Below are 49,947 nucleotides of genomic sequence, written 5' to 3'. Positions count from 1 at the left end.
TCAGGCATTGCCAGCATTCCTCTCAACCTCCACTGATTTGATTCGACACCAATACAGTAGAGAAATTTTGGAAGGCTGGCAAGCCTTTTTTTATTATTTTACAATTGCAGCGTTATGTACTTATTCCTTTCAAAACTCTGTACTTCTATCTTGCACTAAACAAGTACTTTATTTTAAGTTTTGTTGGGTTACTTTTGCTAAGTATAGGAATCATTTGTATTGGTGCATTAATTGATGGTTGGGGTGGGGCAGGGTATATCTTTATTGGCACTTTTATTCTTATTTGTATAATCCCTTGCACAGTTATAGCCGTTTTAATATTTAACTTGATTAAGTATTTTAAGAAGAACCGAATACAAAAAAATATGTAGGGAGATGACTACTTTATGAAAAAAAGAATTTCTATAGTATTAACAACGGTAGCTATCATTACTTTTGGTGTTTTTACTTATTATGGGTCTTTGACCGAGGCTAATAAGGAAACCGACAGTATTGTAATAGATAAAGATGGAGAAGTAGTAGAACCACTTAGCGGTAACAACGATAATATGGGTCATTAATACAGATTAATATCAGCAGACATTTTTCTTCACGTTCTATTTATACCAATACTTTATAAAGCAATCGGGCGCGTTTGTTTAACATCAAAAGCCTGATTTCCCTAGCATTTAAAAGAGAAATTGGGCTTTATTATTTATTTCTGATACAAAACACAGTTACTTATGTAGTTTACCGAATAAAGTATAGTGATCTCTTAAAATGCTTGAGCACTAAAAAACAAGGTGCTGATACGCTTTTGGGCGATAGGTTGGTCTTGACAACCAACTGTTCATGTATTAAATTGGAGGTAGTAACACATATTAAATACGCCCGTTGTGTATTTTTCTATGTTGCAAATACGGCAAGACGGCTGACTGATCATCGGCCGTCTATTTTTTTACCCAAAAATAAAAACCACCCCATAAAGGGATGGTTGTGCGTTAGGTTTTAAGTAACCGGAGCCACTCGAATACTACAGCGATAAGTGTTCTACTTGAGTAGTACACAGTCTTAAGGATGATCAGTCCTCTTTGACTTTGTCTCGCTTTTTCTTCCCGGAGCTCTTTCCGCGTCTTGTATTGCCCGTTGTTTTCTTGTTGCATCTACGGCACCTCCCTTCAGCCGATGCCGGCTTTGAGGAGTCATAGGCGTGCTTGCCCACCTACGCATTTATTATTTTACCATGGATGGTTTTATATTTGTTCCGGTTTTGTATCATAAGACAAAAATTCGATACATAATAGAAAAGCCCCCTCCAAAAAAAATGGAGAAATCTTTTAATACTCTTTAATGGTTTAGTCAATCCTCTAATGTCTGTATCTATATCCTATACGATTGTTGGGTTTTTTCAATAATTGTATTTATTACACTTGGATTCCTTTTCATGTATTTTATTCAATCATATTATTCAGCTTCTCAATGTGCTTAAAGAGAGTGTTTTAACATAGTACACATACACGGTTAATTGATATTAATAGCATATGCGAAAAAGGAGCTGAGGCATCTGTTTTGTGCAACAACTTCTTTTCATGAGGTTATTTCGGTAGTGATTATACATTCACTTTTTAAGATGATACGCTAATAACAGAATTCAATCATAAAAAGAAAAGAGTGACCAAATGAACCACTACAAAACAGCCGTAATCCCCGGTGATTTTCTCTTTCATAAGAAAACATTAGCGTTCTTCACTGATGCCACTTTTCGCTGTCTTAAAGAAGAACAAAGCCATCCCAAGAGTCAGTATATCTGCAAGCGGAATCGCAAAGAAAATCGAAAAAGATGGACTGATTGCGGAAATGTCATATTTCTCGAAGATGTAGGGCAAGATGATCACAAGCGGTATGACGGAAACGACTTGTCTCGTCACTCCGATGATGACGGCTTCCATTTCGCTACCTGTCACTTGAAGCAATGTCATGATCGTATACGTCACGCCGAGAATCGGAAATGTGATGAAGATCACTTGGATGATCGACATGACCGAATCGATGATTGCTTGATCTCCTGTGAATATCACGAGAATATACTTTCCAACTAAGAATACGATCGCTGTGATTCCGATTCCGTAGAAGAAGCAATACTGTACGGTTTTCTTTACGACGAGAAGCTTTTTATCTTCATCGCCTTTTCCGTTGAAGTACGCAATAATCGTTTGAACGGCTTGTGTGATTCCAATGATTGGCATCAACAGTAGCATGTACATTTTATTGGCAATATTCCACATCGCGATATGCGCGTTGCTGCCTACTGTCAGCAACTGATAATTGACGATGAATGCTGTTACGCCCGCCAATAGTTGAATCGTTGTTTGGGCAAATCCGATTTTGAACATGTTATACGACATTGTGATAAATGCTTTTGGCGAAATCGGGTTGGATGTAAACCAGTTATGGTTTTTCACGAGATACATGACAGCTAGCAGTGCGCACACTACTTCACTGATGAGTGTACCGAGTGCGATCCCGACCATTCCGAGCTCTAAGCCGAATGTCAGGATGGCGTTACTTACCACGTTGATAGCGACAGACAGAACGATGATGACGGCTTCCGCTTTTGGATTTCCGAATGCGCGTATGACACTTGTTAGCGTATAACCGACCGCACTGAATATATTACTGATTAGGATAATGCGTAAATAATCATGCGCTAGTTTGTACACTTCCGCCTCCGCACCAAGCATCGACAATATGGGGTGCATGAATAAGTAGATCAGCAATGATGTACTGGCACTGACGACGATTGTCATGATGAAGCCGCTCTTGAAGTAATTATTTAGTTTCAACCTATCGTTTCGACCTAAGTATGTAGAAATCATAATAGCTGTAGAAATTGCAAACAGTGTTTGAAGTGCAACAAACACCGCCATCAGTGGGGATAATAATCCCATTGCAGTCAATGCACTTTCACTTTGACTACCTAAGTGTCCCGCAAACGAAGTATCCACGACCGCTGTCATCATTTCTATGAGTAAAGAAAAGATCGCTGGAATGGAGAACGTCATGATGAGTCTATTGATTGATTGGCTTTCATATAAGTTATTTTTCATTGGATATCCCTCCGAAAATAACTATACCAATCGTAACAGGACATCGAATGTCTTATTTGAAAATGATATGTGTATTTTCTTTATAAGGAGTAAATGTTCTTTCAAATTCTATTTCCGTACTTTGCGCTTGTTTAATTGTTGAGATTTCAATCAATAGATAGTCTTCGTCGTAAGCGTATAGGTATAACCCTTCCGGCCGCAATACATAACTAATGGGCGCGACTAGAATCTGCTCGTCACCGCGCGTGATTGCCAGTAACACTTCTTCATCCAAGCAATGATTGATTTTCTTATATACGCTTTCGGTCATATCTATTTTTTCTCCTACAAAATCCACAACGAAATAATCATTTGCATCCGTCTCCAATAAATCAACCAACTCCGGTGAAATAAGAGCAAGTTTTTTCATGACGTGATCTTTATTTTGGTTTGAAGAGATGCTATCATACATCGACAATGCAATGGTGATCGTTTGTAAGTCTTCATTTGTGAAGAAGCTTTCGGTTAATTTGTAGCTCTCTTCTATATAGATCCCACCTTGATTTCCTTGCTTACATGTTACAGGTACGCCCATCATAGATAATTTGTCCACATCTCGCTGAATCGTTTTGACGCTCACTTCAAACATCTCGGACAATTCTTTATGAGTTACTTTTTTTACTTTCAATAAATACAGCAATATTTCAAATTGACGATTTCGTATGATACTCCATCCAATCTTTTTCTAGATTTGTCCTCTATGTATCGTAGCTTTTCTTATTATGTAATGAAAGTAATGGAGGGCATATTCTTAAAAGTGCGCGCCTCCCCTCGTTCAACACACTCGACCTATTCATAAATAAAAAATGCCACGGCATCTATATATAACACGACGTTGTCTTTCTTCTTTAAGTAGTTCAATAAATGCTGGCTCTACACGTATTTCCTCTGTGCGCTCATAGGCTTCGAGCAATGCCGCGTTTGATAGTTTTAGCATAAGGCACCTACTTTCTTGTTTATGGACTTTGTTTGAATACCATACCCCTTACATAAACCATTTGTGAACTTGTGATATAAGTTTTTTGTAGTTGAGCTGTTGTTCAACTTCCCTCACCAACAGGAACATGTCTGAATGACACGCAGACCCAGGTTCAACAAACTGGTAATCATTAGTATTGAACACAAAAAAACGTGGTATCTATATACCACGGCGTTTCATTTCTTCTTCAAGTAGTTGAATAAATGCTTGTTCTACACGTATTTCCTCTGTGCGCTCATAGGCTTCGAGCAATGCTGCATTTGATAATTTTAGCATAAGGCACCTACTTTCTTGTTTATGAACTTTGTTTGCTTACCTTACCCCTTACATAAAGCATTTAAACCATTTGGTGAACTTAAAGTGTTTCTAACCGCCCGCCCTACCGGAATATGTCTGGCTGGCACGCAGATCCTTGTTTTCCAAATACCTACACCTTAACCGGCACTCACGCAAAATACAATGAATATACTAAAATGTAATATATTTGATATCACTTATAGTAAATATAATGGTATAATATAACTTATTATTCATTGCTTTGAGAGGAGTTATTTAAAATCACATATGTAAGCGATACAAATAGGAAAATGGAACCTATTAAAGGCATAGAATCCTTACTAGTAGGTCATGTGGTGTATACGTACACAGATAGTAACAAGTATATAGAACATGCTACCTCATATATAGCTGAAGGACTGGATAAAAATCACATGGTTCTGTATGTGGATCGACCAACGAGTTATGCTTCCGTTAAAGAAAACCTTAGAAATATCGGTTATTCGGAGGAGCAAGTGGATACCATTTATTTTATTGATACCGACATGGCATACGAAACGCACGAAAATTTTAATGCTGAGCATGTTTTTATGAAGTTAAATGATTTTTTTGATTCTCATGTGAAAGAAGGATGCCTACTTCGCGTGTGGGGATTGGCCACATGGCGGCTTCAGAGTAAAAAAACGTTAATTCCTTCTATAGCATTACACGAACATAACCTTGACGATTTTTTCTCTAGAGTAGCGAACGTGGCAAAGAATTACATCATTGTGTGTGCATATGATGGTTTATCTTTATCGGGTTCACTCTTAATTGAACTTTTGCAAACCCATGAATACCATATAACGGATACCGATTTCTCACCTTCGCATTTATATAAAAAAGGGCCTGTTCATTTTACAGGGATAACAAAACAACTGCAGTTTGAAAATGAACTACGAAACCATGATACGCGTCGAGATAAATTAGACATCACCGGGAAATTAGCGTCTATCATTGCCCACGAACTACGCAACTCTCTTACGGTCGTTCAAGGGCGTTTACAACTGTTGGATCTAACTGCTAGTGATCGTAGTGAAGCAATTCAAGCACAATTTGATGGTATCAAAAATGGATTAACAGAAATAGAACAAACAGCATCTAAATTTTTATCCTTAGCTGAAACACATGTTGTCAATCAAAAGGTGATCAATATTTCGGAATTAATCGAAGTTGTTAAGGTGCAGATGGAATCAGAAATGGATATGAAAGCCATCGATATGCATGTAAAATCGGATAATACCAAGATGACCATTTTTGGTGATGAATTAAAAGTAAGACAAGTATTTATTAATTTAATCAAAAATGCGATTGAGGCTATGGAAACCGGAACTATCACGCTTCATGTAAAAGACGATCATGATCACGTTACTATTGATGTTTCCGATAACGGTTCAGGTATCCCTGATGAAATCCTAAGTCAAATAGGTGATCCATTCATGTCATCAAAAGTAGATGGAACAGGGTTAGGTTTGTTGATTTGTGAAAAAATCATTAGAGATCATAATGGAAACTTATTACTAAATACTGAGATTGGAAAAGGGACGACCTTTACAGTTAGTTTTCCGAAATTTTAACTAGGCTTGATCCGTCGAATGATCCCCCTTTTTTAATACATTCACTTAGATCATCGAAACGAAAAAGAAGTTGAAGCCATTTCGGGCTCCAACTTCTTTTTATTTGGCGATGTTCTGAGATGGATTATAACTCAGTAGATTAAATAATGACATTCAACAACACACTCAACGTCACAATACTAAGCAATGTAGAAATTAACGTAATCATGGAAACCAGTTCCGGCTCGGTATCAAATTCAATCGCATACATTGTCGTCGTGGCTGCTGTGGGCATTGCGGAAATAATGATGAGGACCGTCCCTACTAGAGGATCCATTCCTACGAACAGCACGAAAATAAACGCAAGTATTGGCGCAATGACCATTTTCAAGACCACGCCTGAAATGACCACTTGCCAATTTGGCTTCTTACGAATGACCGATCCAAGTTGCATGCCTAGCATAATCATCATGACGGGAATCGCAGCGTCCCCGACCATGGACGTCGTAGACATAATGGATTCCGGCACCGTAATGTGGAAATACTGAAAAACGAAAGCGAAAATCGCAGCATACGTTGTCGGCATTTTGAAGACCATTTTTATGGATCGACCGATGCCACTCGTACTGCGTGACGCATAATAGACGCCGAAGAAATTATTTTGCAGTGATTGTATGACCATGATGAATATGGCATACGGTAGTGCTTTTTCTCCTAAGCTAAATAACACGACTGGCAAACCGTAGTTTCCAGAATTCATGAAACCTGTAGCTAGGATCGAGGCACTTTCTACTTTTTTATTCCATTTAAAGATTTTCGCCATAATTTTATTGAGTAACACCATCGCATAAAAAAGAGCAAACATATAAATCAGGATCGTCATATAGCTCGCATTGAAATCGGCCTTATATAAAGACGAAAAGACAAGAGCTGGCGATAGTATGTAAATCGAAAGTGAAGAAATTGATTTAATATGTAAGCCTTTCACTCTTTGTAATATGAATCCTACTATGAATACTGAAATAATCGGTAAAATAACCGTGAAAAATAATCCCATTTATACACCTCTAACGATACAATCATTTACATGTACGTCGCTTTGATGAACGACAAAGCCACCCTACAGATTCAATACTAATAGTAATCTTAAGAATTGTCTCTTTATATGGGAAGTTAATTTAAATTGAATGAGAAAATACAGACAAAAGAAGCTACAGCTCTTGTTTTCGAGTGTAACTTCTTTTATGTGCTGCTGTGATGTTAATTTGTAAATTCATAGTATGTAGTACTTTACGTTCTACGAATAGCAATGGCTTCATCATGTGTTTCATGAATATAATTCGCAATTTCTTCTTGCTCCCCTGCCAATTCCGTCAGCGTGGCATTTAATTCTTCCACTGCCGCCGTACTCTGCTCTACTACTGCAGCGAATTCTACCGTGCGTTCACGAATTGTCAATGTTCGTCCAGTAATGATATCAAATTCACGGATGAATTTAGCTAACTCGTTTTGCAAAGTAGACATGACTTGATGCAACATACCAAAGGATGCACTGGATTCATCCGCCACGCTGTTTTGCATCGTCAGCTGCTTCAAACCTTCTTGTAATTTTCCAACCGCAATCGTATTCGTACTATTTAACTCCACTAAGTTCGTATCGATTTTTTTAAGTGTCTCATCCGTCAATCTCGCCAGTTTACGAATTTCATCCGCCACAACCGCAAAGCCTTTACCGTGTTCGCCTGCACGCGCGGCTTCAATCGATGCATTTAAGGCCAATAAATTCGTTTGCTCCGTAATTTGTTTAATCGAACTAGCAAATGCATTTGTCTCGTCAATTTTACTAGATAGAATACCGAATGTGTCATTCAAATCTGTAAAGAATTCAGCAAATGTATCTAGACTCTCTTTCAATCGAGTCATTTGTGCAGTTCCAGTATCCGCTTTACTACCTGCGTCGTTCGTTTTGGCACCCAGTTCACCAAGCCCTGCCGAAATCTCTTGAATCGCTTCATATGTCTGCTCCGCGTTTTCAGCAATCTCCGCAATATGATCGGCTTGATGTTGACTGCCTGAACTTACTTCATTGACCGCCTCTAACATTTCACGCTGAGAAGTAGTGGATCTGGACGCATTCGTTTGAATAAACGCTAGATTAGACGTGATTTTCGTCACCGCTGTATCCAGCTCCTCAAACAGCACTTGTTCTTCTTCGGCTTTCTGCGATGTCAGTACTAATAGCTCTTCTACATGTTGAAAGACTCGATCATTCTGTCTAACCAATAAAAACAAACAAAGTGCTTTGAGAAAATGAAGAAGAAGTAAATTGGAACCGCTCCCAATAATAATCTCAGGTGATATGAAATATTTATTGTTCACGAGTAATGCAAGTAAACTCAATACGTAGGCAAATCCAATAATACGCATTTTCCCATGCACGGCACCTAATACTAAGACCAAATAGATTACACCGATCGTCCCTAAGTTCGCACTCGAGAAGAGTATAAGACTCATGGAAATGCAGAATGTTAAAAAGACCAAGATGTACGGAAAGTATTTCGCGATGAAAGTGGATGTGTTCATAAATACGTAAAAAAGGATGGCGACGACGAACGGAATGGCAACCGATGTAATAATAATTACCGATGACTGAAGTAGAATTTGAGCAAGGAGCCCAAGTCCTGCCGCCAGTCCAAAGCTAAGCGCCATAATTTTGTTTTTGTTGATCCAATCGGTATGCTTGAGTTCTTCTATTTTCATCTTACATTCTCCTTTGGGGGGGCGGTAGGCCTAGGAGGGTAATGGAATACCCTTATGTATAAGGTATCATTTTAAATTATCTAAATATATGGGTAATTCGATTCAATTATATTTATATAACTTTTACTCAAGCGTATGACGCAGCGGATTTCATTCACCACTCAGCTACAAACCTCCCGTACAACGCCCCCAACTCGTCGTCCCCCATCTGCTCTACATAACGCATCGAATAATTCGAGCGCAAGCAAATCACCAAGATCAGCATGCCACGTTCTTCTTGCGTCATGCGCCCACCTCCGCCAAATACAACACACGCTCTCCCGCTTTTGCGTGTCCCACATACGCTGGGTACGTAATAATCTCTTTCCTATGCTCATACAGGCATTCTTCGACACCGGTTTCCGCAAATGTCATGTAGGGGATCATCAGTCGATCGGCTCGTGTGATGTTGCGGTGCTTTTCTCGAAATAATTCTTCATGTAGTCGATAGGCATCCAGTGAATGTTCTGCTAGATAAAAGGCATACCAGTCATCACGACCGTCGATCACAAATAATTTTACTGTGCCGATATTCAATTCGTTTTTCTCCATCATTCGCTGAATATCCACTTCATCGAATTCGATGGCTTGTAGTTTTTTACTGTCGTCGTGGAACGTCACTTGATCTTTTTGTAAGGCCCAGTAAATGCTGTGGGCCAAGTGGGATAAGTCCATTTCTAATGCGTAGTCAAACATGTCTTGAACGGTGATCATCTGTTTTCTCTCCTTTTGTAGTGGTCTTGATCGAAATCGTATAGCTTGCCGGTTTCTTTGCTGTAGATGGTCGTGATCGTGCCGGTCGGTCCGTTGCGGTGTTTAGCAATTTCAATTTCCATTAAATTTGTCGGTGCTTTATCTCTGTCGTAATAATCTTCACGATGGAGAAGCGCGATGACGTCAGCGTCTTGTTCAATATTTCCTGAGTCACGCAAGTCACTCATGACGGGATGTTTGTCATGCCGCATTTCAGATGCTCTTGATAGTTGCGATAAAACGACGACGGGACAGTTGAATTCTTTTGCCATCGCTTTTAATTCATTGCTGATCTGTCCGATTGCTACCGTTTGATTGATTACTTTGCCTTCAGGTCGAATGATTTGTAAGTAATCAATGAATATAATCGGTCGTTTAGTTGGATTCGTTTTAATGATATTCCGTGCTTTTGCTTTAATTTTTCTAACGGTTAACGTGCTTTGGTCGTCAATATGAATCCCCCCACCATTCAAGCGATTCAACGTTGGTGTCCATCGATCTTTTTGTGGTTCAGTGAAATATTTATACGGATTGCGCATTCGTAAACGATTGTATTCACCTGTCGAAGCAATCATTCGGTCAATCATCGATTTACGACTCATTTCAAGTGAGAAGATGATTGGCATATGTCCATCTTTGCTGGCTTGTAGTGCGAAATGGTTAAGCAGGTCCGTCTTTCCCATCGATGGCCGAGCCGCGACGATGACATATTCACAGTTTTGGAAGCCGTTCAAGATTTTATCCAAATCGCTAAGTCCTGTTGAGATGCCAGGCTTGGTTTCATCCGGTCTGAATGGTCTTTCATATTGTGTGAGTAGATGTTCCGTTAAAGTAGTCGCTTCTCTACTGCTACGTAGTTCTTCTAGTTCCCCGAAAGCACGCAGTACATCATCCGTGCTCCACTCATGTTCAATTGCTTGCTGTAAAATTCGTGCTGTTTCTTGCTTTTTCCATTGGTTGATGAGCATTTCTTCGTACTCATCAAAACGTACGACATTCGCAAATCGTTTGAGCCCATATACGTAATTGACTCCTCCAAGCTCGCTTGGTTCTCTTCCAGTCATAACGGTAATATAGTCTACCGGTTTTCCTTTCTGCGCCAAATCCCTCATGACCATGTAGATCATTTGATGAACATGCCCCTGGAAAAATCTCGCTTGCATGTGACTATCGAGAATTAAATAATTTTCTTCAAACATCGCACCTAGTAAGCTTTTTTCAGCAAGTTCGTAACTCATATGCATTCTCTCCTTTTTCAAAATCTAATGTGGGTGATACATAGGCTTCCAATTCAATCGATCGAGCCATTTCAGCTGGGGCTTCATTCAAATAGTTTTCAAATTTCTCTGCTTTGAATAATGTGGATGGTTGTAAGTAGTGACGAAATTGTGGGTGATCAAGCCATTGCGCTGCTTTCGTATCGATCACTAATTTAAAGTCGTCCAGTGTGTAGCCTTCTTCGATCCGCTCATGAAGAAGGTCCATCGTCGTGTTCGTATTGTGCCTGAATCGTTTAGAAGCTTTTTGGTTTAAATAATCAATGACAGATGAAATAGTGGCGAGATCTTTCTCGCTAGCTCTTGTATTCTTTGTCGTTTGTTTAAGTTCTTTGGTTATTGCTGGGAGCATTATGTTCTCCTCAGACAGACACTTTTGTTCGATTCTATCGACCATATCTGTCTGCTCGAATGGTACAAATTCGCCGCACGTCTGTGACAGCTTTTCGTAATTAATCCGATACCATTTCGTCCGATCCATCGGCATTTTATTATATTCAGATGTAATGATCAGTTGGTCTTTTTCCAATTTCTTCACTAGCCTCTTCACCACATGCATCTTCCAACACGGGAATTCACGCGTCCACTCTTCATACGTGTTATACACCCATCTATGACCGTCGTTACGATTTTTAGATATTTGCAATCGGTAATGCAGTTGCTGTAGAAACAGCGCTTCATTCGTACCAACTATTGCTGCAAACTGCGGTGAAAATGGTATTTTGATATCTCGACTATTTTGTTTCATTATTCTGTGCCTCCTGTTTAGTTGCTTGATGATTTGTTCTTTCATTAGTCATATAGAAGAATTATTCAAAAAGGATACTGGTTTTTAAATTTTATTTTTTATTTTGTTTAAATTTGCACACAAAAAAGAAGTTACGGCTCGTGTTTTGAGCTGTAACTTCTTTTTTTGACGTTTTATTACTTCAGATTCAGGATAGCGCTTTCATATAGTTCGTCATGTATTTGACAATCCCTCCAACTTATAAATCAAACTTGTTCGACTGTTGACTTCGTACTTCTCATACATATTTCGTAGATGTTTCTTTACAGTATTGATCGTGATCCATAATTGATCCGCAATCTCTTGGTTACTATATCCTTTGGTGACTAACTCGAAGATTTCTAATTCTCTATTGGAGAGATTCGCTTGATGTGTAGCAACTGTATCGATCATAGTATTCTTCGTCTCAGCTTTTCGTGTGTTTAATGTATTCTTCACTACGTGCTGCAGGTGTACGGAAAGTGTTTGTAGTATGGCTTTATCCCTCCGTGTGAAAGGCTCATCCCCTTTAAACCTCACAAAGCCAATACCGCCATATATGGTAGTGGATGTCGCAAAGTACATGACCATTTGATCAATTATCTGATGGCGTTCGAAAAACTGATTGTACAATGACTTGTCCAGTTCTCCAGGAGTGGTTACTTCTTTTATTCTATACACCGTTTCTTGAGTATCCGCTAGTTTAGATAAGTGCTTTTGGGGATGCATTACGTCATTCGTGTAGTGAGTTTCCGTATAGTCAAACATCATCTGGTCGTCGAAATTATAGAATTTCAGATTGTGCATATTCCCTTGTGTATCCGCATGCCACAATAATGAGTGATGTAACGCAAATGACTTGGAGAGTGATGATTGTATAGCATTGGAATCATAGTGAGTTTGATTGATTATATTAATAATACTTTGATAATCCTTCTTCGCTAAATTCATATAATTGCCTCCAGTACTATGATAAATTGGTCACCAACTACATCATGACGTTCTTTGAAAATGAGTAGAAATGTTATCCTTTTGTGTAATATACAGTTGTCTAATAATTCGGCATAATGAGTACAATACCAATATTACAGAGGTTAAGAGGAGGAAGTCAAATGAAGAAAACAGGATTTATTTACGATGAAAGCTATTTCTGGCATGATAATGGATCGGGTGCGTTACATTTAGCATCCGGTGGATATGTACAAAGCCACACGTACGGTGAAGACCCAGAAACAAAGAGACGCTTTAAAAATCTGATGGACATTTGTGGTTTGACTCCCCAACTGGAATCCATTGCTCCTAAACGTGCATCTAGAGAAGATATTGAGTTATTCCACTTACCAAGTTATATTGATAAAGTTCAAGAGCTAAGTGCAGCAAACGGTGGCGATGCTGGTCAGATCGCTATTGTAGGTAGAGGCTCTTATGAGATTGCCCTCTTATCTGCTGGTGGGGCCATGACGGCTGTGGATTCTGTTATGGAAGGCGATGTACAAAATGTTTATGCATTAACCAGGCCCCCTGGTCACCACGCGGAAGCACAAGAAGGTATGGGGTTCTGCTTATTTAATAATGTGGTAATTGCTGCAAAACACGCTAAACGAAAGTATAATTTAGAACGCATACTCGTCCTCGATTGGGACGTACACCATGGTAACGGTACCGAGCAAGCATTCTATGAAGATGACGATACATTATTCATTTCGCTCCATCAAGATCGTTTATTCCCTGCTGGACGCGGATTTGTAGAGCAAATTGGCGAAGGTAAAGGTGAAGGGTATAACGTGAATATCCCGTTGCCAGCCGGTACAGGAAATGCTGGTTATATGAATGCTTTTGAAAAGATTGTAGGGCCAATTGTTGATCAATTTAAGCCAGAGCTGATCATCGTATCTGCCGGCCAAGATCCAAACTTCTTTGATCCATTGGCACGTATGATGGTGACATCGGATGGTTTCAGACGATTTGCTAATTTCATGAAAGACCTTGCCGATAAGCATTGTGACGGTCGTTTAGTATTATGTCACGAAGGTGGATATAGTGCGGCTTACGTACCTTTCTGTTCATTAGCAATTGTAGAAGCTTTAAGCGGAATAAAAACCGATGTAGAAGATCCGTTCATGGAAGGTTTTGATGTACCAATAGAGACATTATTCCCTCATGAAGAAGAAGCTGTTCAAGCTGTTATCCGCCAGCACTCGAAGTATTGGAGTTTCGAGTAATCATAAGTAAACGCCTTCCCATCTTGACGATAGGAAGGCGCTTTTTTCATTCATTCCATAATACATAAACTTACTTCTTACCCGCAATCATTTCAAAGATAATATTCGCATGATCGGTATTATCTAACAAACCTGTAAAGCGCTCTTTAGATGGTCCATAGGCATAAACCGGTACATCTTCACCTGTATGTCCACCGGTTGTCCAACCCGTATAGGAGCGTGTGTCGATGATTTTTTTGATAGCCGTTTCAACATCACTTGCCTCTGTACCTGCCGCTTGAACTGCTTCTATTTCTTTCTTTTGTAACGGCAAACTTTCTTGGTCGAAGTAGCGTATCAATGTCTCTTCTACATCGTTGCCGTCTGCAATTTGTTGCGAAATGAATGCTGGTGTACGTTTCACTGCTTTGATTGCATCAGCTGACCAATCATATACGCCATCCGCCCCTATGGAGAATCCTCCAGTTGAATGATCCGCAGTAGCAACTACTAATGTGTGCTCATCTTGTTCCGCAAATTCGATGACTGTCTTGAATGCTTTCTCGAAGTCTTCCATTTCACTCATCGCACCGACAATATCATTGTCATGCCCCGCCCAGTCGATTTGGCTACCTTCGACCATGAGGAAAAATCCTTCTTCGTTTTTCTTCAATCGTTCAATCGCCGCTTCTGTCATATCTTCCAGCGAAGGTGTTTCTGCTGGACGGTCGATCATTTTGGGCATGCCGCCATCCGCGAACAATCCAAGTATTTTATCGTTGTTATTTTCTACTAATTCTTCTTTCGTCGTGACATATCCATAGCCATCCAGTTCAAATGAATGTGCATGACTCAAGTCTTCTCTGACAAAGTGTTTTTTCCCACCACCGAGAAGAACATCGATTGTATGCTCGCCATTGATGCGTTCATTGTAATAATCATCGGCGATCTCATCCATATTCTTTCTACTTTCATTATGGGCACCGTATGCTGCAGGAGTAGCATGTGTGATTTCTGAAGTCGCAACGAGCCCAGTCGATTTCCCTGCCTTTTTTGCCGCTTCGAGAACGGTTTCCACTCGCTCTTTCTGTTTATCTACTGCAATTGCGTTATTGTATGTTTTTATACCTGACGACATCGCCGTAGCTGCCGACGCTGAATCTGTAATAGACTCCTCGTCATCATCAGGATACGTCATTTGTTGACCCACTAGGTGTTGATCAAACGCTGTTAACTCAATCTCAGGGGTAGTCGGGTCATCTTTGAAGTAACGATAAGCGGATGTATAGGAACTTCCCATGCCATCCCCAATCAAGAATATGACGTTCTTGATCTCCGGAGCGTCGTCTGTTTTCCCTTCGTTAGCTGAACTCGCTGAATAATTCCCAGTCCAGACGGCTCCACCTATTAATGCAGCGGATAGCGCGACTACGGGTACGATGGTCTTTCTCATCTTCTTCAACAATAAACAACCTCCTGTATTTGTAATCAACTTCACTCTACTAGAAGTTTATTAATATACGGAGGAGGCTGTGTAAATGTTTTGTAAGGAAAGAGTTGTTATGATCGATATTCTTTATTTCTTGTTCGATAGCAATTCCACATGTGCAAACTCCACAATCTGCTTGTATCCGATCTCCTGGTAAATTTTATTCGCTGTGGTGTTGGCAAGGTCGGTAAACAAGATACAGAAATCATACTCCTTCAATAATTCCGCCGAGACTTTCGCAACCAACGAACGCGCATAGCTCTTTCTACGTTGAATTTCTGGAGTGAAAACCATGGAAACGGTGACGCCGTGTTTCGTTGGGCGTGCTTTTTTCATCATGGAGACGACTTGTCCCGCCACTTCCCATACGAATACTTCTCGGTTGCTTATGAATGCCGCCACTTGCTGCTGAACCAAATCTGTTGATGTAGGCGGTAGCTTGGCGTCGATTTCAAACTGTGTGAACCATTGTTCTATCAAATGTGCATCTTGTGTATTCGCATAGCGCCAATCGCCTTCGCTGTATGTTAGTTTCGAATGAATATGATCCAATCGATAAATACCTTCGTTAACCGCTTCGAGTGTCGCGACTTCTCTGTTTGTCCACTTGCTCGCAAAATCAAAAGCCACTTGTTTAACGCCAATCACTGAAGGTATGGATACAGACTGTTCCCGTAACTGAACGACTAGCTCATCTACGATAGCTGTTGCGTGTTCTTCCTCCACGACTATAATGTTCAGTGGATAAGGTGGCGTCATCTGCAATAACGCTGCCACGCGTCCACCGTTCTCTAAAATCGCCATGAACGGATGTTGATAGTCGCCCACTTTAATGGATTCCAATATACCGTAGAACAAGCTATACACGTCTTCATTACGTTCGAGTATCGGGCTTGCTTTCATTGCGAATGGAATTGGATCTGTGTAGGTGATTAATTTCATGATCTCTCCCCCTATTTACATTAGTGAATACGATGTTCAATCTATTAATTTCACCTACTCACTAGATCCAGTAGGTGTATTTCGAGTTCTAATAAACATCTCCAAAGACCCTGAGCCGAAGATGACGCCCGCCACAATAAATACCAAACCGATAAAGTGAGCGGGATAAATGGACTCCCCTAAAAAAATACTCGCACCAATGAGTGCAAAAAATGTATTGAAATTTAAAAAGATTGAAGCGCGTGCTGCACCGATTGTTTGAATAGCCGAATTATATGCCATGTGCCCCACAGCGGTCGCAAGTAAGGCCGAGAATAGAAATACGCCCCAGACAGTAGGTGTTCCTTTACTTAACGCAGCAAAGCCGCCTGGTTCTTTTATCAGTGCGATGATCACTAAAATGACGGAACCGACTAACATCATATATCCTGTCAATAGCCGCGCATCCATTGTGTTGGAAGCTTTTTTAATCAGCATAAAACTTATCGCTTGAGACAAGATCGATAAGAAGATTTCTACATCTCCAAATGATAGTTTGCCTAAAGTCCCACTGCCCCCAAGCACTACGATACTGACCCCTATCCCACCGAACAGAAAGCCCAAAGCACGAACACCAGTGACTTTTTCTTTTAAAATGAACACAGCTAAAGTTGCGGTTAATAAGGGTCCAAGCCCTAAAATTAATCCACCGTTCGCGGCACTCGTCTTAGACAGTCCTTCCGCTAGAAAAAAATGATGCATCACGACATTGGTCGCGGCGCCCCCGACGATATATAGCCATTCCCTATTTCTAGGCAAGCGAATTTTCTTCAAGAAAAACAAGATGACAAACACTAAAACGGCTGCGGACATAATACGCATCGACGTCATCGTAATTGGATCGAAATAGGTCACGAGATATTTGAGAGCGGATACGTTCATTCCCCACGTCAACATGACGAGTACCAACGTGATAATTACTTTTAGATCTTTCATAGTCCACTAGCCCTTCTTTGCAGATTATTTTCGTATTGGCTAATTATAGAAGGTACACACATAAAGTCAATGTCACATAATTCTCACTTCCCTCCTGCACACAGTTATGTGTATACTGAATAATAAAATTAGTTAACTAATATACAGTTCAGAAAAGGCGGGTTTCTATGATCAAACTACGTGGGCACCATATCTTTTGTTTGCTTGGGTACCGTGGAATGGGCTATTCAGAAGAGTACACAGCAAATATGACGCAGATCCATGACGTATTGCGGGAGCGGCCCGATACATTGATTCAGATCATGAAAGGGCCTGATTATTTATGCGCAAAGTTTCCTGAAGGGCAACCGTACCATTGTCAGGATGATGGAATTTATGAACGCGATACGGTCATTTTACGTAAGCTCGGATTGAAGGTCAGTGATGTGCTCCCTTGGCGCGAAGTCGAGAGAAGGATTCGACTCCATGTCGTACCCGATGATATTGTCGTAGTGTGCGAGACGTGCTCTTGGCGTTCGTACGGGTTTTGCCAGGAAGGTGTTGACGACGTGGTGGAGTCGAGAGGATTGCGGCAAGTTCTTCAGGAAAAATAAACTTTTTCGAACAATAGTCCAATTTGAAAGAGCATGCTATGATAAGTACATAGAAATGAAAGCGTATTCATATACTTTCACCATGTAACTTATTATGAGGAGGAGATTTCGTTGAATATGTCTCTCCAACAAAAACAAGAACTCAGTTTACGGATGACGACTGAACTCCGTCAAGCGATCGAGCTATTGCAATTATCGACTTATGATCTGGAGCTATATATACGGGAAAAAGAGTTAGAAAATCCCGTGATTGAGATACAAGAAGCCAAAAGAACAGATTCATTCCAAGAACGTCAGTCGCTAAACTATTCACGTCAGGAAACAGATTCAACAGAATGGGCGAAACAGCAAGAAGTCAGTATGCGTGACCAAATGCTTCGACAAGTTGAGGTCGATTTCAAAGATCCGAAGACGAAACAATTACTGAAGACGTTGATTCATAGTTTGGATGATAATGGTTATTTATGTGCCGAGATGCACGCTGTAGAAAATGTAGACAAAGGTATTGAATTACTACAGCAAATCGGGCCGCCTGGCATAGGTTCTCGGACACTGCAGGAGTGTTTGTTGCTGCAAGTTAGAAGTTGCGAAGCGTGTCCCGAGTTAATGGAAACGTTCATAACAGAGTATTTGCCCTATGTCGCCGAACGTAAATGGCAACAGATCGCGAATGGTATGAATAGTACGCTGGCGCACGTAAACGAACTGCATGAGTTTCTGCTGACGCTCCATCCGAGACCTTGTCCAGAACTCGGTCATAGTGAAACAGCATTCATGATGCCTGATGTGATCGTAGAGGAAAAGCACGGGATGTTGTCATTTCATTTGAACGATCGGGACCTTCCGAAAATCGGACTACGCAAGGAGTATGTGTCTTCTCTAAAAGGGACATCCGATCTGTCTTCTTATTTGCGTGACTATCATAAACAAGCACAATGGTTGCTAACGAGTATCGAACAGCGACGCAATACGATCATTCGCATTGTGACGGACCTTCTTGAAAAACAAGACGCGTTTTTTCGAGAAGGAAGAAAAGCTTTGCAACCGATGACGATGAAAGAAGTGGCGGATCGTATTGACATGCATGAGTCGACCATTAGCCGTACTGTATCCAACAAAGTAATCCAAACACCTGCTGGAACATTCGAAATGCGCTCTTTATTCACATCCAAACTGGCTGCACAGAACGGCGACAGTGTGTCGCAATGCGCTGTGAAAGCATCGATCCAGTCACTGATTGCAAAAGAGGATAGACGTAAGCCTTTATCCGATCAAAAGATTGTCGATTTGCTATTAAAAGAACAAGGGATTACTATTTCGCGCAGGACGGTCAGTAAGTATAGGGAAGCACTTCATATTCTGTCGTCTAGTAAGCGGAAGTCGATTTTGTAAGCTGTACTTTTTCATCTTCAGTTTGCAAGTGTTGACCTAACTCTTGTGTCGTTGCAGTAATTCAATGAAGCTTAGCTAGTCAAGCACAATAGGATGACCTTTCTAGAATACCCGTCTTCAAGTAAAAACAGCTCATCCCCAGTTCAAGACAGGGATGAGCTGTTTTTATTTTCTCTGTACTAATTCTGTGGTGCCCTCTCAAAAACCTTGATCACACGTTTGTATCTTTTTTGTGTTTCTTCAAATTCTTCACGATATACGTCCATTACGATAACCGACTTGAGACCCAATTTCGTACGCACGAGAACGATATCTCCTTTTTGAATCGGTTCTTCCCTTAACTTTTTCGGTATATGCCAAGTAAAGAATTTCTCTGTGTTGAGTTTTAAAACCCCATCTTCATTTCCAAGTATATGAAGGGCTTTAATCGTATTATTCGTGTCCATGCAGTCATTCTACTCCTTTGTCAAACGTCATATACTGCAAGTCTAGCATAAATTCATACTATTTCATTAATAAAATTCATAAGACTTTTCACAACTGCTTTTTTAAAGTGGGTCGGTTGAAAAGTACGGCATCAACTCATATAAAAACGTGCAATCCATCCTTCTTGACGGGTTGCACGTTTCTTTATTCAATTCACAAATGAGGTAAAGCCATCCGAAGAGTTGAATTTCACTTTGAAGCGTCCATAATCAGAATCCAAGTTAAATGTATATTGATCAAATGTGTATTTGGCATCTGTTACCGGATCCAATTCAATTTGCTGGGTAGTGGTGACATATTTAGCTACAATATTTTTATGTCCATAGGTTATAAACTCGGCTTCCAATACTTTTTTGGCCTCATTGATCGTCAGCTGGAAATTCTTCGTCCCAACCTTCGTATACTGTAACGAATTCATCTTCCATTTATTATCTTGTTTTTTAAATTGATAGGCAACAAATCCGCCAACAGAATAGCCATTTTGGAATTCCACTGTGTTTACATTCAACGTATTGGAATCGGGTTGTGTAAACTCAAATCGTACCAATGGCTCATTATTAATATACGGCAAGACGTTAACGTAGCAGTCCTCGCATTTTGGATTATAGTAACCTTTCAGATCGCCATCTACAAATGCTTTTGTCGCACTCATACGTAGAGTAGACGTAATATCAGAATATCCCCACTGATACATGCGCGCATCACGCATAGTCTTCTCCAGTTCAAACGTTCTACGATTGACGAGATCCCATGCTTTACCTTTTGTTACTTTATCAGTCGCTGGTCGAGCATCCTTGACCTTGATGGCTGCGTATAAAAACTGTGCATAGTGCGCGCGCGTAACAGGTTCATTCGGCTTAAATTCACCGTCAGGATAACCGCTCGAAACACCACTTGCTTTTAACGCATTGGCGTGTGTGTAGCCCCAATGCTCAATATACACATCGTAAAATGAATTTTGTTTCGTCATATACAAATCAAATGCGATATCGAGTACTTTCGCCATCTGAATGCGTGTGATCGGTGCCTCCGGGTTGAAGTAGCCATCCATACCGCCACTAAAGATGCCAGCTGCAGTCAGTTTCATGATGGAGCTATAGTATGGATGATTCTTCGGTACATCATAATACGTCACTGCCGTTGTCGCTTGTGGTAGTTTCAGTGCTTGATCCAACAACTTCGCCACGTGTTTACGTGAGATCTGTTCCTGCGGTCGGAACGTGCCATCTGGATAGCCCCCTATAAAGCCTTGATCCTGTAAATATTGGATTGCTTCATAGTTCGGGTGATTCTTCGACACATCCTTGAATTCCTTCGTTGCTGCTTGCGTGGAACCAAATGATACAAATGAAAGCATAACGAGCAGTACCGTCCAAACGAAAATCCGACTAGTCTTGTTCATGATCTTTCCTCCTCAGTGATTTATTATGTCGGCTGTGGGTTACTTGTTATTACTATTCTACCAAGTTTCAGATGATTCGTATATATTTAAATTCCCAATATTCTAAATTCTTTTAAATGAATTTAAAAAAGATTTAATTACGAGTCCAATGTATTGAAACGGCATAATAACAGCCATATTTTAATATACTTTTAAAAGTCTTACCATTTGACCAAATTTTGGCAGTCTCATAGTGGAAAATGATACATAAAAATAAGGGGGAAATGAAGTGGCAGATTTGAAAAAAAGCGTAACAAGACGTGACTTTTTGAAGACAAGCGGGATTGCGGCAGGAACACTCGTTGGTGGCGGGATAATCGGTGGGTTAGTCGGCTATAACGTGAAAAAAGACGGTCCAGCAACAACAACAACAACAGAAGTTCCCCATGCAACAAGTGATGCGAATGTGAATCGTGGTTTGATGTTTTTCCAGAACCGTCATGACTTCGACGTATTATCACAAGCAACTGAACGTATTTTTCCAGAAGATGATCTCGGGCCAGGTGCTATCGGTTTAGGAGTTCCCTACTTCATTGATAATCAATTAGCAGGTAACTACGGAAGTAACTCCAAAGAGTATATGCAAGGACCGTTCTTCCCTGGCACGCCGACTCAAGGTTATCAGTCTATACTCACGAGATCAGAAATTTTCTTGCAAGGTGTACATGTTATGGAAATCGAAGCGAAAAAGAGATTCGATAAGTCGTTCACAGATATCGAACCCGAACAGATGGATCAGATTCTGACAGACTTACAAAAAGATGAAATAGAAATGAGAGGCGTAACAGCTGGCTTCTTCTTCAGACTTCTTCGCAGCGCAACAATAGAAGGTGCCTATTCAGATCCACTATATAACGGGAACGTCAATATGGAAGGATGGAAGATGAAAGGGTTCCCTGGTCATCAGATGTCTTATCTCAATGTTATTGAAGAAGAGAAGTTCCAGAAGATCGAACCAAAATCACTCAGCAGTATGCAGCATTAAAAACAAGGGGGCTAGATTGTGGCTAAAACACTCGATAAATTAGATGTAGTAACGGTAGGTGTTGGTTGGACAGGCGGCATCATTGCGGCTGAATGCGCGAAAGCTGGTATGAAAGTACGTGGTTTAGAGCGCGGTAAAGATCGTAGCACGGCAGACTTCGCCATGATTCACGATGAATATCGCTATGCACAGCGCTATGAATTAATGCAAGATTTATCAAAAGAAACCGTGACATTCCGCAATCATCGTAAAATGCGTGCATTGCCTATGCGTCAAATGGGTTCTTTCCTCTTAGGTGAAGGCTTAGGCGGATCCGGTACACACTGGAATGGGATGACTTATCGTTTTCTTCCTTATGATTTTGAAATCAAGACAGAAACAGATAATAAATATGGCAAGGACAAGCTATCATCGGATTACCTCCTTCAAGATTGGGGCGTCACGTATGACGAAATGGAGCCGTACTTCGATACATTTGAAAAAACACTCGGTCTTTCCGGAGAAGATACCAATCCATTCTGGGGTAAGCGTTCATCCGACTTCCCTACTCCTCCATTAAAGAAAACACCGATACTGAAGAAGTTTGAAAACGCAACAAAAGATCTAGGATTCCATCCCTATATGGTACCTTCAGCAAACCTTTCTGAAGCGTATGAAAATCCAGACGGTTCCAAGCTAAATGCCTGTCAGTACTGTGGATTCTGTGAACGATTCGGCTGTGAATACGGTGCGAAGGCTACACCAGAAGTGACAGTGGTTCCCGCAGCCAAGAGAACGGGCAACTACGATGTGACATTCAATGCGAACGTCGTAGAAGTATTGAAGCAAGGTGATAAAACTACAGGCGTCCTCTACATCGATACGATTACAGGAGAAGAGTTCATTCAACCTGCAGACGTGGTAGTTCTTACGAGCTATATGTTAAATAACGCAAAATTGTTGATGGTTTCTGATATCGGTGAACAGTATGATCCAGGTACAGGCAAAGGTACACTCGGTAAAAACTACTGCTACCAACTCGGACCTGGTTCTATCGGATTCTTTGATGAACAGATGAATACATTCATGGGTGCAGGAGCTCTCGGTATGACAATCGATGATTTTAATGGGGATAATTTTGACCACGCCAATCTCGATTTCATTCACGGCTCAAGTATTTCAATTGTTCAAGGCGGTAACCGTCCAATTGGATCAAATCCAATTTCTGAAGATATTCCTCTATGGGGCGCAGAATTCAAAAAAGCATCCATTGAGAACTACACACGTACACTGAGCGTATTCGGACAAGGTGCTACTATGCCACATAAAGAAAATTTTCTATCTTTAGACTCAACATATAAAGACAAATATGGTGTACCATTGATGCAGTTGACGTATAATTTTACGGAACAAGACCGAAACTTGCATAAGTTCATTACGCAGAAGACGGGCGATATTATCGAGAACATGGGTGCGAAGAAAACATTAAGTGGCGGCCCACTCGGTGATTACGATATTGTACCGTATCAGTCCACGCACAACACGGGTGGTACGACAATGGGTAATGACCCGAATACGAGTGTTGTCAACACATATATGCAACATTGGGACATGCAAAACTTATTTGTTGTGAGTGCGGGCAATTTCGCTCATAATAGTGGGTACAACCCTACTGCAACAGTCGGTGCACTTGCCTACCGTACTGCGGAAGGCATTCAGAAATACCGTACACAAGGTGGATCACTCGTATAAATTAAGTTAGAAAGGATGGATTCATTGTGAATATAGCAGCAATCGGTGTACCCGGTCTCATTATTATCCTTGTGATTATCTTGATTCTTTTCGGACCTCGTAAATTGCCTGAAGTCGGCTCAGCAGTCGGTAAAACTTTAGCAGAGTTCAAAAAAGCGACAAAAGATATCATGGGCGATGACGAAGAGAAAGACAAAACAACTGTTAGCCCTGCCAAGACGATTGAAACGGATAAAAAAGATATTAATTAAGTAGGTGACAAGATGGATCCGTATAGTGATCACAACCGTAAAATCCTTAGCCCATTGGACAAGAAGACAAACGATGAAGAAGCTGCGCTACCCGATCGCTCTGCGGAGACTTCTTCCACTGAACAGCAGGCTGTACCTGAAAAACTGAAACCCGAACCACAACCGGAAGAACCCAGAATGCCACCGCCAGAAGAACCGAAAGATGAAAAGACTGATGCAGATCCTGCGTTAATCGAACATCTGACAGATCTTCGGAAGCAACTCATCAAAAGTGCAGTGGTGTTCTTGATTTTCTTCATTGCTGTCTTCAGTACGATCAATCTGTGGTTCCCCTACGTTACACGGGGCTATACACTAATCGTCCTAAGTCCGCTTGAAGTCATTTCGTTCTATACAACAATTTCCGCTGCGATGGCGTTCGGTTTATCTGTCCCGTTCGTCTGTCATTTCCTCTGGCAGTTCGTCAAACCGGGTCTGACGCAGAAAGAAGGACGTTTCTTAAGTCTGTACTCCCCTGCGATCCTGCTCTTGTTCGTCGGCGGTCTTGCGTTCGGTTATTACGTAGTCAATCCACTGAGCTATAACTTCTTAGTGAAGCTCGGTAAGATGAATTTCGATGTCATGATTACGGCAAAGGAATATGCACGTTTTCTATTAATGACGACGATGCCAATCGGCTTGCTGTTTGAGCTTCCGATCGTCGCACTATTCCTGTCCGCTATCGGTATTTTGACATCTGAAACTATGAAAAAAGTGAGAAAGTGGTCATACGTGACGCTCGGTGTAGTGTCTGCGTTAATCACCCCTCCTGATTTCTTGAGTCAGTTGATCATCCTCATTCCAATGATCGCTTTATATGAAGCGAGTATTTTCATTGTCATGAAAACGGAAAAACGACTGGTACCGGATGCAGATGCATCGTAAAGAATATGAAAAAGCGTTCCACTTTACAAAGTGGGACGCTTTTTTTCGTGTATCTAAGAGGTTTTATTTCATGATCCGCTCATTAAATACCGCGAAGCGCTCTATGAGGCTACATATTCGCTCTATCTAGACCCGTTACCGCTCTATGCAATCGTATATCCGCTCTATCACGTCCCACTACCGCTCTATCCACTTCTTCAACCGCTCATTAAAGCGCTCTGCCAAATCGGCAGAACGCTAGTGTGGTTCATATTAAGATAACTTACTAGTAAGCATAGCCATCATTTGAATTCACACGAACTGTCTCACGGCCATTTTCAGAGTCTACACTAAATTTGTACTGCGTAAATGAATACTTCTCTTTCGTAACAGGGTCTTCTCCTGTTTCTTTAGTTTGTGAAACATATGTTATTTTAACCTTTGAAGAATAGGCATAATTCAATTTCACAACACGCTCGGCCTCTTGTCTTGTCAGCTCAAAATTCTTTTTCCCGACTGCTGCACCAGTAAAATCATCCATCTTCCAACTACCTGATTCTTTCTTAAACACGTAGTCAACAAAGCCGCCACCTACTAAAAGATTACTAAATGAAACAGTATGGATACGAAGTGTGTTGGCGTCTGGTTGTGTATAGTCAAAACGCATGGAAGGTTCGATTGTTAAATCAGGGAATAAAAATGAATCACAATGTGTGCAGACGCTTGGGTAATCTTCTTTCAGCAAGCCGTCCGCAAATGCTTTTGTAGCATACGGTAGTTGCTTTGAACGAAGTTGACTGTATGATTGCTTATCTATTTTCCCTTGGACGCGGATCCCTTCAATTACAATAGGTAAACGCATAGTCAAATCGACCGCTTTTTCTTTGCTGACCACGCTGCCAGAAGGTGTTTTACCCACTTTCATCGCACGATACAAAAACTCTGCATAATGCGCACGTGTAACGGACTGATTCGGAAGAAACTTTCCGTGATCCCCTTTCGTTACGCCATTAGAATACAACGCACTAGCGTGTACGTATCCCCAATGTAAGAAACTTAGATCATCAAACTGGGCTGGTTCCTTCATATTGAACTCAAACGCCAAATCTAGCATCTTCGCCATCTGGATTCGCGTGATGGACGCATTCGGATTAAATTTCTTGTCCAATCCTCCACTGATGATCCCCTTGCTGTATAACTTCATGATCGGTTTATAATACATATGGTTCTTCGGTACGTCGGAAAAGACCAATTTATCGGTAGGTGGCTGCGGAAACTTCAATACTTGATCAAGTAAAGACGCTACGTGCTTACGACTCACCGGTTCACCTGGACGGAATGTTCCGTCAGGATAGCCATTGATATAACCCGCTTTCTGCATTTCTTGAATCGCGGTGTAGTTCGGATGCTTCTTCGATACATCCTTGAACTCTTTTGCTGAAACTTCGTTGAAATCTGCAACAACAAGCGATAGAACTAGTGCGAACGCTGTCCACACTAGAATCCGTAAAGCATACTTCATACACTTCCACTCCTCTGTTAGTTAGTAGACTATCTACTATCATGTTACCAATAACACCTCTGGAAATATATACTTATTTGTATATTTAAGTAAATTTATTGAGTGTAATCCATTCAATCTCAAAACTTTTGATGCTTACATATAGTGGTAATGACAAAAGGACAAGGGAAGGAGGTACCCCCTTATCCCTCATTCTCTAAAAAAATAGAAAGTTTTTGACCACGTGGAGGAATGGATCCACCTGGAACGTCGTTCTACAGTGGGCTTCCGCTCTCTTATTCCACTCTACGCCGACGTCGGCGGACCACCAACCACACACTTACAATAGCCAATACCAACAACACGCCAAATCCAACCAACCAGCCAACAGAAGGACCAGCAGTCACTTTCACTGTCTCATTAGGCTCCACACTACTCGCAGCCTCAATGGAAGCCGCATTCGTATACACCTTACGATTATTGGACAACACCGCCACAGTCGCCACTTCATCCGTCAACTGCAGAAAATCTACAAGCGGCCGATCAATCTCAAGCTCATTCGTCAATGAATCCATCACCATCATTGCGTACCTTTTGCTTCCCCATAGACTCGGCTGGATGAAACTCACTGACTTCGAAGTATCTCCCATGAAACCAAGTGCAGCCAAGTCTGGCTTACCTGTCGCATACGACACGGCCAGCTCCTTTTGCTTCGCTTTCAATAACGGCTGCACATCAGGTCCTCCGATAAAGAGCGTATGTTGATTCTTCAATTCTTCTTCTTTCATTACTCCGCCATCTGCAAGCTTCCAGTCCATTGGATGTGAATTCAAATAGAGCTTGCGATAGAAATACAGAAGTTGATCATCATTAATCGAAACTGTCGGCAAAACGACTAGCGCTCCGTCTTTTTTATCAATGAAAGGTGATGGGAACTGTGCAAAGGAAGGTAACTTCTCTCCATTCTCCTTCTCTTTAGGGAACGTGACGAAACTATCTTTCTCAATGTAGATCCAGCGGTTATGATCAGTCGTCACACATGGGTTTTTCGCCATCAAACCACTAGCCTGCAACTGCAAGCTAATCATACGACTTTCTTTAATCGCACTTTTCTCAATCGGCAACTGTATTGAATAGACCCCCTCTTGCGGATCGCTTAATTCGTCCAGATTAATCGAATGCGGTACATCATTGATCAGTACAGTTAATTCGACAGGTCCTCTGAATACATCTTCCGTTACATTCGTCCCGCTATGGTCAAGAGCTGAACGCTTCAAATGCAACTCAAGAACAGCCGCCTGATTTTTATCGATCGTGAACGGAGCATAATGGAAGAACTGTTGGCTCTCGCGATTCGAGCCGTTCAGCGTTAGATTATCCATTCCGAATTGACTGAGTTTCACCGTGTTACCCGACTCATTCGAATCACGAACTGGCATAGTACGAATGCGGAATTGTTTACCCGTCATCTGTTTAAATAACTTTGGATTCGTCAGAACGGAGACTCTTTCCGTTAATGCTGCCGGAGTTTCCGACATGACTAGTAACGCATCTACCTGCTCCTTGCCGTCCGTTACGGTTTCATAAGACAAGATCAGGGAATCTTCGATAGCCGTTAAAGACGCCTGTTGTATTAGACTCTTCATAGTAGAGCTTGAGAATTCATCTGTAGCACCTATGATCAGCACATTCGACGACAATGACTTCACGTCATCTTCCCGCTTGATTCGCACTGGGAATTGTTCATCGGTCGATTCAGATAAAAACGCACCTACTTTCAGTGCACTGTCGAGCGTTTCTACTGACGCTTTCTGTGGAATAATGATGGTTACCGGATACTTGCCTGTTCCGATGAATGCCTCAGGATAGTCCGCCAAGTACTGGTCTGGTGATTGCTTTCCGCCTAGCTGTAAATAGGAATCAACTTGAATCGCCAACCAGTTAGCGGATGTTCCTTGTTCCACACAAACCCCTTCCTTGATGACGCCATAGAACAATACTGTTATTTCATGTATACCCTGTTTAAGAGCTTCTTCCTGTAATGGAATAACGAGTTCTTTTGATTCATCTTCTCCCGTCAACAACTTCGAAGTAATCGGCTTACCGTCCACTTGCACAGTGAGCGAAGAAGGAGCAATCAATAGCTCCGAGTGTTGGAAGCGCAGGACAAGCTGCTGATCTTGTTCGGTACTATCTGATTTCATTTCATAAAAAAACGACACTTGTTGTTCAGGTCCCCGTAATTCAATCACCTTATTTGTAATAGGTTGCTTCGATGTAGCGGGACGGTCTGCGTCAATTAGAATTCCTTCTGCACGAAGAGATGCTTCACTGTCGGTAGCGGCGAACGCAAACGTCAACGCAATAGCAAACAGCAACATCAATATTTTTTTCATCGTCATTCCTCCGATTTCTTGCGGGCGTAGCGCTCCGTCTTATACCAACGCGCTTCCTGCCCGAGGATCATTCGCTTCGTTTCTAAAATGAGCGCATGCAGAACGAGGATAATCCACATCTGCGAATACGTGAAATACATTAAAATAACATAGAAAAAATTCTTTCGAGTCATCTCTGTTCGTTCAATGCTTAACGCAATCGTCACTTCCCCAATGAATAATAAAAACGCGAGTCCCCATAACACGAGCGCAACGTTGCCGATTCCTAACTGTATATCGAAGAACAGACTAGCGATGAAGATCGTGTTCGAAATAATGACGCCTATGAAGAATAGAAAATAAGTAAAAAAGAAGTAAAATAGGTCAAAGATGATACGCTTACGTTTTAATTTGAATATCTGCGTCAGAAATTTTAGCACGACGTATTGATTACCGCGCGCCCAGCGAAGTCGCTGATTCCACCAGACCTTTAGCGTTTCCGGCTCCTGTTCCCAAGTGATTGCTTTCGGGAAGAAGCGGATATGATAGCCGAGATTATAGACACGAATCGTCAGTTCGGTATCTTCCGCCATCGCTTTGACATCCCAGCCGCCTAGTCGTTCCATAATGTCACGGCGAATTGCGAAGTTCGTACCTGGAATCGTGGCGACTTTAAACCAGCTCCAGCGTCCAGCCTGCGCCATCCACTGGAAGCAGATCGTTTCGATGTTGATGAAGCGTGTCAGCCATGTTTCTTTTGCATTGATGACACGGAATTTCCCTACAACGGCACCCGCCATCGGATCATTCAACAGTCCCATGACCAAATACCAAACCGCCATCCGTTCAGGTGTGTTATCTGCATCGTAAACTGCGATAAAATCACTTTCCGAATGTGCTAATGCTTCATTCAGCGCGGATGATTTGCCGATCCCTTTATTCGGCTCGGTCGTCTCAATCATGCGAATAAACGGGAACTTCTTTGCAAACTCCTGCACAATTTCCCCCGTTCTATCAGACGAATTATCATTGATGACAATCACATCTAGCTTCTCTTTCGGATAATAGAGTCGTGACATCGCCTTCAGTGTCTGCGCAATGACGACTTCTTCATTATGTGCAGGAATGAAAACTGCGATAGTCGGCAACTCCCCCATGTTCTTTTCCCACTTCGGGATGACTTTTTCGAATGAACGATAGTGCCGATACCCGCCTTGCATGAGGAACATATGATAAAGCAACATGACCCAGATCAACGTAAGCGATGTATAAAATAGAATATTAACCAAGGCGATCACGCTCCTCAAACAGACGTTTTTTTAACCGTAACCGCAGACTCAGTACATACACTGCAAACGCAACAAGGAATAACGCGACGACCACTACGATCATCCAGAGCGATGCATTGATCGGATTTTCCTGTATCATCTTGGTCCACTTCTGCCATTTTGTAATCGAAGAAGTAGACTGTGCTCCTTCTTCCGTATACCGAATCGTAATATCTGGCGTATGCACACTAGGATTCATTTTGGAAAAATCAATCCACTTCATGCCTGGTACCGATTCCATCAGCCGAACCATTTTAGGCAAATACGACGCGCCGATATATGTGTGATACAATCCACCAATCACTGAACCAGGTACAGTCTGCAACTTGTTTATGTTCTGCTTCATTTCTTCTAGTGGCTCCGCCTCATCTGGTTCCACATAGCCAATCGTTTCCGGATACAGCGTCATGCCGGATAATCGGCTAGGTTTGGAGACGAAAAGTGGCATATTGACCAAGTGGCCATCCGTATCGCTTACTTGCATACGGCCGAATAACGTGGTGAAGTACTCTGAAGTAGCCGCGTATCCATTCGCACTCATCGTATATTGTGGAATTTTAACACCTATCGGATAAAGTCCGACATCTACGAGATGTTCAATCGCTAGTCTCTGTTTCGTGTGAACCATAGCAGATTCTGCCTGCAGATCTGCCGCGCGATAATTCATATAATCTTCATTTGACGAAAAATGTGTAGGTGATTGAATAGATGACGGCAACAAGTCAATCGGTGAAGAGCCAATCGGTTGATTCAGCTTCATATCCCAAAACTCATAGCCGACGAACTGTTCATCCAGGCGATAGCTGTGATCATAGCCATTGACGATCACCACACCACCGCGCATCTGAAGTAACTTCAATTCTTCGACTAACTCTTTATTCGTAGATAACAAGACCTTTTCTGCGGTCTCGGGGTTCACATGAACAGGCGTGACCGACAGGATGAACGGAATCCCATGGTCCGCTAAATACTCCCCTGCTTCACGGACATCATTCACTTTGGATATCGGCGTGATACCTTCGAGCTGGATGTACGCTGGATGTGTCATGGGATGTTTTACATCAAATATGTCATACAAAGCGCGTGACAAAACATATTTTTCCTCTGTACTGAATTCTGTCGTGGCAATGAATGAAACATTTTCATGCCGAACGATATACGGTATGCGCTGGTCAATCGTTTCCGCTTCCGCCAGTAACGTCGAGCCTTTTGGAGGAATAGCGTGGACCACCGATTTCGCCACGTCGAGCAAGTCGCCGTCGACACTACTGATGCGTTGCTCTTGTATGAAATCCCACTTCTGAAACTGCGGCAATTGATCCGCATTATGGCCAAAGACGAGTAACATCCCGTTGAACTGTCGAAGCTCACGCTGTATATTTTCTGGAACCTTTGCGACTGCATCTCCAACAACCACGATATGCTTGTATGTTTGAACAGTTTCCGGACGGATGTCTTCCGCTGCGATTACATCGATTGAGTCGACGAACGCCGATAGATTCGCTTCGGCCATGACGATTCGTTCATTCATTTCGCCGTCAGCTGTCATGTAGAGCAATAACAGACGCTCAGATGAATCAGCTTGTGCAGGAATAGGTAGCAGTAGCAGCAACAACGACACGAAAACTAGAAATTTATAGTTCACAGACCAACATCTCGCTTTCGAGTTGCTCGATCAATTCCACATGACTGTGCATGTTCTTCTCTTTCGTATAGACTTCATGCGCCACGCGAAACGTCAGCGAAATATACTTCCCATTCGACAACTGATGATTTTGTAGAGATTTCTTTAACTTTTCAAATACTACATCAATGAATGCATCGCCGGTATGCGTCAGCAATAGAGCAAAACGATCATCCGCATAGCGGAATTTCCTATCCGTTGAACGGATGACCGACTGCATATGATCAGCAAGTGAGGTTAACAAATACGTATACTCCTTATCGCCATAAAGAGTATGGAACTCTTCGAGGAAATCTATCTTCAATATAACCAACGTGAATGCCCCACCATAGCGATTAGTGCGACCGATTTCAATATCGAGTTCACCTTCCATGCGATGGCGATTATCAAAACCTGTCTCAGAATCGACAGCAACCAAAACGCGCAATTCCTTCTGGAGTTTACGTGTATGGCGATTTTGTTGCACGATTTGATCATGAATAGCTCCCGCCACCAGTACCGTCAATAATAAAATAAAACCGAAAACTAGCAAACTCCGTAAGGAAACCGTCAACGGATTAATGAATGTATCTGGCCTTAAAAAGAGTACTATCAAAGACGTCCCCATAACGAAAATTGAAAACAAACTACCTACCAATCCGACCACAGGACCTGCGAGTAGTGCCAAAACCGTCAGCAACAGTAAGAATACTGACAGTAACATTCCCGTCTGTCCTTGCTGCGAGAAGTAAAAAGCTACTGCTTGCAGACCGATTACTAAAAACGATAGTGACAGTAGCGTTTTAGTCTCTGGCTTAAAAAACTCCTTCATCATTCCCCCTCCTTTCAGCAATCAGAGCTAAAAGATTATCAAACGGATGTGTACTCTTTGAAGCTACATCAATATAACCACCATAATAGGACTGATTCGGATCCGTTTGTTGCATTGCTTTCATACTCCCGTAAAGCTCTACCGCCAAGTCATTCTCCTCCGTTTCAATCGCGAGTAGAATCCCAAGCGCATAGACCGCTACGGCTTCAAATTCAACTATGGGTTCACCTTCAGTCAAATCATAACGACCGAATAACTTCCCTTCTCTTGCGTATGTTTGACGGATGAATCCCACTAATTTCGAAACGTCCCCTCCCCACTGTGCATGGTGATAGCTCATATATAACTGATCGATCATGTTCGCTTCTGTTTCAAATATATAGCTATGCGTCGGCAAGTCGTAAGTCTTGGGCAAAAACCCAAGAGGAGTATTCGGCGCGTTTATCAACAACGCACGAGTTTTTCCGTAAGCTTCGTTGTCATGCGTTTTCATCCTATTTAATGCAGATGGGATTAAATAGCTAAGCGTCACTTGTTGTCCTTGACCTTTCGTTTTCACGTCTACGTAATCTACGAATATATGTTGATTAATTTGAAAGTCAACGAGTGCATTTTCTATTTTCTGCGCTAATTTTAGATACGAAGAATCCGACCATTTCTCTGCCGCATCATAGAGTGCATTCATAATCCGCAAGTCGTCAATAAAGGCATTGGCGGTAGCTTTCTCTTTATTTTTCACTTCCCACGTAACCAATCCATCGCGCGTCAAAAAGTACTTTTTCAGCACGTCTACTTGCTGATCAAAAGACTTTTGATCATCCCCCAACACCAAATATTCCATCCATAAGCCCACCGTCTCAGACAAGTACTCATTTTTCCGTGATGTTAAATCCGTTGCAATTCTTCCATCATCCTGCATGAGGTGATCACGAATGAAACGTTCTGCCAATGGAGCATCCTCCCTGCTGACCGGCGGCTTATTTGCAAAGATCGTATAATATTTCAGTCCGAGTAGTGCCAATAAAACGATAGCTAAAATTAGTATCCACTTCTTCATGTTACGAGCCCCCCTCTAGAACTTAATTCACGCTAGGTAAGATATGTTTAGTAACTATATAAATGACTAATCATGAAAAAACCAGTCAAGATATTGGTACTATTATTCCGGTTATATTGTTAACATCTTCATTTCATCTACTTCTTATATACTATAATTCAAGGTTATTAGTATGATTATATGCATTTATACCTAAAAAAGACTGCAGTTTGGTTGTTTGTAATCCATATGCATGAAAGGTTTGATCGTTACATGTAAGAATACAGACGAAGCTGACTGTCTGATTGATTATCCGGTTTCGCTTGAACATGAATTTCTCCACACCTGAGATACTGTCTGTCCAAAATCTACTCTATTTCTCTACATCTCACACACTGTATACCCGAATATTGAAAGTTCAGTACAAGTCGAGAATAATCACTACTACACGTGATAATTGCTCTACTTATTTCACTCTTCGCAATTAATTTCTAACCCGTTCCATTGACAAACGTCAGTGTATTGGATAGTATTGTCAAATTGTCTAATTATCATTTTAAAACTAGGGGGATGGAAAATGGCCGATGAAAAAGGGTTGAAGCCAGGCGAATCCAAAGCTTCACAAGCACCGGATACTAGTCGTCGTCGATTTATGAAAAATTCCGGTATGATCGTCGGAGGAGTTGCAGGTGGTTCTTTACTTGGCGGACTATTAACTAACCAATTTAAATCAGAGAATAGTACGCCGGTAAAAGAGGAGAAGAAAACAGCAGAGCCTACACAAGCGCGCATGTTCTTTGAAAGATACGAGGACTTTGTTGTTCTTGAACAAGCTACTGAACGCATACTACCAGAAGGTGCAAGTGGTCCAGGAGCAATTGAATTAGGGGTTCCGTATTTTATTGACAAACAAATGGCGGGCATTTGGGGGATAAATGGAACCGATTACAGACAAGGTCCATTTACAGTTGTAGATCCACCGGTTGATCAATCGAGTTTGAACAGAGGCCAGATTATGGTGACGGGACTTCGGAAAATGAATGACGAAAGTAAAAAACGTTTCGACGTTACATTTGATAAAGCTGAAGAAGATCAGCAAATTGAGATTATGCAAGACTTTGAGAGTTCTAAAGTGAAATTACGTGGCGTGAGTTCTGCTGGTTTCTTCGGATTGCTTCGTGAACTGACGATGGAAGGCGCTTATTCTGATCCACTTTACGGTGGTAATCGCAATATGGCTGGCTGGAAAATGCAAGAGTTCCCAGGGGCTGTACCTTCCTACGCTGATATCATTGAAAAAGATGAGTTCGTTCAACGAGATCCAATGAGTCTAACAAGTTATCAACAAAAATCGTAATATAAGGGGTTACTTACATGGCTGAAAAACTAGATAAAGTGGACGTAGTCGTCATTGGAAGTGGTTGGGCTGGAGGAATAGCTTCCGCTGAACTGAGTAAAGCGGGCTATAAAGTCGTCTGTTTAGAGCGAGGTAAAGAGCGAAGCACGAAAGATTTCATTGGTTCAAAAGATGAACTTCGTTATACAAAGCGTCATGAATTAGCGCAAGACTTAACGAAACAAACTATGACTTTCAGAAATAATGTCGGAGATGACGCGATTCCGATGCGTAAACATAATGGCTACCCGATTTATGACGAAGGTACAGGCGGCACATCGGTTCACTGGTCAGGCTGGTCGTATCGTTGGCTTCCATTTGATTTTGAAATTCGCACTAAAATCATTGAAAAATATGGTGAAGAGCGTATTCCAAAAGATATGATCGTACAAGACTGGGGTGTTACGTACGATGATATGGAACCCTACTATGATAAGTGGGAAAAAACGGCTGGAATTTCTGGTGAAGTGAATCCTCTAGGACCGCCACGTTCTGATGCCTATCCAAATCCGCCAATGAAAGAATCACCTGCTATTCGATTGTTTACAGAAGCTACGGAGAAACTAGGCTACCATCCATTCCGTATGCCCGCTGCAACGATCTCACAACAATATGTCAATCCAGATGGCGAAACGATCAATGCGTGTGTATTTTGTGCATTTTGTTCCATGTACGGCTGTGACTTTGCTGCTAAAGCCGACCCGATCGTAACGGTTCTGAAGACAGCACAAAAAACAGGGAACTTCGAATTACGTAACAACGCGCACGTAAAACGAATTCTGCATGATGGTAAAAAAGCGACAGGCGTATTATACGTAGATCCACTTACTCTTGAAGAATTTGAACAACCGGCAGATTTGGTTGTGTCGGCTGCCTTCTTCTCAGGAAACAATCGTTTAATGATGTTATCTGGAATCGGCGAGCCATACAATCCCGAAACTGGAAAAGGCGTAATCGGTAAGAGCTTCACGTCCCACTACACAGGAGTCGGTGGGAACTCAGCTACTGCCTATTTTGAAGAAAAGAAATTCAATACATTTGCAGGAGCTGGTGCATTAGGTTCTGTAATTGATGATTTCAATGGTGACCATATCGATAATACGGATACAGACTTCCTTCATGGATTTAACATCAGTATTTTCCAAGACGGTGCTGCAGCCATTGCCAATAACCGTGTTCCCCAAGGCACGCCGTATTGGGGTAAAGAGTTTAAAGAAAAATCCGTTCATTATGCGCACCGTTATTTAAATATTGGTGGGATGCAAGGCACAATGCCACATACACATAATTATCTGGACTTGGATCCAACGTATAAAGACATATACGGTGATCCACTTCTAAGAATAACAGCGAAGTTTACGGATCAAGAACGCAATATGGCAAAAATGATTGCGGAAAAATGTGCAGAAATCGCGGAAGCAATGGGAGCAGATATTGTCAACACTCCACCTGTACCTGATGATATAGAAATGACTTCTACAAGCGTCAATACACACGCAGCTGGCGGTGTTATTATGGGTGAAGATCCAGAAACGTCAGCTGTTAACACGTACTCACAAGTATGGGATATGGAAAACGTATTTGTTGTCGGCGGCTCTTCATTCCCACACTTCGGTAACTCCAATCCAACTGAAACCATTGGTGCATTTGCTTACCGCGCTGCAGAAGGTATGATTAACTACCTTAAGGGCAACGGCGGTTTACTAGTCGAAAGTAAGACAAGTAAAGAAACGGTTTAATATAGAAAATCCACACAAAAAGCATCTGCGTAAACGTAGATGCTTTTTGTGTGGATCATATATCATGTATTGATTTACTGGTGTCTGGTTGGGTATTCATTAGCTAAACGTGTTTTTCACTTTGAAGTCTTTACCTGTTTTCACAGGACGTGCAGATGTTGCCTTCGCTTCATCCGATTTCTTGAAGATACCAAATGGCTTTCCTACCGGTATGAATTCTCTGCCGAAATGTTCGTTCAGAACTGCTGCCCCCGCTCCGTAGAACGACAGCAATGAAATAATCATTTCTGAGTAGGCCGCCAATTGCTGAGGAAATGCACCGAATAAGCCAAAGCTATCGAGCGCCAAGCCGATAAACAGAAAGTTGATGAAGAAAAATATAGAGAATAAGACCTTATGTGTTTCCATCGCACCGATCGTCAAAAATAGAGTGAGAATCAGATAGCCGACGAATGCGAAACCTAATTGATGCGGATCCACTCCTGCCGCCAGTGTTTCTCCGAAGATCCCTCGTTGCATCATCCAAGAGGCAGCAACCGCAAGCCAGAAAAGTCCGTATGCACCGAATGCCGTAGCACCAAATGTGTTATTACGCTTCGTATCGATCACGCAAGCAAATAATTGAGCGAAACCACCGAGCAGTATCGCCCAAGGGATAACAAAAGAAACATCTGTCGTGATGCCCAATTTTTGTGACGACGCAACGAGTGTTACCATCGCCAAACCGAACAGTCCTATTGCAGAAGGATCTGCGTTAACTATTTTTGTTTCTTGATTTTGATGTATACTCATGACAACCTCCTGTAAATCCAACCAAACCTCACTCATACTAGCACTAATTACTATTTCAGGAAATCAGTTTTTCATAATTCCTTTCAATAAAATTAATGTTTTGATCGATTTGTGCTGAATTAGTCAAAATTGGAAGTAAATTTCATGATTAGCAGACAAATTCCTAACCTTCTATATCTCGTTTAGTAAATTGATTGATACCAAGGATAAGCAAAACAACAGCCACTGCCACCAATCCACTCGCATGCAGCCAGTTCATGTCCTCAATTGGCAACTTGGAAACATAGCCGAATGGCGAAAGCTTTTCCATCCATCCAGGAAACTGGAACAAACCCCCTAAATACTGCGTAAGGAATCCGTAAAATAAATAGAGCCAAATGAATCCCGTCGCCTTTTGTGCGATCCCTATCAAACACATGCTAATCGCAATCATCACGACCACCGCTGGAAAGTGAACGATACTAGCTTGCCATACGGTTAAGAACGCGAAGGGATCTTCCATAGATGTGGTGCCAGCTAACCATAAACCGAGTGCCGAGAAGCTCAGCATCGCAAATCCAGTGCACAACGCCAATACCAAATAGGAAACTAGTAACTTGTTTCTTGAAACCGCGCGACCTAGCAAATGATCTACGCGTGATTTCCGCTCTTCGCCTACTACTTTATGAATGGAAAGCAATGCGGGAATCGTACTGATAAACGCAAGTACCGCCATTAGCATCGGCAGAAACTGAGTAGTCAATGAACTGTTTTCATCCGCCACAATCATCGCAGCGAGCATGTCGTTGTCTTGAAAGAACGAATCCAAATCGCCGAGAACGGAACCGTAAGACAACCCGAGTACTAGCATGCCGATTGACCATGAAATGAACGCGGTTCTTTGTAGTCGCCACGCGAGTCCAATCGGATGACGCAACAAAATCGAAGCATGTGCACGACCGCTTCTGGACGGAAGAAAGCCTGAGCCAATATCGCGTTTGCCCTGCAGAATGATTGCTAACGCGAACCATACAAGACTTGTGATAACTAATCCCCCTACCGGCAACCAGTTATTGTCGCTGTACGGCTGAACTTGCGTAAGCCAGCCAAACGGTGGAATCCACTCGGTAATTGATCGCAATACATAACAGCCGATCATCACGGTAAACGACAGACCGACTGCCCCCCGCGAACTTTCCGAGAGTTGCGAGCAAACTGCTGTCACCCCTGCAAAAAACAAGCCGATCGCACCAAGCGATGCGCCGTAAATAAGTGATCCAGCTAATCCCATACTGTCGAATGAAAGACTATATAATCCGACACCGATTAACAACGCGAGTAGCAAATTGACACCGAATAGCGTAAGCATCGAAGCCGTTAGTTGCGAATGTCGAGCAATCGGCAATGAACGTAGTAATTCCGCCTGCCCCTCTTCTTCCTCTGCCCGCGTATGGCGCACCATCAATAAAATATTCATAATGGCGACTGCGATGGCGGTCATCAACAGCATTTGATGGGAGACCATGGCGCCGAGCGTGTAATTTGCCAGATCTCCAGGTCCTACCATTGCCTCCATCGCGGGATTTTTCATCGTTTCCGCCATTAAATTACGATCTTGCTCAGTCGGATATAATTCATGGAACGCAGGCGGTACGACAAGCGTCATGGCGGTGATTCCCACTAGCCACCACATATAACGCATGCGATCTTGCCGGATCATGAATCGGGATAAACGGAGAACACCTGCAAATGAGGCCCCCTTCATCACACGTCCCTACCTTCCGCGGCTTCTTCATAATGCTGCATGAATAGATCCTCAAGCGTAGGCGGAGCACTTTCGATCTTCCGTATACCGTGCTCGCTTAGCTTGTGCATAATCGCTTCCATTTCCTCTGCATCCGCATGAAATGTCCAGCCGGTTTCTGTCGGTACTACATCATGGACACCTTGCCACGAAGCGAGCGCCTCAATTGGAGTTCTCGTCTCCACTGTCAGCTGCATTCGTGTCAAATGCCGAAGTTCATTCAACGTACCGCACTCGATCAGACGCCCTTGCCGGATGATACCCACGCGATCGCATAGCCTCTCGACTTCTGACAAAATATGGCTCGATAGCAACACCGTCTTCCCTTCCGCTTTCACTTCTGCCACACATTGCTGAAACACTTTTTCCATTAAAGGATCGAGTCCAGACGTCGGTTCATCTAACAGAAATAATTCCGCATCAGAGGCAAATGCCGCCACCAAAGCAACTTTCTGCCGATTTCCTTTCGAATACGTTCGGCACTTCTTCGTCGGATCCAGCTGAAAACGTGCCAGTAACTCTTCACGCCTTTGTTCATGAACATTCCCTTGTAGACTAGCGAATAAATCAATCACTTCGCCACCAGTTAGCTGCGGCCATAAATTCACGTCGCCCGGCACATACGCAACACGTCGATGAATTTCCACCGCGTCTCTCCATACATCCTTGCCGAAAATCGTTGCCGTTCCCTCAGTAGCACGAAGCATACCAAGCAGAACTCGAATCGCTGTCGACTTCCCTGCCCCATTCGGTCCAATGAAACCGAACACTTCGCCGTTCTTCACTGTCAAATCCAGTCCATCTAACGCCTGATGCTTACCGAAAGTTTTCGTCACTTGCTTCATCTCAATCACATTCATCTGCATGCCCTCCCTTAGTTTGAGTCAGAGCTTGTTGTTGATTGTAGTGTAGCATATGACGATCATACTGAAGACATTTCATTTAGTTGCACCAAAAAACAGACACGCGATGCATGCCTGCTTTCCTACTACTTATCCAATTAATCAAACACCATATCATCTTCTTCACTAACAGCCGCATACACGTGTAGATAAGGCCCCAATTTACTCACTCGGACCGTAATACCGTAGTAAATCCTATGACTACCTGGTACTACCTTACTATCCGGGAAGTCCACAAAGAATTCTCCTGTTTTCTTTGGCGTAATACGGAACACATTCGTCCCCGGATCTCGCGACACGGTCGCAATTTCCTCACTTCCCTTAGGCAGCACATGCTGACCAAGAAGAGCGCCATCCCAAATCTGCAACACTTCATTCGGCTTGATCGGGGTGATATGCGTGTAATAATAAAATTGATCTTTGTGCTCAGTAGACGTAACGTAATAACGCATAACTTTGCCATCCTCATACTTGACCGTCGCAATGAATTTTCCTGGCTGATCAAAATAGATCACATGACAATATTGAAGCGTATCATTTTCGCATCGCTCAAATTTGACACGTTCATTCACCAGATCCCCTTCCTCTGTAGAAAGAGAAATCGACTCTGCATCTATGAACGCTTCGTTGTTTTCTCTTCTTTCATAATGCATCCATAGTTCTGCTGGTGTCGAATAGATATCAGTTGTCTCTTCCAATGAAATATCCCATGCACCATTGACCTTTTTGACATGCACATAGTACTTTCTGTAGTTTTTATCATCTGTATCGGATGAAGCTACTCCTGAAAAGGTAAGTGTAGCGGTTCCTTCTTTCTTCGGCACAATATGAATCATCGTTTTCAAATTCACTTGACTCGGTATTTCACTGTCTCCCACAATATCAAATATATCCGAGTTCGTTTTGCTGACATCGTTGAATCTTTTCCATTTAAAATCTTTCGCATGCATCGTCAGAATCCCTGGCTTTACATCTTCTGCTGCTTTCAGTAACTTTGCTGCTTGACCTCTTGTAATCGAAGCATTTGGGCTGAATGTCGTTGGAGACGTACCTGTTGTCAGCCCAAGTTGATACAGACTATAAATTCCATCTCTGTGGCCGTTTTTATGCACAACATCTTTAAATCCATAATCCGGATCACGATACAGCGGCAATTCGAACGCTTTGATAATGATTGAAGCCATTTGCGCACGTGTAATCGAATCGTTCGGTCCGAATCGTCCGTCACCATAGCCATTGATGACACCTTTTTGCGCTAATGCCGCAATCGCCTTATAGTAACCATTTGCAGTCGAAACGTCTTTGAATTTCGGATCTTTTACGTTCGTAGTCTCAAGTTTCGTCAACTTCACGATAATAGCAGCCGCCTGCCCTCTCGTGATTGATTCGCTCGGACGAAATGTTCCGTCTGGATAGCCTCCAATTATATTGCGTGACGCCAACTCATTCACCGCTTCCGCAAAATGCTTCGAATCTGGAACGTCCGGAAATCTCGTTTTGTCTGCAGCAGCGCTTGATAAAGGAAAACCGCATACTAGCAAAATCACCCCAAGTAACGCTATCATTTTATTCTTCATTCGACTTCATCCTCTCCATAATCTAGTAATATAACGTACAGACGTAGAAATACAGAGATAGTTTCAAAACTTTTTGAATTGATCTCCTTCTGGAGAAATGCACTACTTATTAGAAATCAACCTTTTTTGAATAATCAAACACCACGCGGTATAGTAATACTAATACAAAGGAGGTTCCTAGTATGAATACGAAACGTTTTGAAATAATCGAGAAACAAGGCAAACTGCAGCAATTCAAAGTAATCCGTGACAATGAAACAGGCGTGCTTTATATGTCCAGAGCACAAGATTACGGTCTTGGAATGACAGTCCTCGTCGACGCGAATGGAAAACCACTCGTGGATGAAGAGTATTTACGATCGGGTCGCTAAACTATGTAGACATCCACACTCTATCTGTTTCTCAATGAATAAGATTCTTTCAAGCGGACATACTGGCTACTACTAGATTGTCAATATAGGAGTGTGAATAGGATGTTGATTTGCGAAGCTTGGACTAAATATGAAGCAGATAAACGCATTGAGGGATATTCTCCTTTGACACTAAAAATGTACAGTTATCAATGTGCCATGTTGAAACGATTTATCGGTGATGTATCCATGGAAGATATCACAACGGATGAACTAAAAACCTATCTGATTGAAAGCGGCAGTCACTTAAAGCCTTCAAGTCTCGGACACCGTGTTCGATTCATCCGATCATTATTCAAATGGACACATGAAGAAGGATTTATGGCGAAAAATCCAGCGTCTAAATTAAAAGAGCCTAAAATGGGTCAACGCATCCCAAAGTTCCTTTCCAAACATGAAATAGAACATTTACGCGAAGCCTGCGACACCACGATGGAGAAAGCCTTGTTCGAGTTTTTCTTTTCAACCGGTTGCCGTATAGGAGAAGTAGCTACACTCAATCGGCAAGATATCGATTTCATCGGCAACTCGGTCATCGTGCTCGGTAAAGGTGACAAAGAACGCGAAGTGTATTTCAATGTACGGTGTGCGATTTGGCTAAAACGATATTTAGAAGAACGCGACGATCAAGACCCCTGCCTATTCGTCACCGAGCGGAATCCGAAGAAACGTATGAGCATCGATACACTGCGTTATACTCTCAAGCGTGTATCGAAACGCTCAGGTATTAATAAATGCATACACCCTCACCAGTTGCGGCATAGTTATGCTACGCATCTGATTAACAACGGTGCCCCGCTTGAAGTAATCCAAAGTTTACTTGGACACGAAAAAAGTGAAACTACACGAATTTATGCGCACTTGAGCGGGAAACTACGCCATGACTTGTATAGTAAGTATTTTTAATGTGGATCAACTGTAAAGATACTTATGACTATTCGTCAATCCTAAGAACGATACGAAAACAGTATACATCCATTTAAAGACCCCCCTCACGGAATTTGTAAGGGGGTCTTTAAAATATGAATTTGTGTATTTGGTCGTTTGTTACGCTGGTATCATAAAGTCATGATTCCTGAAAAAGACTTCTTCCACTTGCACAAATGGCATGTTCAGAACGATGCTGAACTATTATTTATTAAAGGACTTTGAAAAGGCATTGAAATAGCATGAAATTTTGAGTAGTATTGTAAAATATATACAGATACAAAAAGCACGAATTGAAACATCAAATCCATAGCGATAGAAATAATCTTAATAAGTAGTTGCTTATTTGTTTCTGTGGGTTTGGGTTTATGATGATGTTCCATAAACGGGCCATTTAAAGTTATAAGAAAAGCATTACTATGAATCAATTAGGTTGTGAGGGGTGAAAATATTGGCTTCACAAAAGAACAGTAAATGGTCACTTGTTTTAAGTATGGTAGGTGTAATTGCATTTAGGATAAGTTATCTTATATCTGAAAACCCAACTTTATTAGAAAAGGTCGTTATAGGAACATTCTTTTTCTCTGGAATTGCCCTTATGATAGGCGGTATTATTTTAGGTATTCGGGCATTCAAAATGGAGAAAGGAAAACTCAAATATTTGGGTTTTGCAGTAATAATTCTCTTTATGATTAGTTTAGCTTTACCACTATTGCTAATGGCTTTATTTGGGTTTGGAGGATAACTTGTATAAGTCACTTCTTCAAACGGGTGCGTTTATGGAACACAACCGTTCAACAATAGGGCCATTTTGCGAAGTAAGAAAGTGTGAAAAATACTAGTCTGGGGAGATTAGAAATGAAAGATTGTTTATTTTGCTATCCAGAATTAGAACCAACCCAAAACGTAATTATGGGCAATGAATTTTGTATGTTTTTACAGTTAGACCAAGCCAACCAGGAAGGTATTCAACTTGAAGGTGCAGGAATAATTGTACCAAGGAAACATAGGGAAACAGCCTTTGACTTAACGCTTGAGGAATGGAATGCTACATACACACTTCTTCAAGATGTGAAAAGATACTTAGATGAAAAATACCAACCGCAGGGATATAACATTGGTTGGAATTGTGGTGAAGTTGGGGGGCAGCATATATTCCACTCGCATTTTCACGTGTTACCAAGATATGAAGATGAACCACTTGCAGGTAGGGGTATTAGATATATGTTTAAGAATCCCAATAATCAAAGACTAGATTCTTAATATATTTGGTTATTGATAAATCGTAGTACCGCATTCGGATGCGTTTCTTGAAGAAAGAATTGCACCTGTTTGAAGTAATCGGGCCACTTTTGCAAAAAAACAGTAAATAAGATTGTTTGAAAGGATTGGAGGGTTAACCATTTTCCTTGTAGTGATTATCATTTTATTAATTGTTATGTACTTATTGTTCAGTGGAAAAGCTCTGTATAATAAATGGATGAAAATATTGGTGACATCTTATTATCTTATTATTACTTTCGTATTTATCTATGGTTATCATCGTATTCACAAGAAATACAATATGTATGACGGACCTGTCATACCAGAGGGCTGGGATGTGAATAGTAATTGGGCATACGGGTTTAGTTTTGCTTTTATCATACCAATCGCGATTCTTTGTTTATATGCAATAATTCAAAATATAAAGCCGATGGAAAAAAATCGTTGGACTTATTTTATAAAAGCTATATTGCTTAGTGTAATAGTATTATTTTTTTTATTTAGTATTTTTAATCTTGCATATGGTTTGAGTCCTTGATTTGGTTTACTAGCCATGGTTAATTTAACGGATGTGTTTCTTGCATAAGATTTGTGCTTCAATCGGGCACGCTTAAGACTGAATTAGGGTTGTATTATAATAGAGCCAAATTGATGGGTTAGAGAAGATGATCTGTAATGAAAAATGAATATTCACGGAAATGAATTGCGTAATTAAACATAGAGAGGGAAATTCCATGTCAAATAGAAATGTAAAAGTATTCAGGGTGTCATTCATTAGCTTTATGTTTCTACTTACTGGAATAATGTTCGCTGCCTGTTCGAATACTGAGGCAGGAGATCTAAATGAAGGTAGGTTTACAGTTGGCAGTATGTCCTATGATGATTTCCCTCCAGATAACTCTTACTTCTTGGTCGTGCCTATTGAATGGACCGGAAGCCAACCTGCTGTTATTGACTCCATTAAGATAGTGATTGGCGACGCAGAGATACCAGATACTGAGGGTATCTCTTACGAGTTTTACGGTGGACGTCCAAATAAAGCCATTGGAGTTTATCCCGAAGATACTATAGGTGGAAAACAAAATATTCAAGGATATGAGGTCAAAGAAGAAGGACGTCTTATTCTGAAAGTGAAATTAAGTAACGTAAATAAAAATACTAATAGGCAGTTGAAAATCCATTATAGCGTAAACGGAAAAAATAGAGAGCAAACTATATCAACGTCAACTGTAGAAGAACTTTCAACTAAATAGTTCATCAAAAGGGTGCAATTCTCGTAGACGAATTTGCCCCCTTTTCATTAACTGATTCATTATAATATAGTGGAATTCTTTATTCATTAATTAAAATATAATATAACTTGGTACTATTTATAAATTCCATTTCATCCTTGCATAGACAACAAGCATCAGAAAGTTCGCAGCAGCACTAATAGCCGTACCATAAGCAATCGCGGAAGCGCCAAATGAGTCCATCATCAGATAGATAACTGCTAAATTGATGCCGAAGACACTAATTACACTAAATATTACAGGCACCATTGAGTTTGCCTTTGCATAGTAGAATCGAGTGATAAATGTATTCGCAGCGAGGAAAAACATTGAGAGCGAAAATGCACGGAATATCGGCACCGTAAGCAAGACTGACTTACTAGTAAATTCTTCACGTTCAAAAACAAGACTGATTAGCGGCTCTGCAAATAAATATGCGATAGCTGTTACTGGTACGAGTAGAGCGAGTAGATAAAGCAAACCTTTTTTATAAAGAGTTCGGATCGTCTCATTGTCACCCTCACCTTCTTTTTTACTAAGGAGAGGATAAATTACGGTCGTTACTGCAGTCATCAAGATTGCCTGCGGAAGTCCAGTCGATTTTGAAGCAATATTAACTGCGGTAGTTACTCCTTCTCCAAACCAGCCAGACACAATCCTATGAATAAGAATATAGAACTGTAAAGAAGCTCCACCAAACAATATAGGCAAGGCTATAACCCATAACCTCTTAACATCTTCAGACATGCCAAAAGATAGTTTTAATGAATATAGTTTCGATTTTCGAAATCCAACATAAAGAAATCCACCCATCAACAGTGCACTACACAATGCACCTATTCCATATGATTCGGGACCGAAATAACTGGTTAAAAAGACAGCTATTCCAACGAAAGCGACATTATACAAAAGAATTGAAAAACTGGATAGATTGTATTTACCGTTTGTATTTAGCACTCCACTCATCCACGTTGATAAGACAAGAATAATTGAAGATGGCATCATCCAAAGGTATAGATTGCGTAACAATTCATACTCCTCTGCACTCTGAGTCTTGAAAAATAGTTTCAAAGTGGGATCTACAAAGATGATTAATGTAACGGTGACGAAAACTGCTGTCATAAGAATGGTCGTAAGTGACTTTCGAACATACATAGTTTTATCTGATCTTGTCGAATGATACACGGATATAAATGCCGTCGTTAATCCACCACCAACAACGAGGTAAATAAAGTTTGGAATTGAGTATGCGTTTGCAATTGCATCAGCAGTATTCGACGTACCATACTCATTCGTTATAGCTATCTCTCTAATAAAACCAAATAACCTGGCCAGTATATTAATGATCGCAACGGCCCCAATAATCTTCATCATTTTACTCATTGATACAATCTGACCCTTCTTCACGGAACTAAATGCAAAAATGATTCCGTAGTAATTTATCAAACGGAGACTATGCAATGTTTTAAGCACAACTGTTCCATAGATTATATCAGAGTTGTCTTACATGAAATGTAAAATCCTTCAAAACGGTAAAATAAGTTTCGGCAATCGGAGGTATCAATCTGTAGACCACATATAATTAAAATAAAAAGACGACTATGAATATAATAATGAATTTCAATCGTCGTTACACAGTTATGTAAAGAGAAGTATTCCTTTATTATCATACGTATTAAACTAAGGTAGTTTAATACATGCGGCAATCGGGCGCAATTCCGGAATTAAAGATTGTGCCTTTTTCGAGCCACAAGATATGATAAGTGGGATTGTTATTTTGTGTTTGACAGGAGGGACTTAAAAGCAATGGCTTTAAGAAAAGTACCAGACAAAGAATTTACACTTACTCTTCATGCGGAAGAGTGGGAATATATCTTAGCAGCGTGCGAGGAAATGTCTTGTGTATACGAGAGGTCTGATCCGATAGCCCACTGTTGTGATTTGAACGAGATGGTTCCGAAAATCAGATGGATGATGGGTATTCCCACTACTGATGATGGCGATGATTATTTTGAGAAATGATATATTTTAATTTTGTATTCATCTATAATCGGTCTCGATTCTAGTATAAAGAATCTGCCTCTTTTCAGTAATAGGGCCAGTTTACTACAAGAAGGGGTTAATTAACTTTTAAAGAATATTTGTAGAGGGAGGTGTCCATTTGAAAAGGATATTATTAGGATTAGTTGTTGTTATGGCAATGGTTTTTTTATACATATATCAGTCACCTATTATGAGTACAAATGATGCGATAGTCAGTGCAGAAAAACATTTGCAAAATCCACCAAAGGAGTGGAGAAAGTCAATATCTTATGTTGATTTAAAGGAAATCCCAATGGAAAATGTTAGTGTATCTCTAAATAAAAAGAGTGGGTTCTGGAACGATTTAACAAATAGAAAGCAATGGGAAGTAACAATAAAATATGATGGTAGTAAACCAACTGTTGTTATAGATGCTTATACTGGGGATTTTATTGATTTATATGGACCGTTAAATTAAGAGGTTACATTTTCATTGTTCAACGATCAATTCGAAGTGTGAAATTAAGAGTTATCGGAAAGGAGCAGATGAAATGGATTATTTGTGGTTTCTAATTAAAGAGCGTTACATGCTTCTTTCTATTTTTCTATTTTTTATATTTGTGAACTTGTTTTTACTTTTAGCTATTTGGAAAAAGCGTTCTGATATGCCTAAAAGCTTAACCGTAATAATAACTATAATTTGCACGATCATAATTGTTTTATCAATATTTGCATTAGTATTTGCAGTTTCCTTTGGATATAATTCCTGAAAAAAATTCCGACAATCGGGCGCGATTATTTAAGAAATGTCTCTGTTCTTCTTCAACTAACGGGGCAGTTTAGTTGAATAAGCAGTTAACTATTGAGAACACTAAAAAACGAGGTGTTTTCTTATGAAAAGAGTTCTTATTTTAATTATTGCTATTTCTCTTTTTGCTGTTTTAACTAAAGCTAACGCAATAAATGAATATGATGAAATTGCTAAGTCTGATAAAGCGGATGTTACCCTTTATGCAAAAAAGATGAATGGATTATATACAGATTTCAAAATTGAATTTCAAGGTAGCATCCTTTCGAAACCTTACTGGATGAACACTACAAATCCCGCTTGGTCCCCGGAAATTATCTATGAGGATATCAATCGAGACGGCAAAAAAGAACTGATCATAATTTTGACTAAAGGTACAGGTACTGGAGTTTTAGAACGCGAAGTTCATGTTTTCCAAATACAACAGCGAAAATCCGATAAGATACAGTTTGAGATGCCGGTTGAGGTGCTGGTTGATGATCCAATAGCGATATTATTAAAAAACGTAAAAACCGAGTTAACGCCAAACAAAGCTAATGTTAGTATTGGTGACAAGAAATATACAATTGATATTAAACCTTTGGGAATTCAATCCGAAAATTTATTTAGTGATATATACTTTGGTAATATGATCGATTTTGAAATAAAGGACAATCAACTTATTGCAAAAATCGGAGGACAAATTTCTCCGGCAGGAGGATATATAGGTGATATTCAAATTACGTATATATTCAAAGATAAAATGTATCAAGCCAAATCAATTGAATTTAAACCAAATGAATAATGTGTTGTTAAACTAACGGGTGCGATTGCGGGATAAAGGATTTGTGCGGATTCAATAATCGGGCCAACGTATGAACTACACTTGCATTAAATAAGCAAATTCAAAACACAGTGTTTATTAACTAATCTAATGTTCGAAGGGATGATTAAAATTCTGGAAATTATTTTCAACAATTTTCTTTTTTGGTTTGTATGGCTACCTCTTATACTTTCAATTTCCATAATTGTTGTTTATAAAAAAGAAAATAAAGACTTTATAAAACCTTTGTTAATATTTTTAGGAGCCTACTATATCGCAAGAACAGTATTTTATATCCTATAACATTTATTCCAATTTCCTTTTGGTATGAACCTATAGCAAAAAAATTCTCGGCATAAACAGTTCTTTTCGATTGCTTTGCAAGAGATTGAATCTATATCGCAATCGGGGGCAATTCTTGAAAATGGATCTGGCTCATTCTGCAATCGGGCCAGCGCGACAAGTTCTGTGATAAATGCCTTCGGCATGAAAATACAGGAAATTTATTATGTAAATTTCAACTTTACAACGAAGAATAGGAATGACGAAACCATGTTTTCT

The 49,947-nt window shown here is 41.0% G+C and carries 47 protein-coding genes; 20 read left to right on the top strand and 27 right to left on the bottom strand.

Annotation, left to right across the window (positions count from 1 at the left end; all coding sequences use genetic code 11):
- The first annotated feature begins 386 nt into the window (after positions 1–386).
- The gene (locus CSV72_RS16935) at positions 387–560 is read left to right on the top strand and encodes a hypothetical protein (RefSeq protein ID WP_199170112.1); all 174 of its coding nucleotides are present in this window, start codon (positions 387–389) and stop codon (positions 558–560) included.
- A gap of 1,155 nt (positions 561–1,715) precedes the next feature.
- Here CSV72_RS16935 and CSV72_RS13910 read toward each other — a convergent pair.
- The 4 genes from CSV72_RS13910 to sda (CSV72_RS13895) form a co-directional block, all read right to left on the bottom strand.
- On the bottom strand, positions 1,716–3,086 hold the full coding sequence (locus CSV72_RS13910) for an MATE family efflux transporter (protein ID WP_099678858.1): 1,371 nt from the start codon (positions 3,084–3,086) through the stop codon (positions 1,716–1,718).
- A gap of 52 nt (positions 3,087–3,138) precedes the next feature.
- Positions 3,139–3,768, bottom strand: coding sequence for a helix-turn-helix transcriptional regulator (locus CSV72_RS13905; RefSeq protein ID WP_255407602.1), 630 nt, complete (start codon positions 3,766–3,768; stop codon positions 3,139–3,141).
- A gap of 150 nt (positions 3,769–3,918) precedes the next feature.
- Complete coding sequence (sda, locus tag CSV72_RS13900; RefSeq protein ID WP_099678856.1) at positions 3,919–4,062, bottom strand: sporulation histidine kinase inhibitor Sda; 144 nt, start codon at positions 4,060–4,062, stop codon at positions 3,919–3,921.
- A 201-nt stretch (positions 4,063–4,263) separates the two neighbouring features.
- The gene (gene sda / locus CSV72_RS13895; protein ID WP_099678855.1) at positions 4,264–4,380 is read right to left on the bottom strand and encodes a sporulation histidine kinase inhibitor Sda; all 117 of its coding nucleotides are present in this window, start codon (positions 4,378–4,380) and stop codon (positions 4,264–4,266) included.
- Between the two features lie 311 nt (positions 4,381–4,691).
- On the opposite strand from sda (CSV72_RS13895), the gene CSV72_RS13890 reads away from it, so the two are divergent.
- A complete protein-coding gene (locus CSV72_RS13890; protein ID WP_099678854.1) occupies positions 4,692–5,996 on the top strand; it encodes an ATP-binding protein in 1,305 nt (434 codons plus the stop codon).
- A 139-nt stretch (positions 5,997–6,135) separates the two neighbouring features.
- Here the strand turns inward: CSV72_RS13890 and CSV72_RS13885 are convergent, their stop codons facing one another.
- From CSV72_RS13885 to CSV72_RS13860, 7 genes are all read right to left on the bottom strand, one after another.
- Positions 6,136–7,032, bottom strand: a complete 897-nt coding sequence (locus CSV72_RS13885; RefSeq protein ID WP_099678853.1) for an AEC family transporter — start codon at positions 7,030–7,032, stop codon at positions 6,136–6,138.
- A 233-nt stretch (positions 7,033–7,265) separates the two neighbouring features.
- Entirely contained in the window at positions 7,266–8,735 is a 1,470-nt protein-coding gene (locus tag CSV72_RS17230) for a methyl-accepting chemotaxis protein (RefSeq protein WP_099678852.1), read from the bottom strand.
- A gap of 154 nt (positions 8,736–8,889) precedes the next feature.
- Positions 8,890–9,021 carry a hypothetical protein gene (locus CSV72_RS17180; RefSeq protein WP_255407601.1) on the bottom strand — a complete coding sequence of 44 codons (132 nt, stop codon included), beginning with the start codon at positions 9,019–9,021 and terminating at the stop codon, positions 8,890–8,892.
- Entirely contained in the window at positions 9,018–9,488 is a 471-nt protein-coding gene (locus CSV72_RS13875) for a hypothetical protein (protein WP_099678851.1), read from the bottom strand. The genes CSV72_RS17180 and CSV72_RS13875 overlap by 4 nt, the downstream gene beginning before the upstream one ends.
- Positions 9,485–10,765 carry a replicative DNA helicase gene (locus tag CSV72_RS13870; protein ID WP_158232226.1) on the bottom strand — a complete coding sequence of 427 codons (1,281 nt, stop codon included), beginning with the start codon at positions 10,763–10,765 and terminating at the stop codon, positions 9,485–9,487. The genes CSV72_RS13875 and CSV72_RS13870 overlap by 4 nt, the downstream gene beginning before the upstream one ends.
- A complete protein-coding gene (locus tag CSV72_RS13865; RefSeq protein WP_158232225.1) occupies positions 10,746–11,552 on the bottom strand; it encodes a conserved phage C-terminal domain-containing protein in 807 nt (268 codons plus the stop codon). Before CSV72_RS13865 ends, CSV72_RS13870 begins: the two co-directional genes overlap by 20 nt.
- Positions 11,553–11,765: 213 nt before the next feature.
- Positions 11,766–12,521, bottom strand: coding sequence for a helix-turn-helix transcriptional regulator (locus CSV72_RS13860; protein WP_099678848.1), 756 nt, complete (start codon positions 12,519–12,521; stop codon positions 11,766–11,768).
- 161 nt (positions 12,522–12,682) lie between these two features.
- Between CSV72_RS13860 and CSV72_RS13855 the strand changes: the two genes are divergently transcribed.
- Complete coding sequence (locus CSV72_RS13855) at positions 12,683–13,792, top strand: class II histone deacetylase (RefSeq protein WP_099678847.1); 1,110 nt, start codon at positions 12,683–12,685, stop codon at positions 13,790–13,792.
- A 70-nt stretch (positions 13,793–13,862) separates the two neighbouring features.
- Here CSV72_RS13855 and CSV72_RS13850 read toward each other — a convergent pair whose 3' ends face one another.
- From CSV72_RS13850 to CSV72_RS13840, 3 genes are all read right to left on the bottom strand, one after another.
- Complete coding sequence (locus CSV72_RS13850) at positions 13,863–15,224, bottom strand: alkaline phosphatase (RefSeq protein WP_099678861.1); 1,362 nt, start codon at positions 15,222–15,224, stop codon at positions 13,863–13,865.
- Between the two features lie 123 nt (positions 15,225–15,347).
- On the bottom strand, positions 15,348–16,202 hold the full coding sequence (locus CSV72_RS13845) for a GNAT family N-acetyltransferase (RefSeq protein ID WP_099678846.1): 855 nt from the start codon (positions 16,200–16,202) through the stop codon (positions 15,348–15,350).
- 54 nt (positions 16,203–16,256) lie between these two features.
- On the bottom strand, positions 16,257–17,177 hold the full coding sequence (locus tag CSV72_RS13840; RefSeq protein ID WP_099678845.1) for a DMT family transporter: 921 nt from the start codon (positions 17,175–17,177) through the stop codon (positions 16,257–16,259).
- Positions 17,178–17,344: 167 nt separating this feature from the next.
- On the opposite strand from CSV72_RS13840, the gene CSV72_RS13835 reads away from it, so the two are divergent.
- Both CSV72_RS13835 and rpoN read left to right on the top strand, forming a co-directional pair.
- Complete coding sequence (locus CSV72_RS13835) at positions 17,345–17,770, top strand: DUF1284 domain-containing protein (RefSeq protein WP_099633978.1); 426 nt, start codon at positions 17,345–17,347, stop codon at positions 17,768–17,770.
- A 117-nt stretch (positions 17,771–17,887) separates the two neighbouring features.
- Complete coding sequence (gene rpoN, locus CSV72_RS13830) at positions 17,888–19,162, top strand: RNA polymerase factor sigma-54 (protein WP_099678860.1); 1,275 nt, start codon at positions 17,888–17,890, stop codon at positions 19,160–19,162.
- 179 nt (positions 19,163–19,341) lie between these two features.
- On the opposite strand, the gene CSV72_RS13825 is transcribed toward rpoN, so the two are convergent.
- A complete protein-coding gene (locus CSV72_RS13825) occupies positions 19,342–19,608 on the bottom strand; it encodes a DUF5839 family protein (protein ID WP_099678844.1) in 267 nt (88 codons plus the stop codon).
- A gap of 188 nt (positions 19,609–19,796) precedes the next feature.
- Positions 19,797–21,050: an S-layer homology domain-containing protein gene (locus CSV72_RS13820; protein ID WP_099678843.1), complete on the bottom strand. Its 1,254-nt coding sequence runs from the start codon at positions 21,048–21,050 to the stop codon at positions 19,797–19,799.
- Between the two features lie 268 nt (positions 21,051–21,318).
- Here CSV72_RS13820 and CSV72_RS13815 point away from each other — a divergent pair, with 268 nt between their 5' ends.
- The 4 genes from CSV72_RS13815 to tatC are packed head-to-tail and all read left to right on the top strand — an operon-like array spanning position 21,319 to position 24,980.
- Positions 21,319–22,074, top strand: a complete 756-nt coding sequence (locus tag CSV72_RS13815; RefSeq protein WP_099678842.1) for a gluconate 2-dehydrogenase subunit 3 family protein — start codon at positions 21,319–21,321, stop codon at positions 22,072–22,074.
- Positions 22,075–22,092: 18 nt separating this feature from the next.
- Positions 22,093–23,805, top strand: coding sequence for a GMC family oxidoreductase (locus CSV72_RS13810; RefSeq protein WP_099678841.1), 1,713 nt, complete (start codon positions 22,093–22,095; stop codon positions 23,803–23,805).
- 26 nt (positions 23,806–23,831) lie between these two features.
- The gene (tatA, locus tag CSV72_RS13805; protein WP_369802925.1) at positions 23,832–24,056 is read left to right on the top strand and encodes a twin-arginine translocase TatA/TatE family subunit; all 225 of its coding nucleotides are present in this window, start codon (positions 23,832–23,834) and stop codon (positions 24,054–24,056) included.
- Between the two features lie 12 nt (positions 24,057–24,068).
- Positions 24,069–24,980, top strand: coding sequence for a twin-arginine translocase subunit TatC (gene tatC / locus CSV72_RS13800; protein ID WP_099678839.1), 912 nt, complete (start codon positions 24,069–24,071; stop codon positions 24,978–24,980).
- Positions 24,981–25,245: 265 nt separating this feature from the next.
- Here tatC and CSV72_RS13795 read toward each other — a convergent pair whose 3' ends face one another.
- The 6 genes from CSV72_RS13795 to CSV72_RS13770 form a co-directional block, all read right to left on the bottom strand.
- Positions 25,246–26,481 (bottom strand): S-layer homology domain-containing protein, encoded by a 1,236-nt coding sequence (locus tag CSV72_RS13795; protein WP_099678838.1) that lies wholly within the window; start codon positions 26,479–26,481, stop codon positions 25,246–25,248.
- A gap of 275 nt (positions 26,482–26,756) precedes the next feature.
- On the bottom strand, positions 26,757–28,856 hold the full coding sequence (locus CSV72_RS13790) for a cellulose biosynthesis cyclic di-GMP-binding regulatory protein BcsB (RefSeq protein WP_158232224.1): 2,100 nt from the start codon (positions 28,854–28,856) through the stop codon (positions 26,757–26,759).
- 2 nt (positions 28,857–28,858) lie between these two features.
- Positions 28,859–30,124, bottom strand: coding sequence for a glycosyltransferase family 2 protein (locus CSV72_RS13785; RefSeq protein WP_099678836.1), 1,266 nt, complete (start codon positions 30,122–30,124; stop codon positions 28,859–28,861).
- Entirely contained in the window at positions 30,117–31,808 is a 1,692-nt protein-coding gene (locus tag CSV72_RS13780) for a DUF2334 domain-containing protein (RefSeq protein ID WP_099678835.1), read from the bottom strand. The genes CSV72_RS13785 and CSV72_RS13780 overlap by 8 nt, the downstream gene beginning before the upstream one ends.
- Positions 31,798–32,658 carry a diguanylate cyclase domain-containing protein gene (locus CSV72_RS13775; RefSeq protein ID WP_158232223.1) on the bottom strand — a complete coding sequence of 287 codons (861 nt, stop codon included), beginning with the start codon at positions 32,656–32,658 and terminating at the stop codon, positions 31,798–31,800. Before CSV72_RS13775 ends, CSV72_RS13780 begins: the two co-directional genes overlap by 11 nt.
- The gene (locus tag CSV72_RS13770) at positions 32,642–33,715 is read right to left on the bottom strand and encodes a glycosyl hydrolase family 8 (RefSeq protein ID WP_099678833.1); all 1,074 of its coding nucleotides are present in this window, start codon (positions 33,713–33,715) and stop codon (positions 32,642–32,644) included. Before CSV72_RS13770 ends, CSV72_RS13775 begins: the two co-directional genes overlap by 17 nt.
- Before the next feature lie 556 nt (positions 33,716–34,271).
- Between CSV72_RS13770 and CSV72_RS13765 the strand changes: the two genes are divergently transcribed.
- Together CSV72_RS13765 and CSV72_RS13760 are read left to right on the top strand one after the other, a co-directional pair.
- Complete coding sequence (locus CSV72_RS13765; protein ID WP_099633972.1) at positions 34,272–35,051, top strand: gluconate 2-dehydrogenase subunit 3 family protein; 780 nt, start codon at positions 34,272–34,274, stop codon at positions 35,049–35,051.
- Between the two features lie 17 nt (positions 35,052–35,068).
- The gene (locus tag CSV72_RS13760; protein WP_099678832.1) at positions 35,069–36,829 is read left to right on the top strand and encodes a GMC family oxidoreductase; all 1,761 of its coding nucleotides are present in this window, start codon (positions 35,069–35,071) and stop codon (positions 36,827–36,829) included.
- A 99-nt stretch (positions 36,830–36,928) separates the two neighbouring features.
- Here the strand turns inward: CSV72_RS13760 and CSV72_RS13755 are convergent, their stop codons facing one another.
- The 4 genes from CSV72_RS13755 to CSV72_RS13740 all read right to left on the bottom strand — a co-directional run bounded on the left by CSV72_RS13755 (position 36,929) and on the right by CSV72_RS13740 (position 41,883).
- Positions 36,929–37,621, bottom strand: coding sequence for an acetate uptake transporter (locus CSV72_RS13755; protein ID WP_099678831.1), 693 nt, complete (start codon positions 37,619–37,621; stop codon positions 36,929–36,931).
- A 163-nt stretch (positions 37,622–37,784) separates the two neighbouring features.
- Positions 37,785–39,293, bottom strand: coding sequence for an ABC transporter permease (locus tag CSV72_RS13750; protein WP_233191301.1), 1,509 nt, complete (start codon positions 39,291–39,293; stop codon positions 37,785–37,787).
- 71 nt (positions 39,294–39,364) lie between these two features.
- Positions 39,365–40,264 (bottom strand): ABC transporter ATP-binding protein, encoded by a 900-nt coding sequence (locus CSV72_RS13745; RefSeq protein WP_099678829.1) that lies wholly within the window; start codon positions 40,262–40,264, stop codon positions 39,365–39,367.
- 140 nt (positions 40,265–40,404) lie between these two features.
- The gene (locus tag CSV72_RS13740; RefSeq protein ID WP_099678828.1) at positions 40,405–41,883 is read right to left on the bottom strand and encodes an S-layer homology domain-containing protein; all 1,479 of its coding nucleotides are present in this window, start codon (positions 41,881–41,883) and stop codon (positions 40,405–40,407) included.
- Between the two features lie 182 nt (positions 41,884–42,065).
- On the opposite strand from CSV72_RS13740, the gene CSV72_RS13735 reads away from it, so the two are divergent.
- The 5 genes from CSV72_RS13735 (at position 42,066) to CSV72_RS13710 (ending at position 45,736) form a co-directional block, all read left to right on the top strand.
- Positions 42,066–42,254: a DUF6440 family protein gene (locus tag CSV72_RS13735; RefSeq protein ID WP_099678827.1), complete on the top strand. Its 189-nt coding sequence runs from the start codon at positions 42,066–42,068 to the stop codon at positions 42,252–42,254.
- Between the two features lie 102 nt (positions 42,255–42,356).
- Complete coding sequence (locus CSV72_RS13730) at positions 42,357–43,199, top strand: tyrosine-type recombinase/integrase (protein ID WP_099678826.1); 843 nt, start codon at positions 42,357–42,359, stop codon at positions 43,197–43,199.
- A gap of 472 nt (positions 43,200–43,671) precedes the next feature.
- Complete coding sequence (locus tag CSV72_RS13725; protein WP_099678825.1) at positions 43,672–43,965, top strand: hypothetical protein; 294 nt, start codon at positions 43,672–43,674, stop codon at positions 43,963–43,965.
- 113 nt (positions 43,966–44,078) lie between these two features.
- Complete coding sequence (locus CSV72_RS13720; RefSeq protein ID WP_099678824.1) at positions 44,079–44,483, top strand: HIT family protein; 405 nt, start codon at positions 44,079–44,081, stop codon at positions 44,481–44,483.
- Positions 44,484–45,217: 734 nt separating this feature from the next.
- The gene (locus tag CSV72_RS13710) at positions 45,218–45,736 is read left to right on the top strand and encodes a hypothetical protein (RefSeq protein WP_099678822.1); all 519 of its coding nucleotides are present in this window, start codon (positions 45,218–45,220) and stop codon (positions 45,734–45,736) included.
- Positions 45,737–45,853: 117 nt separating this feature from the next.
- On the opposite strand, the gene murJ is transcribed toward CSV72_RS13710, so the two are convergent.
- Entirely contained in the window at positions 45,854–47,128 is a 1,275-nt protein-coding gene (gene murJ, locus CSV72_RS13705) for a murein biosynthesis integral membrane protein MurJ (protein ID WP_233191300.1), read from the bottom strand.
- Between the two features lie 432 nt (positions 47,129–47,560).
- Here murJ and CSV72_RS13700 point away from each other — a divergent pair, with 432 nt between their 5' ends.
- The 4 genes from CSV72_RS13700 to CSV72_RS17055 all read left to right on the top strand — a co-directional run.
- The gene (locus tag CSV72_RS13700; protein ID WP_099678820.1) at positions 47,561–47,776 is read left to right on the top strand and encodes a hypothetical protein; all 216 of its coding nucleotides are present in this window, start codon (positions 47,561–47,563) and stop codon (positions 47,774–47,776) included.
- 139 nt (positions 47,777–47,915) lie between these two features.
- A complete protein-coding gene (locus tag CSV72_RS13695; protein ID WP_099678819.1) occupies positions 47,916–48,254 on the top strand; it encodes a PepSY domain-containing protein in 339 nt (112 codons plus the stop codon).
- Positions 48,255–48,669: 415 nt separating this feature from the next.
- Complete coding sequence (locus CSV72_RS13685; RefSeq protein ID WP_099678817.1) at positions 48,670–49,368, top strand: hypothetical protein; 699 nt, start codon at positions 48,670–48,672, stop codon at positions 49,366–49,368.
- Positions 49,369–49,764: 396 nt separating this feature from the next.
- Positions 49,765–49,947, top strand: a 183-nt coding sequence (locus tag CSV72_RS17055; protein ID WP_233191297.1) for a hypothetical protein, incomplete at its 3' end; no start/stop codon positions are given.

Origin of the sequence: Sporosarcina sp. P20a, assembly GCF_002743175.1 — a bacterium.
Classification (GTDB): domain Bacteria; phylum Bacillota; class Bacilli; order Bacillales_A; family Planococcaceae; genus Sporosarcina.
The sequence above is the reverse complement of the archived record's forward strand: the minus strand, read 5'-3'. Positions and strand labels throughout refer to the sequence as shown.

Excerpts from the sequence above, each read along its gene's own strand:
- CSV72_RS16935 (WP_199170112.1), top strand. The coding sequence starts at position 387 with ATGAAAAAAAGAATTTCTATAGTATTAACAACGGTAGCTATCATTACT.
- CSV72_RS13910 (WP_099678858.1), bottom strand. The coding sequence starts at position 3,086 with ATGAAAAATAACTTATATGAAAGCCAATCAATCAATAGACTCATCATG.
- sda (WP_099678856.1), bottom strand. The coding sequence starts at position 4,062 with ATGCTAAAACTATCAAACGCGGCATTGCTCGAAGCCTATGAGCGCACA.
- sda (WP_099678855.1), bottom strand. The coding sequence starts at position 4,380 with ATGCTAAAATTATCAAATGCAGCATTGCTCGAAGCCTATGAGCGCACA.
- CSV72_RS13890 (WP_099678854.1), top strand. The coding sequence starts at position 4,692 with ATGGAACCTATTAAAGGCATAGAATCCTTACTAGTAGGTCATGTGGTG.
- CSV72_RS13885 (WP_099678853.1), bottom strand. The coding sequence starts at position 7,032 with ATGGGATTATTTTTCACGGTTATTTTACCGATTATTTCAGTATTCATA.
- CSV72_RS17230 (WP_099678852.1), bottom strand. The coding sequence starts at position 8,735 with ATGAAAATAGAAGAACTCAAGCATACCGATTGGATCAACAAAAACAAA.
- CSV72_RS17180 (WP_255407601.1), bottom strand. The coding sequence starts at position 9,021 with ATGACGCAAGAAGAACGTGGCATGCTGATCTTGGTGATTTGCTTGCGC.
- CSV72_RS13875 (WP_099678851.1), bottom strand. The coding sequence starts at position 9,488 with ATGATCACCGTTCAAGACATGTTTGACTACGCATTAGAAATGGACTTA.
- CSV72_RS13870 (WP_158232226.1), bottom strand. The coding sequence starts at position 10,765 with ATGAGTTACGAACTTGCTGAAAAAAGCTTACTAGGTGCGATGTTTGAA.
- CSV72_RS13865 (WP_158232225.1), bottom strand. The coding sequence starts at position 11,552 with ATGAAACAAAATAGTCGAGATATCAAAATACCATTTTCACCGCAGTTT.
- CSV72_RS13860 (WP_099678848.1), bottom strand. The coding sequence starts at position 12,521 with ATGAATTTAGCGAAGAAGGATTATCAAAGTATTATTAATATAATCAAT.
- CSV72_RS13855 (WP_099678847.1), top strand. The coding sequence starts at position 12,683 with ATGAAGAAAACAGGATTTATTTACGATGAAAGCTATTTCTGGCATGAT.
- CSV72_RS13850 (WP_099678861.1), bottom strand. The coding sequence starts at position 15,224 with ATGAGAAAGACCATCGTACCCGTAGTCGCGCTATCCGCTGCATTAATA.
- CSV72_RS13845 (WP_099678846.1), bottom strand. The coding sequence starts at position 16,202 with ATGAAATTAATCACCTACACAGATCCAATTCCATTCGCAATGAAAGCA.
- CSV72_RS13840 (WP_099678845.1), bottom strand. The coding sequence starts at position 17,177 with ATGAAAGATCTAAAAGTAATTATCACGTTGGTACTCGTCATGTTGACG.
- CSV72_RS13835 (WP_099633978.1), top strand. The coding sequence starts at position 17,345 with ATGATCAAACTACGTGGGCACCATATCTTTTGTTTGCTTGGGTACCGT.
- rpoN (WP_099678860.1), top strand. The coding sequence starts at position 17,888 with ATGTCTCTCCAACAAAAACAAGAACTCAGTTTACGGATGACGACTGAA.
- CSV72_RS13825 (WP_099678844.1), bottom strand. The coding sequence starts at position 19,608 with ATGGACACGAATAATACGATTAAAGCCCTTCATATACTTGGAAATGAA.
- CSV72_RS13820 (WP_099678843.1), bottom strand. The coding sequence starts at position 21,050 with ATGAACAAGACTAGTCGGATTTTCGTTTGGACGGTACTGCTCGTTATG.
- tatC (WP_099678839.1), top strand. The coding sequence starts at position 24,069 with ATGGATCCGTATAGTGATCACAACCGTAAAATCCTTAGCCCATTGGAC.
- CSV72_RS13795 (WP_099678838.1), bottom strand. The coding sequence starts at position 26,481 with ATGAAGTATGCTTTACGGATTCTAGTGTGGACAGCGTTCGCACTAGTT.
- CSV72_RS13790 (WP_158232224.1), bottom strand. The coding sequence starts at position 28,856 with ATGAAAAAAATATTGATGTTGCTGTTTGCTATTGCGTTGACGTTTGCG.
- CSV72_RS13775 (WP_158232223.1), bottom strand. The coding sequence starts at position 32,658 with ATGAAGGAGTTTTTTAAGCCAGAGACTAAAACGCTACTGTCACTATCG.
- CSV72_RS13770 (WP_099678833.1), bottom strand. The coding sequence starts at position 33,715 with ATGAAGAAGTGGATACTAATTTTAGCTATCGTTTTATTGGCACTACTC.
- CSV72_RS13765 (WP_099633972.1), top strand. The coding sequence starts at position 34,272 with ATGGCCGATGAAAAAGGGTTGAAGCCAGGCGAATCCAAAGCTTCACAA.
- CSV72_RS13760 (WP_099678832.1), top strand. The coding sequence starts at position 35,069 with ATGGCTGAAAAACTAGATAAAGTGGACGTAGTCGTCATTGGAAGTGGT.
- CSV72_RS13755 (WP_099678831.1), bottom strand. The coding sequence starts at position 37,621 with ATGAGTATACATCAAAATCAAGAAACAAAAATAGTTAACGCAGATCCT.
- CSV72_RS13750 (WP_233191301.1), bottom strand. The coding sequence starts at position 39,293 with ATGTGGTGGCTAGTGGGAATCACCGCCATGACGCTTGTCGTACCGCCT.
- CSV72_RS13745 (WP_099678829.1), bottom strand. The coding sequence starts at position 40,264 with ATGAATGTGATTGAGATGAAGCAAGTGACGAAAACTTTCGGTAAGCAT.
- CSV72_RS13740 (WP_099678828.1), bottom strand. The coding sequence starts at position 41,883 with ATGAAGAATAAAATGATAGCGTTACTTGGGGTGATTTTGCTAGTATGC.
- CSV72_RS13735 (WP_099678827.1), top strand. The coding sequence starts at position 42,066 with ATGAATACGAAACGTTTTGAAATAATCGAGAAACAAGGCAAACTGCAG.
- CSV72_RS13730 (WP_099678826.1), top strand. The coding sequence starts at position 42,357 with ATGTTGATTTGCGAAGCTTGGACTAAATATGAAGCAGATAAACGCATT.
- CSV72_RS13720 (WP_099678824.1), top strand. The coding sequence starts at position 44,079 with ATGAAAGATTGTTTATTTTGCTATCCAGAATTAGAACCAACCCAAAAC.
- CSV72_RS13710 (WP_099678822.1), top strand. The coding sequence starts at position 45,218 with ATGTCAAATAGAAATGTAAAAGTATTCAGGGTGTCATTCATTAGCTTT.
- murJ (WP_233191300.1), bottom strand. The coding sequence starts at position 47,128 with ATGATGAAGATTATTGGGGCCGTTGCGATCATTAATATACTGGCCAGG.
- CSV72_RS13700 (WP_099678820.1), top strand. The coding sequence starts at position 47,561 with ATGGCTTTAAGAAAAGTACCAGACAAAGAATTTACACTTACTCTTCAT.
- CSV72_RS13685 (WP_099678817.1), top strand. The coding sequence starts at position 48,670 with ATGAAAAGAGTTCTTATTTTAATTATTGCTATTTCTCTTTTTGCTGTT.